Origin of the sequence: Pseudomaricurvus alkylphenolicus, assembly GCF_011683955.1 — a bacterium.
GTDB lineage: Bacteria > Pseudomonadota > Gammaproteobacteria > Pseudomonadales > Cellvibrionaceae > Pseudomaricurvus > Pseudomaricurvus alkylphenolicus.
Map to the genome: position 1 here is coordinate 109020 of NZ_JAAQPI010000016.1, position 57671 is coordinate 166690.

Consider the following 57671-nt stretch of genomic DNA (forward strand, 5'->3'; position numbering starts at 1 on the left):
GCTCGATATGGCCCAGGAAGCGGGCTTGATCAACCGTCTGCACCGCAAGCGCTGGGCCAGCGAATGGTATGTGCCATTTTATCGACAAGACGAAACAGGCGACAACCTGCTGGCTCCTCGCAGCAAACGGGGCCTGTCTCATCAAACAGCTGGCATTAAAGCGCTAAAAGGCGGGGAGACGGCTACCAATGACCTGCTGGAGAACATTCTAACGAACTGGTTGAAGCTGACCGACAGCGCCATGAAGAACATGGCCCTGATGAAGACCGTCGATAATCTGGGCGATTCTGAGTTTCTGACCGACGAGAGCATGAAGTACACCGAAGCTATCGTCCCCAAAACCGAGGTGACCAAGCGGATTCAGGCCGACCGGGATTACCTGGTTATGGTGTCTGAAATGCTGGGGCTCCCAGATGCCGGGGAACTGGAAACGCTGCACGAGCTGGAGCAGCTCGACAGCGCCGGGTATGAAAAGTTGTGGGCGATCACCGCTCCTCGGGATCCTGATGTCATTCGAGTTCAGCGCAATGGCCGGAGTAAATACTACCGGGTGAACGATGAATCCCTGCTTCGCGGCCTGGTCCATCTGAGCAACGAAGGCAACAATGGCCTGCTGATGCGCACTGGTCGCTACTTCAAGCGTCTGCTGACCACTGGCGTCACTTCATCGCCTGACTTCATTCTCCGGAACTTCGTACGGGATGCGGCCCACGCTTGGGCCATCAACCCCGACGGGTTCAAATTCGGCGTCGATTCCATGAAGGGCCTGAAAGAGGCCATGACGGAAGACGATTCCTACCGAGAGCTGATGTTTGCCGGCGCGTCCTTCCAGGGTGGTTACGTCCATGGCACCGATCCCGAAGCCGGGGCCCAGCTGATTCGTCGTGCCTTAGAGAAGAAAGGGCTCACCGGGACAGATCTGGACAATCACATCAACAGTCTGGCCGACACGCCGGAGAAGACCTGGCGCATGATCCAGCGAGGCTGGCAGGCGTACCGCAATGTCAGCGATAAGGTGGAGAACGCCAACCGTCTGGCAACCTTCCAAGCCGCTAAAAAGTCCGGTAAGTCTCTGGCCCAGGCCATCTACGAATCCAAGGATCTGATGGACTACAGCCTGCGGGGCAACTGGGCTGCGATGAACGTATTGACCGATCTGGTGCCGTTCCTCAATGCGCGCTTGCAGGGTTTAAGTAAGCTGGGTAGGGCAGGTAAGGAGCACCCGCACGAGGTATCGGTTGCTATAGCCAAGATTGCCCTGGCATCCGTCGCGCTGGCGATGATCAACGACGATGACGAGCGATACCAGCAACTGCCCGACTGGGAGAAGGACGCCTACTGGCATGTTCTGGTGGAAGACGAGCACTTCCGGATCCCCAAACCGTTTGAAATTGGCATCATCGCCGGCACCATCCCCGAGCGGATGTATCACACCTGGATTGCCGACAATCAGCCGGATGAAAAACTGCTGTGGTCCCTGAAGCACGGCACCCTCGAAACGCTGAGTTTCAACCCGGTGCCCCAGGCGGTATTGCCAATTCTGGAGCTGTGGGGCAATAAGAGCTGGCATTTCGACACGCCGATTGAATCACTCTCCGACCAGCGTAAGCTGCCCCAGGACCGATACAACGCGCGTACCAGTGACACCATGGTAGAGCTGGGCCAGTTTCTCGGGATGTCGCCCAAGCAGCTGGAACACCTGCTGAAAGGGTACACAGGCACTATGGGCGCCTATGCGTTGTCGGTATCCGATTTGTTGGTATCGGCTGCCAAAGGCAAACCTAATCAGGGTGAGATTCGACCGACTGACATACCGGTGGTGAAGTCCTTCTACCGCGGCTCAGCACCGGCGTACAGCACGCAGTACGTCACCGATCTGTACGACCGCCTCAGCGAGGTGAAGCAGATCCACGCCAGCCTCAAAGACATGGAAATGGAAGAGCGCGCCGACTTCTATGCCAAGAATCGGGACAAGCTTCGGTATCGAAAATACCTGGAAAAGGAAAGTAAGAAGCTTAGAGATTTGCGGAAACGTCGTGACCGCATCCTCAAGAATGAGACTATGTCCAGGACGGAAAAGTCACGAAGGCTCGATTACATCCAGAAGCAAATCAACACCGTTGCGGCAAGGGTCGTGGAGCGAACAGAAGGGGCGTTCTAGGGAGTCAGGAAGTAGTGAACGACCCCAAAGGCACCACCAATAATAATAAACGCGAAGCAGGCGGCAAAAAAGCCGTCTATGCTTCGCCCGCCCTTGTCTGTGGCCACTAACGCCACAATAGCTGCTATGCCCAAGATCCCGAGAATTCCCCAGCCGTTACCGATCGCGAGGCCGCTCAAACCCAAAATGGTCAATATAATTAGTACGCGCATAACGCTATTGTATCACTCTGTGAACTCGATGCGTGATGGCCATCCGTAGATGTATAAAAGCACAGCGATTAACGAGAAACATCATAAGTCAGGTGAGCCAAGCTATCACCGCCGACACTGTTGTCGTCTATGTTGCCGGTAAACACCTTCATTCTTACGATGTCTATTTCGCCTCTTAGCTTATCTATCTGTGCGATTTGAGTCTGCAGGGAGGAGAACAGCAATATTGCAGGAGTGAGAACCGAACTCTCGTTCTGATCTAGCTCCGGCATTCCCTGTTGCTCTTTGATCAACTTCACTAAAATCTGCTGGAGGGTTTCACTACCAGCCGAGGTAACTTGGTAAGACTTAAGGGCGCTCCTGCAATCTTGGTTTCGTGTGCGTAGAAAGGCAATAATAGTGGTTCGGATATTCTGAAAATTAGTCAAATCGAAATTAGCCAGAACAAACTTTAGCTCAGAACGGAGATTATCCAGGGCATCGAAATAGTGATCGATTACCGGCGCTGAAAAACCAAATCTAAGGTTGTGTGACGGCTCATATAAATCTTGCATATCTGAAAATGTGAATTCCCTATTCAGCTCAAGTTTTCCTGACCGCTGCTTCTTCGGAAGGGTAACCTCAGCGACCCTAACTTCAAACTCGTCCAATACCATCACAAGGTAGCTGAAATATGCAGCCATCTCGGCCATGTTTTGCCGGGCAGACTCGCGCTCCAATGCTCGCGCCTGGTCTTTTTCGAGCCTGTCTCGGTAAGATTGCCATAAGCTGCTCAAAAAGAGCCCAACTATCACCATCCCCAACATAGACTCTGACCCCGTGATCATCATCGACAGATCAGACTGTGGGGTAATGTCACCATATCCAAGCGTAGTAATTGTCACCATGCTGAAGTATAAGCTCTTAATAAATGACAGATCTTCAGCGTTAAGTGTGTCAGGTATTGAGTAGTAGACTCCCGCATAGGCCAGAACCAAACCGACATATAAAATCAAGACGTGGATTGGAGTGAGCTTCATAAACTTCCTTTGAATTAGTTCATTGCTTAGATTATCTGTAAATACTAGTACTCAGCGGGCTTCAATGATTTTCCATCATCCCCATATTCGATAAAAGGGTTTCCTCGCCTCTGAATGCGGGTGATGGCCTTATTTCGTTTGCGTTCCATCTCGTCGACCGGATCTTTTGCCGCCCACTTCAGGTACAGCTTGCGATCGCGCCCCAGGGAAATACCGTAGGCCAGCTCCATATAGAACATCGACCGGGCGATGTCGCCCTTAACACTGTCGCGGGGCTCGAAGACACCACTGTACTTGGTCCCCAACAGCTCAGCATCCTGGCAGACTTCCTGTCGAATCTGAGCGTTTTCCTCGTCTTTCACAGTGCCGTAAGGCAAGTTGTATCGGTCAACGTTAATGGTGCCGAGCGCGGGCCACAGATTGTGAAGATCGGCCGCGGCGTAGTGATAAGCATCGACCGGGCAAGCGTGCCTGTTCAAACAACCATAGTGAGCGGCAATCCAGCTCGCGGGCATGACGTGCTCGACATGAAGCTTTTTGTCTTTGTGGTCTCTACCGCCTCCGAATTCAATCCCGCAGTACAGTGTTTCGCCGCCGTTCTTGTAAAGCGATTTCCAAAAATATTTCGACCTGGCTTCGTCGTAGGTCTGAATAACGCCCTGCGCTGTCGCCAAGGCAGGGAAGAGGAGAAGTGAAACAACCCATTTCATGCGCTCTTATCCTTACTGTATCGTTTAAGTTTTTCGGACACTGTGCTTAGCAAAACCGGCCAGCTTTTCTTTTGATGTTGTTTTTTAGCGTGTGGTTTTCCGACGAGCTCTTCCCGGAGTATCAGCACATTCTTCGGAGCTTGGATGCCGACACGATATTGATTGTTGGAATTTTTCCCAAGAATGGTGACTCGAATATCGTCACCGATGAATATTGACTTACCGGCGCTGGCGGACAGAACTAGCATTTGAACATCTCCTTATGTTGCACACTTGTACCATTTCCATTGGTGCAGTTGGTGGGTAGCTCAGAGACTACTCCTGATCGAAGGCGTCTTCAACCGCTGTCATCACTCGCCCCTTGAGATCGGAATGTTTCTTGGTGCCATGCCAGTACCAATCCAAAGTAATGTCGAGCACCCGACACACTTTGGCCGCGAATTCAATATTCGGGTGATAACGGCTGGATTCGAGCCTTCCTATTGTGTGTCTTACGCAGCCAACCTCCTTGGCCAGTTGTTTTTGGGAGTACCCTCTGAGAATCCTTGCCCGGCGCAAACGGTCGCCAGGTTTCTCCATGGTGCTCCCACTTTTGCGAATTCATGGCGCACAACTAATGGTGCGACTTGAAAGTCACATATTGGGGCGAATTGGCAACATACAAGTCACCACATGCTATAGAGGGGTTTTCGATTGCCGCGTAGAATGGCGCTCCCAATCACATGGACATAACAGGAGGTTTGATGTGACGAAGGTTGAATGGAACTTGGATACGATGGTGGCCCTGGTTAACGGGATACATGTTTCTGACGAAGAGATCTGCCCAGACCACATTATTTTCGACAATATTTCTCCGTACCAGGTGTGGGTGCTGGCGCGTGAGATGGGTTACCGCATGGGGTTTAGAGAGGGGGCTGCGAACGACGAATAACAAAAATAGGGAAGGCTGCAGTGAAGCCTTTTCTCTTGACTGAAAGTCTAGACCGACAGATCGCTAGACTTTGTGGGGGTTTCAGCGGCCGCCGGAAAATTGATTAATTTCCGTACTTTTTGATGTAGTCCTCCACCATCTCCATCAGCGCTTCCTTCTTGCTGACCGTTCTTCCGAGCTGGCCCGATCGATTGGCGATCGCGGCGAGCCATTTGAAGTAGAGTTCCTTCTCGCTGTCTTCGAGCATCTTGGCGTTGATCTGAGGTGTTGGCTCCTTCTTGGGTTTCATCTCATCCACGCCACGGATTGTGGTCAGCGCCGGCGGCTGAGTCAACCGGCTCATAAGGGCAGGGCAGATCCGCCCAGGCGTAATTCTCCTCCCACTCTTTGGCGATGATATACTCACCAGCTATGAACACGTCGTTATCACACCTGCAAAAAGGCGCTATCGCCAACCCCAAATCCCCAGAAGCCTTAATCGACCAATGGAAGAGGAGGGGGCGCGTTTGTGTGCCGCACCCTGACGGCTCAGGAGCGATACGGGATTTGCTCCTGCAATCCATCCAATCTCCTGCAGTCGTCGACGGCAGAGAAGTCTTTGCCGTGGTGGAGGCCAATGCCGTTAAGGATGCGCCTATCTCCCGGTTCGCGGTCATCTTCAGCCCTGAGCGTCCTGATCCGCTGCCGATAACAACTCTGTGGATCTATGATGTTGAGAAGACTGGGGTTCGGATTCCGGCTTTCCAGCGCTGATCAACTTCAGCGCCTTCTGCAGACACTCTTTGCAGACCTCGGTGGTACACTCGTAATAGAGGTCGTCCTCCCCCAGCCGAACGAGATCAATACGCTCTTTCCCGCATTCGTCGCATTTGGTCCCGCCAAATATTTGCTCAGGCTTCCGCTCACCCTTGATCAGTTCCATATCACCAATATCCTCTTTCCCATGGCTTGCGTTTCTTGCCCTTGCCCCGGGAGCGGGGCGGAGGTAATAGTTCCTTCGGAACCTCAATTTCCGGCGGCGGTGACTCGATGTAGCGGAAGCCCTCATAGAAGCCGAGTAAGGGCTCAACCTCCAGCTGGCTACAGTCCTCTTGGCCGGAATCCGTGTTTCGAAACTCCTCGCGAGGAATTATGACAATTCCGTGCTCGCTTACCTGGTAAGCCACGCAGCCATGCATAGCAGCTTGGCGGGTGATTTCGGCGATCACATCGTCAGTCATGAACCCTCCTCCTCAGTGGTTGGCTCTACCGTATTGAGAATGCCCCGACCTTCCTTCCCAAGCCGAAACAGCAGCTCGGACTTTGGTATCTCCATGTGCTTATTGCACCAACGGCACCAGGCATCACCGGTATCACCGCCGCTGTACCCCCATTCGGTTTTGCTGGGCTCATGACCAAACAGACCGCAGATTCGCTGCCAGAGCGCTGCGCACCACTTGCAGCGACGGCGTAGCCTCGAATTCCAAGTCCAAGTTTGAAAGTATCGATCTTTCATTGGTGCTCCATAGAAGAGGGCGGGGTTAGAAGGGCAGGTCCTGAATATCCATGACCAGGCCGCGACAATAGGGCTCCTCATCGTCGAACAACTCAAAAGTTTCGTGAGGTATCTCTGTCTTGTAGGTCCAGCAGTGCTCTGGCTCAGCACACCACAGAGCCTCCAAGGGAACGGCAATACGCTTCCTGGCAAAGTATTCCTCCAGCTCGTGATCTTCCTCCAGGTTCTCCCTGGCCGGCAGCAGGCCCTTTGAATCAATCAGGGCGGTGCCGCCGTCATAGCAGTCAAACTCATCGGTGATAGCCCCAAGCAGCAGCATGACGTCGTCACTGTGGCCCATAACCACAATTAACCCTGCCGCCTTTATTTTTTCTCTGCGTTCAGCGGAAAGAGCCAGGGGGTATTGTTGGCGTTGCAGTTCTTCAGCCAGTTGTTTTGCATTCATCGTTAGTTCCTCATTGGTCAAATTCCGGGCGCAGCGAGGTCGCCCGGTTAAAGGTGAGATGGATAATGCTCAAGATTCGTACTCCAGTTCCGGGTGCTGCGGTACCGACCCGTGAATCCTTTCCAGGTAGTCGATAATCTGCCAGCCAGAAATCCTGTACTTTATTCGAACAGTCTGTTTGCCATTGATGTCTTTCGTTGGCGTCCGGGACATTTCGATTGCTGAGAGATCTCCCGCCCTGATGAGGTTTCTTATGCGGCTTTCCGTGACAGATAGGGCGTCAGCGGCCTCCGAGATGGAGTAGAGCGGCTTGTAGGAAACCGTTCTTTTTAGGAGCAATTCTTTGTCCTTTCTGGCCTGCTCGGCCGCAATGGCGTCGAGCCTTTGCTGCTCAGACTTGCTGTGCCGAACATTGTGCTTCGGCCTCTCCTCCAGGATTGCACGCCTTTCAGCGTTAAGAAGCTCGTCTCTGGAATCAAAGTTTTCGATAGTCATCCGGCAGACGTCGGGGTACCAATTGGAGGCAACTTTGTGCTGCGCTAGGCGGTTAACCGCGCTAAGCGAAATGCCTACGTAAAGCAGGGAATCGTCTTTATCGAAGTGACGGTAAAGTTGGTGCATGCGCTTTCCTCATTTCCAAGTTCATGGAGCGCAAACACAGTGATATACGCGCCATTACTTTCCTAATATCCAGTAGTTGCAGCGCTGTAAGCCTTTGATTTACAAAGGAAGGGAAATGTTATTTTGTTAGGAAAAAATAGGGTAGGTTATTGATTTATATGGGTTAACTTCTGGATTGTGATTCCAGTCGTCGGGGGTTCAAGTCCCCTCGTCCACCCCATATAAAGCCCCGCAAGTCGCTGATTTGCGGGGCTTTTTCTTGGCGAATAGGCCGGTGATCAAAGCTGTTGCCGACTTCAGCTGCCGCCGCGCTCGCCACTCTCAATGCATCTGAGCTTGTGCTGCAGCAAGACAATGGATTGCTGCAGCTTCCGGGCCACCATTTTCCTGTCTCCAGTAGAGCCTGCAAGCGATTGCATGGCCGCCACCTCTTGCATGATCTCTTTCGCTGCCACCAGTGACACATCGTTGTGACACACGCGGCGGATGCCCTCAATATAGCTACGCTCTTCCGTACGAGGAATCCGGGACAGAAAATTGAACAATCCCTGTTCTGAATCGGTGTAAATCAATACCGCCATGAAAAACGTGGTACAGATAGACATGGTTACAGTTGCGTTGAATTCCGCACCCAGGTGCATTGCGACTATCGTCGTGATGACCACCAATGCTCCGGGGGTAAAACCCATCAGCAATGCCAGTGCCCGTTTGCGCTTCAGAGAATCCTCCAGCTTGAAGCTGGCATGAATGGTTATTGTCATTGCCGCAATCAGCGTTGTCAGAATAATGATCTGAAGCACAAAGTAGGCGGGGCCTGCGACCCTCGCGACCGAATAACCGATGCTGACCGCGCCAGTCAGAGCCGCCTCCGGAATAGCGATGACGGCCAGCCCGGCAAGTATGCAAACCATCATAGCCCTGTCGATAATCTTGAATTTGATGTCGTGGATACTGGCGGCCAGCCCCAGCATGGAAACCGGAGCACAGACCGCACAGATGTAGTAGATCTGAAGCGTCAATAGTGCCTCTGTCGCCCGCTCGGTGAAGACGAACAACAGAAGCTCTGACAGGTTGAGTCCGATCAGGGAAACAATCAGGGCGGACAACCAGGGGTTGATGCCGGAGATGTTGCTCCGGCAAAACCACAGTACTCCAACCTTGGTCAGTAGGGCTATCACACTCGGAAGAGCGTAATAGCTCACCAGATTACCTAGAAGATCATTTCCGTCTGACATATAGAGAGACCGCTCCCTGTCCCCAGAATGAGGTACTTATGGCCTTTTTTCGGGCGATTTTTGTGCATAGTTACAGGTATGGTCGCCGAGGTCAAATTCCCGAAACAATCATAGGTGATGGGAGCTCTGTCGCAATCCACGTCCGCAAGCCTCGCCATGTTGATATGGGGGCCTTTACCCACTTGATGGCAGTAAAGCAGCTCCACATCAACGGGTGACATGCCCGAATCAGAGTAGGTATCACCGATCTTGCGACGGTGAAAGTCCGTGATTTCTCGGCTGATTTCACTCATCAACATCTGGCCGATCAGCTTGCCATTCTCTTCCTTTATGTAGCAGAGCTCGGCCTTGTCACCCTCGGTCCAGAATCGAAACCGCCCGAAACCGCAGTCGCCAGGGGATCGCTGAACAACCATAGCGCCGCCGGCGTCTCCAACGGTTAGCGAGCCGATACTGCGCTTAAAGAGATCGGAATCCCTGGACTTCTTGAGCTCCCGGATCGCATAAGACGTCACCTTATACTGGGTCTCACCCGTGCAGACCAGAACATTGTCAGCCGCACCAGAGGCAATATAGGCGTCCGCCGTTGCCAGGCCGTTCATAAAACCCAGGCAAGCGTTGGAAATATCCATGCAACTGGCCTTTGTCGCTCCGAGTAAATATTGAATGCGACAGGCTGTACTCGGCTCCTTCCAATCCCGGTCAATGCCGCAAAAGATAATCATATCGATTTCTTTCGGGGTAACCCCGGCCTCCTGTAGTGCCTCTGCAGAAGCCTGGAAAGCCAGGTCGGAAGGTCGCGTTTGAGGTTCCGAGAAGCGTCGCTCAAGGATACCAATACGCCTTGAAATAAAGTTTTCCGGCACCCCAAATCGTCGCGAACCGATTTCCGTCATGATGTCATCGCTGCTGACTTTTTGGTTCGGGATGGAAATGCCAATGCCTGCAATTCTTGAATTTGCTTGTAAGTCCATGATTTTACTCCGATTTCCAATATTGATGCGCATTCAGATATGCGCACTAAAAGCATAATCAAATCTGAATTCGGAGCACTGGGATCAATTTTGTCGCATCTCAGGACCTGCCTGTCGCTTCTGTCCTTACAATTGCCAACTGCTAAGGCAGGATTGCCCGATTCAAATAAGAACGGACCAACCAGAATGAACCTGACTGACACCTTTCCTTTCGATTCGGTAGAGCCCGGATATTCCATGGAGCTATCGGGTGGCAGCACCCACCGAGTTACATTTGAGTGGGAATTCGTCGATGGCGACTTACCACCTCTTTTTTACGCCTACACAGAAGCGGGTCGACTGGAGTTTGGTGAGCTGACCGGTGACAACACCCAGCAACTGGTGTTTACACCTGAAGAAGATGACATCTATTATTTTGTTACCGAATTTTCCGGGGCTACAGCACAACCGCCTTTGGAAACTCAATTGAGTTTTGAAACCCTAGCTGATGACTACGCGGACAACATCAATACCAGCGGTCTTATTTCTGTAGCCGAGGCGATTGACGGTATCCACGAAACTGCAGGAGATTCCGATTGGTTTCGCGCGGATCTAATCGCCGGCACGACCTATCAATTCGTCGCTCAATCTGAAGCTACGATACTGCAACTCACCGCATTCAGTTCCGATGAAGCTGAATTTGGTGGTGACGAAGGTGGTGAGCGGATTGAAATGGGTTCTTTGGACTTGCTAAGCGGAAACAGTGCTCTTACCCTCACGCCTTTGGAGAACAGCACTTTTTACGTCGAGGTTTCCGGGATCGCCACGGGGGAGAACAATACAGACTACATCCTGTCTCTGAACACTATCGAGGACGATTTCTCTGACAATCTGAACACAACCGGGCTACTCAGTCTGGAAACCCCCTTGCAAGGGATCATTAACGCACAGGACGACGCCGACCTTATACGCATGCAATTGGATGCCGGAAAAACCTATCAGATTACGTTGCACAGCGAAGACCCTTTGGCACCAGCCCCCTACCTCGAATGGTTTTCGCTCACCGATGGGCAGGGGGTTACTGCGCTGGAATCTGGTGATCAAGCTGTGATAACGATTTCACCGGACTTATCGAGTGAGTACTTTCTACGGGTAGAAGACAGCCATAACGGCGAAGGCTTTAGTGCCTATCACTATGAACTCAGCCTTGAAAATATGTCCAATATAGACGCTCCTGATCATCTTGACATGGTTGAGAGAGTTGCGCTCCTGTATGAAGCCGCACTGGATCGAAAACCCGGGGAAGCCGGATTGAACTACTTTGTTGGTGATGTTCGAAGCGGGCAGACCTTGCAACAGATCGCCAACAGTTTTTATCGCTCAGAGGAATTCCGTAACAAATTTGAGAGCTTTACTGACGAGGCCTACATCGAGCAGCTGTACCATAATGTGCTGGATCGCGCACCGGAACAGCAAGGATTCGAATATTGGCTAGATCAATTGCAGGCCGGCTTAAGCCACGCCGACATTCTGGTCAGTTTTGCAGATTCCGCTGAAAATCGCTCCAATTCTGCCGATTGGCTGGATGATTTGGTCTACCAGGCCGATACTGATATGTGGTTGCTCGTCTAAAGAGGAGGCACTCCGTCGTGGATGCCGTTCAAGAGACCCAATTACAATGTCCCTATTGCTGGCAGACCTTCACGACTCTGGTGGACACCAGCGAGGCCAATCAGACCTATACCGAAGACTGCCAGATCTGCTGTCGACCGATGGTTTTTCTTGTACAGGCAGCAGCCGATGGACAGGTTACCCTACAAGTTTTTCGCGAAGATGACGCCACCTGGTAACGGGCGTTGTCTATGGGTGACGAAAAATGGTTTACGAAAGCTGGACACGACCCTCACCACAGTTCGCCGGCTCAGTCACCTCACCGATAATCACTGCGTCGGGATATCCGTTTTGCTGCAAACGCTCCAGGCAATCGCGTGCCTGTGGCGCCGGCACGCTGGCCAGCAGTCCTCCGGAAGTTTGAGGGTCGAATAATAGCGGATAAAACGCATGGTTTTGATGCTTCTGAAAATCAGCAATGGCGTATTCCAGCCGCTGGTTCTGACCCTGCAGGCTGCTGACAAAGCCCCGCGCTACTGCCTCTGCGGCACCCGCCAGTATCGGTAGCGACTCGAGACAAAGAGTTGCTCCCATCTCTGCCGGTTTCAACATTTCCACCAAATGCCCGAGCAGACCAAAACCGGTAACGTCGGTACAAGCCGAAGCCATATGGTCGGCAAATATTTCACCGGCGCCGCGGTTTGACAGCAACATGGCGTCAATCGCCGCTTCGATGCTCTGGCCCTTGGCCTGCAGTTGTCTGAATGCGGCAAACAGCGAGCCAGTGCCAAGAGGCTGGGTAAGTATCAGTTGGTGGCCGGGTTGCGTCGAATTCTTGCGCAGTAAACTCTGCTCAGACACACAACCATTGACGGCAAACCCCATACTGAGTTCGAGCCCTTCACTGGTGTGGCCACCAATCAATGCGCACTGGTTGGCGTTTAGTACCGAAACGGCACCGCTCAACAATTGCAGCAGATCTCGCTCGACCAGAGTTTCGGCGGCAAAGGGCAGGGTGGCGATTGCCAGAGCGCTGTGGGGCTTTGCGTTCATCGCAAACAGATCACTAAGGGCATGTTCCGCCGCGATCTTCCCGAGCAAGTAGGGATCGTCCAGCAAAGCGCGAAATACATCGACACTCTGCAGCAGCAACTGGGAGGCGCCTGTTCGAATTGCCGCCGCGTCGTCAGGGCTGTCGAGTCCAAGCACAACCCCATCGTGATGACACACCTGCAAACGCGCCAACACACGACTCAGCACTGCGGAACCCACCTTGGCGCCGCAACCGCCGCAGCGCATGGCTTGATGTTCCCTGATTTGCGAAGCGTCCATCAAGACTTCGGGCACCTCTGCGTCGGGCTGCTTCTCCATCACATCGAGATCACTGAACATCGCCATAAAGCGACGGTCGATTCGGTCTTTCCAGCGCCAGACCCAAGCTCCGGAAACCGTCGGCAACGGCAAGTCGGCTCTGGTACCCAAGGCCCAGCGTTCACCGCACGCCAGCAAACTGAGAAATCCGGATTGAGGCTTATACACCTTCAGAGGACGTTGAAGCAGGTAACGACGCAGGTTTTCAAACAGCACCGGCCCTTGGCGCACGGCATACACCCCGGCACGGGGGCGGGGCGTCTGCAGCTGCATAGCCGTATCACCGGTCGCGAAAACAAAGTCGTGACTGCAACTTTGCAGATTCTCATTGATGGCAATAAAGCCCTTATCATCCACCCGCAGTCCCGACTGAGCAGGCCAGTCAGACGCCCGCGCCTGAGTACACCAGAATACCCGGTCAGCCTCTATAAATTCTTCTCGCCGGTCCTGCTCAATGAGTAGTCCGTTCGGCTTAACCTCCACTACCTCAGTGGATTGCGAAACCTCAACGCCTGCTTGACGAAGTCTTGCCGCCATCTTCACCTGCAGAGATTTTGGGTATCCCTCCGGCTGCCCAGTACCACGTTGTACCAGGCGGCACTGCACTGGTCGCTGAATCGCTGGGTCTGAATCAATAGCGTGGGCCATCGCCAGTACGATTTCCACACCGGCGGCGCCCCCGCCAACGACTGCCAAACGCAATGGCGTATCCGCCTGCGTAGCGCGTAACAAATCGCGCAGCGCCAACCAGCGGGGGTAAAAACTTGCAATCGGCTTCACAGGAATACTGTATTGTGCAGAACCCGGTACGGACAATTCGGGCGTAATGCCCGTATTGATGGAAACACAGTCAAATCCCAGTGGTGGTCGCTGATTAAACAAAATCTCCCGTTGTTGGCTATCTATACCTACAACGGTGTCCTGAATAAATCTTACCCCGGCGGCCTGGCACAAGCGGGGGAGATCAATATGGGTGTGTTCCAATTCATAATGCCCTGCCACCAGGCCCGGCAGCATACCGGAGTAGGGCGTCAGGGCCTGAGGCGAAACCAGCGTGACACGTACCCCCGGGAGAGGTTGCATTGCCCACATTTTTATCACGAGGGCGTGACTGTGGCCTCCGCCGACCAGTACCAAATCCTTGTATAAGTGAGTTGCCGTTTGCATACAGGGTCAGATCAATAAATCAAAGGGTTTCGGGTGTGGTATTGAGGTGTAAGCGCCTGCGCCAGTACCTTGCCAAAGCATCCGCCAGCATATTCAGTAGCGCCGAACAAATGATCAGCAACGCGGCGCGGTCAAATCGAAACTCTTCAAAGGCAGAATCGATATAAAATCCCAGCGTCGCGAACCCGAGCATACCGAGGATGGCCGATTCACGCATAATCACTTCCCAACGATACAACAGCAACGCCAGAAATTGCCGGAACATGCGCGGTAGCACCTCATAAAAATACAGATTCACGCCGCGCACCGCATCTTGCCGCAAACTGAGTGATTCACTGAATCGTCCCACCAGATGAGCCACAATCGTACCGTTGTGCAGCGCCAGCGCCAAGAGCGCGGGCAACATAGAGGGGCCCAACACGATCAGCCCCACAAACGCCAGCAGATATTCCGGCAGTGTGCGGCCAATGATCAAAAAGGCATCGCCAAACCGTCGACTCCAGCCCCGTACAAAATGCGGAGAATTGAGAGGAAAACACAAAAGTGCGAACATGGCGGTCACCAAAAGCGCAGCCATTCCCAGGATCAGAGTATTGATTACCCCAGGTTGTAACTGCTGCTGCCATAACAGCGTCAGCCACGACCATAATTGTGCCTGGCTATTGTTTCGCAAAGGTGCCGGTACAATATCTACAGTAAAAAAACGCCAGGCCCCATCCCATGAGACTTCAACCACCGGGGGCAGAAGTAAAAAAGCGGCCAGCAAATATACAGGCAGTAAAGCTCGTCGCAACCAAAAGCGTAAAGTGGCGATCAATAACAGCAACACATACAGCAGGGCAGCCCCTTCCTGGTAGCGCCCCTCCCGCAACGCACTTTCGAGGTAGAACCCCAGTGTCGGCAATCCCACAAATCCGAGTATCACCGAAGAGCGCACCATGCATTCAAAACGATAACTGCAGTAGGCGCACAGCGAACGCCAGGCCAGGGGCAGGGTGGTATAGAAAAAAGCGCTGATATGGTCTGCCACCAGTAAATTGTTGCGCGGTTGAGGTGACACCTCCTCGAACAACTCACCAAATATCTTGGCAAGAATACCCGCATAGGGAATTGCGAGAGCCAGTACGCCGGTGAGAGTGCTCAACCCCATCACCTGCAGAAAGATAAGCGCCCAGAACAGCTCGTGTATACCCCGTATAAACGCACAAAATGCCCGCACCACCGCAAGCCGATAAACCAACGACAACAGAAAACCGATAAGGGTTGCGAGCGCCATTGCCTGAAAAGCAAAACTCAAGGTATTGAGCAACGCCTCAACAAACACGTATTGATCCGGGATGCGTGGCGATAACAGCCCAAGCCCCATGCGTGTGAGTTCCAGCCCCGGTTCCGGTGAAATAATTTCGATATCTGCCAACAGCAGAGCCATCACACCGACCAACGTCAGCAAGGCGGCCGTTCGGCTCAGTGGTCCCAACGCCGTGCGATAGTGAAACTCGTGAGCGGAGGAAATCGACATGAGGAACTCAGGTCATTTCCATCATTGGTAGAGCGCCTGGAGATCGCTCTGGTTGATATCGAGGGCAGGGGTGTCCAGAACCACCTTGCCCTCCACCAGGCCGATAATACGGTCGCAAAAACGCAGCGCTTGCCCGGTGTCGTGTAATGACAACACCAGGCTGTCATGACGTTTGCAGATAAATTCAAGCACCTGTTGGGCCTGGAAAGCATCCAGCGCTGACACGGGCTCATCACCCAGAAAAATTGGCTGGCGCTGGAACACCGCCCGTGCCACCGCCGTCCGTTGCTGCTGCCCGCCGGACAATTGCTCAACGGCTTGGCTAAGCAAATGCTCCAGGCCAAGTTCAACACTGAGTTTTCTCACCTGTTGCCAGGGCTCCCGCCAGGGGCGTACGAGGTTGGCAAGGTTATAAAAAACACCGTGGCGATGCAGAGCCCCCATATAGATATTGTGGTAAACACTCAACATGGGGACGAGACCGGCGTCCTGAGGGCACCAGGCACACTCGCTCTGCATCTGTTGGCGCAGTGCGCGGAGCACGGTTGATTTGCCCGCACCGGAGTGCCCGACCAACGCGACCCGTTCACCGGCATGGATGCTGAAGTTCAGATCCCGGACAACGGGGCGATCCTGATAATACAGAGTCTGCCCCTTGAACTGCGCTATAACCTCACCACTGGTTCGAGCCCGCTGGGCCCCAGTCTGAGCATCCGTCACAGAGGGATTTATTTGGCTCACCCCGGCCTCATTAGCCATCAATCAGTCCGATGGTGACGGCCGTATCGCGAATCGGACGATAATCGTCATTGTCGGCTTTGACAAAGGATTGTCGGGGGAACGCCTCAAGCAGTTCAGGGTCATCGATAGCCAGCAGTACGGACTGAATGCGGTCGGCAAAGCCCGCCCCAAATCGCTGATCAACATCACCGCGTACGCTCCACTGGTAGTCAGGGTAGGCGGGGGTTTGCCAAATGACGTCGACTTTATTGCGATCAATTTTGCCATCGGCCAAGGCTCGTTCCCAGACTTTATAGTTCACTGCGCCCACTGCGTAGGCCCCGGATTGCACCAGTGCGATGGTACGACTGTGATCGCCGCTGAACCCGACGCGGTCAAAGGCTTTGTCCGGGGCCTGTCCGAGGTGTTTGCGCACATAAAACTCCGGCATCAGTCGCCCCGACGTGGACCCCTTGGATCCGAAGGTAAATGTCTTGCCTTGTATGGCTTTGGGGAATTTGTCACCCGTACTCTGCCCCAGCAATCCGCTGCTGTGATGGGCAATCAGGTAGGTCTTGAAGAATTGATCTTCGTAGCCCTGGGCAATGGCCCGGCTGCCGGAGACCAGATCACGGGCTTTAACCCCCGACAAGCCACCGAACCAGGCCAGCTGTACCTGATTATTGCGAAACGCCGTTACGGCAGCGGCGTAACTTTTAACTGGCACATAGGTCACCGGTACACCCAGCTCACGCTCCAGGTAGCGGGCAACCTTGCCAAAGCGGGCCTGCAGTTGCGATTCATCCTGATCCGGAATCGCGGTAAAACGAAACCCTTCTGCAACAGTGCTGAAGGAAAAGGTGAGAGAAGTGAGCAGCGCTGCTAAAACAGTCAATAACCGCACGGAAGTTCTCCTTGGTTGTTTGAATGAAAATAGGATTATGGCGGAGAGTGGTAGTCCTCCGCCCATTCGGTCATTTCCGCCATGGTGCCACGGAAAATCTCGCGGCCCTGGCGCTGTTGTTGCTGGTAGTCATACATGGGGTCGTAGTACTCGCGCAGCAGCAATTCGATGCCTTCACCAAAACCAGCGGCGTCGCCACAGCCATCCAATTGCCGCAACGCATCCGTAAAGATACCTTGCAAAAGGCTAAAACGTTCGCCACCAAGACGTTTGCGAATACGGCGCAAATTGCCAAGAATCTGCTGGCGGAATTTCTCCCTTCCTTCATCTTCACCGAATGCCTTGATATAGGCCGGTTGCGACGAGGTCACATAGTCCTGCAGCACAAGCTCGATGCGCTCGTCCATGCTGGTCTCCAGCACGGCGAGGGGGGCCTGCTGCATGACATCTCGCAGGCACAACGGCATGGAGATGGCGCCAATCATACGACCCTCGTCCTCCGCAAACACAGGCTTGCGTTCACGCAATAGCTTCATTAGCTCGATGCTGACCGAGTTTTCGAAATCGATCTGAGCGGGCTGGGGTTGCAGGCGGCGTCCAAATGCAGATCCGCGATGATTGGCGAGCCCCTCCAGATCCACCGCACGGGACAGGTGTTCAATCACCCGGGTTTTACCGCTTCCTGTGCGGCCGGCGATCAATACCAGCGGCATGGATTGGCAGTTTTGGTCCAGCTCATCGATCAAGAAACGACGCATGGCTTTGTAGCCACCGGTGACCAGAGGATATTCGATGCCGGCTTCGCGGATCAGTTGCTGACTGAGCCGGGAGCGGAGACCTCCGCGAAAGCAGTAGAGATAACCGTCAGGATGGCGTCGAACGAAATCGGTCCAGACCTTCAGGCGTTGTTGACGAATGTCTTCGGTAGCCAGCTCCCAACCCAGTTCGATGGCGGCATCCTGGCCCTGCTGTTTATAGCGGGTACCGACGGATTGGCGCTGTTCATCGTCCAGCAATGGGCGGTTTTCGCTACAGGGAAAGGCGCCTTTTTGAAATTCTATCGGAGCACGCACATCCATCAGAGGGATGTCGTTGAGAAACAGATGGCGAAAGTCATCCGTATCGGGTCGACTGCCGCGGTGTCCTTGGCTGGCCGACTCTTGACTGGATTTCTCTTTATCGGAGTTCTCTTTATCGGAGTTCTCTTTATCGGAGTTCTCTTTATCGGAGTTCTCTTGAGTAGGCGCGAAACTCATGGTGTCTGCCACCGAAAAGCCGGATTCTAGCGCGTGACTGTCGATGATAGCAACAAAAAAGGGGCGGCAGCGCCACCCCTCCATTTAACCAGAGCCGCCTGTAGACTCAATAACGAATGGAAAATTGCACCGCCACACTGCGCGGAGGCAAGCGGTAGGCGAAAATCGCGCCAGCCATCAATGGCACATCATTGGCGAAGGTGCGCACCTCTTCATCGGTCAGATTCTTGCCGACCAGGGCCAACTCCCAGCGATCCGACATATCGGACAATGCGATTCTGGCGTTGGTCAGAACGTAACTGTCTTCCAGGGTCGCCGAATCCAGATCCTGGGCCAGATACTGCTCATCGGTGTAGGCGAGACCGAGGTTGGAACGCAACTCCAGGGTTTCTCCCAGTGACGTCACATGATTAAGGTTTACACTGGCACTCCATTCCGGCGCATAGGCCAAAGACTCGCCGGAGAGATCCTGGGTACAGCCCTGACCGCCAAAAGCGGCCACCTGGGCGTAGGTGCAACTGGCATTTTCGAAACTGTCATAAGTGGCATCGAGGTATGCCATGGAGGCGGACAGGGTCAAACCCTCCGTGAGACGCCAGTTGCCATCCAGCTCCAGACCACGGGTGGTCGCTTCTGCCGCATTGCCTACAAGAAACTTGTCACCAATAAAGGCGCTGACCTGCAAATCTTCGTAGCGGGTCTCAAACGCCGCCAGATTCAATGTGGCAGCACCGTCAAGCAGCCTCAGTTTGGCGCCCAATTCAAACGCCAGAGCCTCTTCTTCTTCATAGTCGAAAGGGGCCGCAACCTGTCCGACAAATTCGCCGGGGTCGTCGCCCGAAGTACCTGCCTCATCAAAACCACCGGACTTAAAGGCCTTGCTGACACTGGCATAAATCATGGTTTCGTCATTCAGATCATAGGCCAGTTTGAGGGATGGAGAGAGATCGCTGGCTGTGCGGTCATCTTCAATTTCATGGGCAAAGGCACCAAATACGCCGCCCTGGATGGTCAGCAGGGTCGGGTAGAGAGGATGAGCAGGGTTGAATGGCACCTCGGAATCGTATTCAGACAGATACAATTCCCGTTCGGCCTCTTTGCGCTCCTGGGTGTAGCGCAAACCCATGGTCAGGTGCAACTGCTCGCTGATATGCCAGTTGCCCTGGGCGAAGACCGCAACGGTATCGGAATCCTGTTCAAAGTCACTGACACGGCTATTGCGCAAATTGGTAGCCGCCCCCGTGTAGATGGCACCGCTCAATCCACCACCCAGTGGCGAGGGCAGGATGCCATACTGGCCACCAAAAACTCCGCCAGGGCCTGCCGGCAACGCTGGCTGCAGAGAGCCGAGGTAGGATGCCAGGCGCTTATGGTGTTCCAGCGTTGAGGTCTGCCAATAAACGCCCGCGATAAAGTCAAAGCTCTCACCCAGCGGAGACGTCAGCCGGATTTCCTGACTCCATTGCTCGAACTCCTGGTCCTGAAACTGACTGAGCATTTCCAGCGGGGTAAAATCCACGTCCTGGACATCACTGTATTCATACGCTGAATAGCCGGTAATGGCCGTCAGGGTGTATTCACCCAATTGCCAGTCAACTGTCAGGGTGAAACTGTCGTTGTCGTTGTAGGACGATTCCACAAGATTGGTGGAACGGCTGTAGGGGTCATTGAGGTCAAAATCCGGATCAATGTCCGTAAACAGTGGCGCCCAAGGGCCTGTCTGATCAAGGCTGTTGGATTCACCACCTACATCGTATCGGCCGGTTTCCAGCTTCGCGGTGAGAGTCAGGTCTTCTGAGGCATCCCATACCACGGTACCACGAATCACGGTTTCAACGTGAGAAGACTCTTCACGACCACTGTAGGTGTTGTCCAGGTACCCGTCTCCCTCAGACTGGCGTAATGCAAGACGCCCCCCCAAGTCATCACTCAAGGGCCCGGAAACCACCGCTTCCAGGGTATATTCATTGCGCTCAGGCTCATAGGTGGTGGTCGCTCGCGCTTCAAACTCTTCAGTTGGTTTGGCTGTGGTGATATTCAACGCGCCGGCGATGGTATTCTTGCCAAACAGAGTTCCCTGAGGTCCACGCAATACCTCGACGTTTTCCACATCCAGGAACGGCGCCCGAAACTGCCGGTCGCGTCCGGCATAGATACCGTCGATAAACATGCCCACGGACTGTTCAAAGCCCTGGTTGATGCCGGAACCCAATCCCCGGATAAAAATGTTGGTGGACTGAGAACCCTCAGTAATAGTGAGATTGGGCACAATGCCGGATAATTCGTCCAGATTTTGGATGCTGTTTTCTGTAATATTTTCACCGCTGACCACATTGACAGAAACGGGGACATCCTGAAGACTCTGTGCCCGCTTTTGTGCGGTAACTATAATTTCCTCAAGGGCAAAGCCTTCTTGTGCCATTGATGGCTGAGCCAGGGCGGCGGCAATCGACAGGGTTAATAGGGGCGTCTTGACTCTCATAGGTGACTCTCTCGCAGATTATTGTTATCGGTTCTCAGAACCAATCTGACAGCATTGGGGTTTACCCTAGCCATCTGAATTAGATGGTAGGCCTCCATGAGGTGATTGACCGGTGCCAAAACGCCAGGACACGGTTGAGAGACGCCAGGAACCGTTCGTTCGGTACCAAAGGAAAGAATAGACGCCAACCGCGCAAACTGCAGGTCAGCAACGGGAATGCATCATAGAGAGATACAGCAGTAATGACCGAAAAGAACACCACGCTTGCCACTTGGGCGGGAGCCATCTACGAAACCCTGGAGGCCATGGGATTGGATGCCAGGCAGGTCTTTAAAGATGTCGGACTTGACCCTAAACTGGTCAAAGACGCCAACGCCCGGTTTGCGGTGCCAGCGATGTCTGACCTGTGGCACCGTTGTGTTGAAGTCAGTGGTGATGAAGCATTTGGCCTGCGAGTCCCCGGTTATTGCTCCGCTCTGACCTTTCACGGGCTGGGTGTGGCCCTGGAGGCGAGCGGCAATATGCGCGAAGCACTGGACCGACTGGTTAAATTGAGTCACCTGATCAGTGATATCGCCGATTTGGACTATGAATGTGATGAACGAGGTAACTGTAAGTTCTCCATTCAATTGACACCCGCGGACCGCCTGCAGGTCGCCCACGAAGCCATCGACGCCTTCATGTATTCCTATTGCCAGCACATACCGGAAGGTGGCCTTTTTCGTGTAGAGCTGGTCAGACCAACCCCCAAGACCCCTGAGATCTGGAGGGAGACCTTTTCAGCTGAGGTCCATTTCGGGTGTTCTCGTGACCGCGCCATCTTTGATGAACAGTTGCTGGATATACCACTGAGTGCCAGTAACCCGGCGCTCGCCCTTGCCAGTGAACAGGTTGCCCTGGATTCACTGCGTCAGCTGCACAAGAGTCATATCGCCGTTCGGGTGGAAGCCGAAATCCGTCGTTTACTGGATCAGGGGGAGCCCAAGCAAAAACAGATTGCCGAATCCCTATGTATGAGCTCTCGACAGTTGCAGCGACGACTGGCAGAAGAGGGGGTTTCTTTCGTGGATATACTCAGACAGGTTCGCCATCAGCTGGCAAAAGAACTGTTGGCCGGAAGTAACCGCTCTGTAACGGATATCAGCCTGACGCTGGGGTTCAGTGACCAGAGCAATTTTGCCAGCGCCTTCAAACGCTGGCAGGGATGCTCCCCATCAGAATACAGGGAGCAGGCAGGGAAACATCAGTGAAATCACGTCGTTAATGAATGCTGTCTTCCTCAGTAGCGGTTTCGTAACGCACATGTTTGTGTTGTTTTTTTCCTGAGACTTCCTTGAGCTTGCGTTCAGCCGCCTTAAACACGTCTCTGACGGCGATATGTATGGAAGTACTGTCCTGATGTAACGTAATGGCGTTTCCTTTTACTCCCAGTTCAATCTGCGCACGATACAGTTTGCCTTTGTGTTTGTGTTGATGAGGAGAATCCAGAACAACGCGACTACTACTGATTTGACTGGAAAAACGCTTGAGTTTCTCAAGCTTCTTGTCGATCACGCTGGTGAGGGCTTGAGACGCATCCAGGTCGCGGTAGATAACGGTATTCGTGCTTTGCATAGTAGCTCCTTTGCCTCGTGAAAAAGTGTGTCAAGGTGGCCACCTCTGGGTTTTATATTGCCGTTGCAAGAACAGATTTCAAGCTTTTTTTAACGCAACTGTCATGATTTTCAGATAAATCAATGATGTGGCAAAAAGCCCTTGGCGGCTACCGACAGGCGTGCTAAATTGCGCTGATTATCTCGATCCAATTCCCTTCCAAAGCCTTCAAAGCCGTTCATTTTTCAGCCAGATTTTGATGATCTCCCATGTCTGAACACCGCTGACTTTTGAACACGGGTGAATGAATTTATTCTGAATCAGTCGCCACCCACCCTGATTGTTAACACGTCGCACTCAGCTCCGTGCAGGATGCTATTTGCCGTGGAGCCCAGCAACAGCTGAATACCAGCTTTGCCATGGCTGCCAGTCACAATCAAATCCGCGCCCAATGTCTTGGCCAGCTCATGTACTGCGTCGGCCGGGCGACCAAAGACGATATGCGCCTGACCAACATCCAAGCCGACAGTCTCAAGAATCTGACAGAGCAGGGGATAAGCCTGCTGACGAATCTGAGCCTCAGTAATGACATGGTTCTTGCCGGTGATTTCCCCGTATCCGGTGATGGGATGCTCGCAGGCGTGAATCACTTGTACCCGCTCAGGATCATCTCCCGCCAACCGCATCGCCTTTTTGATAATAATGGCACTTTCGTCTGATAGATCGACTGCACACAAAATAGTCTGGTAATGGCTCACGGGTTTCTCTCCAGGCCGCAGTAGGCGTAGGTTTATGGATAGTCACTAGCTAGTCTAGCTGAGAAATACCCCAAGTGAGTGGTGCTTGAATTCATGCCGACAGGTGGGTAGAGTCACGGCTTGCCGATGGACGCGGGCAATAGACAAATCAGAGTACGAAACAACTATAAATATAATGATGTTTAGTAAACAACTCCTCTTACCCTTGCTGATCAGTAGTTTGGCATTGCCTGTACAGGCCTCAACCCCGGCACAGGAGCGCGATCGGTTGGAGCGCTACCAGCAGGCCATGGAAAATCGTACCAGTGAGCTGGAAGCCATTGACAACCAGTTGTACGGCTACCAGCACAAACTGGCCGAGGCTGAGCAGGATCTGCAAACTCAGCAGCAGGAATTAAACAAAGCCCGTAGCAGCGCTGACAGCGCCAGACAAACCCATTCCAATTCTCCCTCGGAAGACTCCGCGCGCGCACTGAAACTGGCCGAACACCGGCTGAAGATGGCTGAACGCGGCGTCCGCACCCGTACCAAGCGGGTAGAGAGAATTCAAAATCGCCAGGCCATGCTCAACCAATCCCGGGACGACGTTGTGGCAAGTCTGGAGGATGACGAACAGCGAATAACCGCACAGCACTCGAAAATTGCCAATGCTGAGCGACAGGCGCAAGCCAGAGAGAAAGAGCGGGTACGCCTTTTAGCCCAGGCGGAGGAAGCGCGCCGGCGAGCCGAACAGGAGATGGCAGCCAAAGCCAAGCGGGAACGAGAGCTGGAATTGGCAGCCAGGGAAAAAGCACGCCGTATGGCGGCAGCAAAACAGGTACAGGAAGCATCTTCACCTCAGCAAAACGCCAATTCATTAAGTGACAGGACCGGCATTACTGAGACTGTCATCTCAGCGACATCCGCAACCCCGCAGACCCTGTCTCCCAGCCCGGAAATGACCGAATTGGATCGGGAAGCGCTGGCCTACGCACAAAAGGAAATTGAACGTCTTGAAAAACTGGTCGCTGAGGGCGGCAACAGCCGAGCGACGTTTAAGCGGCTGACTCTGAAAGGCAGCAAGCTGGGCACCTCAGAATTTGAGTTCCTCGGCCAAAACCAATACCGCGTCGATACCCAGGTGACAAAAGGACGCCAGATTATCCAGATTGGCAAACACAAGTTTCGCCGCACCATCCCGGCATCGGATGACGGTTCCGAATATGTGTTTATCTTTGATGCCAAACGGCCATCGCGCCCAAGGCTGGTGATGTTCCGAAAGTCTTTGTTGCAGCATCTATAGGGAGTGGACTGTAACTGCTACACTCAGGCAGGAAACAGGAGCTCCCGAATGACACATCACAAGCGTCCCATTCTCGTCACCGGCGGAACGGGTTTTATTGGTCGTGAACTGCTTCCCAAGCTGGTCAATGGCGGCTACCAACCCTGGGTGCTCAGTCGGCAACAACACCCCGGCGTTCCCTCCGGGGTGCGTGTTGTGAACCAATTGGACGCACTGGACGAAGAACTGCCATCACTGATTATCAATCTGGCCGGCGAGGGTATCGCCGATAAGCGCTGGAGCGCACGGCGAAGACGCCAGCTGTACGAAAGCCGCATCGACCTGACACAACAGCTGGTTAGGCTCTATCGCAAACACCAACAAAATCCCACCACCGTCATTTCGGGCTCTGCCATCGGTTACTACGGCCCTCACGGGGATAATCCTTTGGCGGAGCACAGTCACTGCCATCCCAGTTTCTCACAGCAACTGTGCCACGACTGGGAGAATGCCGCCCTGGCATTCGAGCAGCTCGGCAGTCGGGTATGTCGTTTGAGGATCGGTGTGGTGGTGGGCCCAAACGGTGGTATTCTCGGCAGGTTAAAGCTGCCGTTCATACTGGGCCTTGGCGGCAAAATAGGGGACGGAAAGCAATGGATGAGCTGGATTCAGCGTAGTGATCTTATTGCCCTGATTGAGTTCTGTCTCAAGCAAAAAAGGCTGAGCGGCGCTATAAATGCCACCTCCCCTGAACCGGTAACCAATGCGGAATTTACGCGGCAGCTGGCGCAGGCGCTGCACCGTCCCGCCGTCTTTCCCATGCCCGCAGCGGTTGCCCGTCTGTTGTTTGGTCAAATGGGCGATGAACTGTTGCTCTCGGGACAGCGGGTGATACCCGAAGTCGCATTGCACAATGGGTTTCATTTTCAATACCCGGATCTTGCGTCTGCGCTGCAGTCTAGCCTGTCAGCGCCCAGCGCTGAATAACGGAATATTCACTGCCGCCGGGCGTCAGCTGGCTCTCGAACAGCGCCAACGAGCTGACCTGCAATTCGAGTGGCGCAAACTCAGTGGGCCGTAACCAGGGCATTGGGCACTTCAATCGCGCCAGTGTGATGTGAGGTTTAAAGCGCCGTCGATCACATTGATGCAGCCGCTTTGATACTTCACGATGCATTTGCTCCAACTCAGGAACCAAGGGGCAAAGCGCAGCAATAATGCGTGATTTTGCATCGGGGAAACTGGCTATTCGATCAAACTGCAAACCAAAAGGAGAGAATTCTCGAGAGGCTGCCTGCAATATGTTTTGAATCTCTGCGATTCTGGCAGACGCAGTATCTCCCAGAAAAACCAAGGTGACATGCCGGTTGCGAGCAGGAATTCTTCGCACCTGATTTCCGGCTCGGTCGAATGATTTGACCAAATGTTCATGCTGCATCCACTGATTCAGAACAGCATTCGCGGCAGCCGAAAGCTCAATCCCAACGAAAGTCCTCAGCCTCGGTTCCTGATGATCATTCTCTTTCATAAGATCTCCTTGGTACCAGGGACGGTCCTAGCTGAAGGGGCTTTTGGTGAAATAAAAAAAATTGAATTTATCCCTTGAAAACCATTTGCGGAGCCCAATATACATTAACAAGCTTGCTCAATAGAGGAGCTTAACAACACCGGGGGCAGATGCCACGGCGTTTATTGAAAAGGCCATAGAGGCCAACCACTTACATATTGCTTATCAAGAAGGATATGACTATGCGCAACACCGACTTTTCTCCTCTCTACCGTACCGCGATTGGCTTTGACCGCATGGCAAACATGCTCGACAGCCTCAGCCGCACTGAACAGGTGCAGGGCGGGTACCCTCCATACAATATCGAATTGCTGGAGGAAAATGAATACAGAATCACCATGGCTCTTGCCGGATTTACCGAGCAGGATCTAAACATCCAGACCGAACAAAACACGCTGACCATCTCTGGCAACAAAAACGAAGACACCAACGGACGTCAGTTCTTGCACCAGGGCATCGCCGCACGCAACTTCGAACGCCGCTTCCAACTGGCCGACCATGTGCGCGTCGATTCCGCACGACTGGAAAACGGACTGTTGCACGTTGATCTGGTCCGCGAGATTCCAGAGGCCATGAAGCCGCGAAACATTCAGATCCAGTCACAATCCATCCAAAAGGATTCTCCAAAGACGATTGAAGGCGAAAGACAGAACGTCGCCTGATACCAGGCTCTTCTAACTGATCAACAACTAAGAACAGCAGGGCGCCTGTGGCGTCCTGCTGTCGTCGTTTGCGACCCATGAACAACCCATCCAGTTGCCCACTCTGTCAGAGTTCCTGTCAGTTTTTTCACCGTGACAAACAACGGGAGTACTGGCGTTGCCAACACTGTTTTATGGTGCACGTGCCAAAGCGCTTTCACTTGGATGCCGAAGCGGAAAAACACGAGTACGACAAACACGACAACTGCGTGGATGACAAAGGCTATCGCCGTTTTCTCGGCCGCATGTTTGACCCGCTCAAGGAAAAGCTTGCCAAATTACCGCAAAGCAGTCACGGATTGGATTTCGGTTGCGGACCAGGACCCGCTCTCGCACAGATGTTTCGCGCTGAAGGTCACAAGGTAGAACTCTACGACCACTTTTATTTTCCCAATCGCGAAATATTCAAGATATCTTATGACTTTATCTCCGCAACTGAGGTAGTGGAACATCTCAGTCAACCCCGCCAGGAGTTGGAAAGGCTTTGGCAATGCCTCAAAACTGGTGGCTTATTTGGAGTCATGACTAAACGGGTTCGGGATCTGGAGGCTTTTCGTCGCTGGCACTACAAAAACGACCCGACCCATATTTGTTTTTTTGATGATCGCAGTTTCGAGTATCTCGCCGATCAATGGCAATGCCAATTGGAATTGTGCGGTCCAGACACGTTGATCTTCACCAAACTTTGATTTGGGATCAGGTTTCCGCCGAAAATAGTTTGGCCCTTACCGTCGCCCGATAATCACTGGGCGTGGTCGACAACAGTTTTTTGAACAAACTGGAGAAGTGCCCCATATCCTGGTAGCCCACCTTGTAGGCAATTTCGCTCACCGACAGATTGCTGGTCTGCAGCAAGTCCTTCGCCATATCGATGCGGATTTCCTGCAGGTACTGCAGCGGCGTCTTACCGGTGGCGTTTTTAAAGCGACGATTAAAGGTACGCACGCTCATGTCAAATTTTTCAGCGACGGATTTCAGTAGCACCTCTTTCTGACAATTGTCCTGCAACCAGATCTGCGCCTGTACAATGTCTTCGTCAGGGTGGTAGCGGTGTTTGTCATCGTAGTAACTGGTGGATTCGTAAGGGCGACGAATTTCGTGTGAAAAGTTACGCTGTACGTGACTGGCGATTTCCTGCCCATAAGTGCGATGAATAAAGTGAACTGTCAGATCCGCTACCGCGTTGACGCTGGCGGCACAGTAGATATTGCCCGATTGCGTAATGAAATACTGACGCTTCAACTCCACATCCGGATAGTCCCGCTGGAACTGATCAAAGTAGTGCCAGTGCGTGGTGGCCGCCTTGCCGTTAAGCAAGCCGGCTTCAGCGAGAAAACAACAACCGGTGCCAACAGCGATCAGAATACTGCCCTGTTGGTTCAAGTGGCGCAGCCATTCGATAATCTCCGGGTTGCGACGCATAATAGGGCGAGGGTTTCTCCATAGAGAGGGGATGATCACCATATCGGTGGAGCCAATCTCCTCTATGGCCAGGTCGGGCGTCAGCACAAAACCGGAGCGCGTGGGCACTGGGTCGCGGGTTTTGGCCGCCGAGGCGATATTGAGCCGTGCTCCCCGCCGGTCCCTTCCTTTGGCAGCGCTATGGGCCGCATTCATCATCTCGATGGGCAGAGTGATGCTTGTGGCCAGCATGTCCTCGACCAGCATAAAGGTGGCGCCGAGTCGTCGTTTCATGGAGTTCCAACCTTAGTCTTCAGTGAGAAATTCGGGCAGGGTGTCCCCAACCCTCTGTAATCCGGGCCTTCTTGCTCTGATCTGTTCTGCGGTTCAATCCTAAGCTCCAACCTTAGCCTAATCGGCCTTTAGGCCATTGCGCCAGCACGCCCACCCGAGACTGGCTATTATGCCAGTAATCGTGACTAAAATACCATTGGCTCAGCAGTTTGACTGACCTAAACTGTACTCATCGACTCGGGGCACACCGAAAGCACGCCCTTACCACCCGTTTCAGGAAAGCAAGGAGTAAGCCCATGAATCAATTACCGGTTATTGTTGGATTTGGGGGTTATAACGCCGCCGGGCGCAGCTCTTTCCACCATGGCTTCCGCCGTATGGTTATTGAAAGCCTGGATGCGCACTCCCGGCAGGAGACTCTGGCTGGCCTGGCAGTCATGACGGGCTTGATTCAAGCTGGCGAAGAGGGCTTCGCCACTCTAGAAGGAACTCCGCTGGATCTTGCACAAATTGAGGCACAATTTGCAGACCAGATCCTCGAAGCGACCCTGATTCGCCGCATTGGCAACCGCTACTTTGATGTGGAGGCCACGCCCTGGCAGCAATCTGTAACCGTTGCCCCGAAAGGCGAGAAAACCAGCTTTATACTGTCCAAAAAACAATTGCCCTGTCGTGCGCCTTCCTCCTGGACCGTAAACGAATACTCTGACACCCACGTTGAAGTGGTTCTGGAAGACAATGTAGAGGTCAGAGTGGACTCCTACCGGGAAATGCCTGTCAAGTCCGCCGGCCAGCTGCCCGATGGTTTCGATGTCAGCAAACTCTACAACTCCCGCTTCCATCCCCGCGGTCTGCAAATGACCATAGTGGGCATGAGCGACGCGCTGCATTCCATCGGTATTGACTGGAAGGACATTCAGAACGTAGTGCGACCTGACGAAATGGCCGTATTCGCCGGTAGCATCATGAGCCAGCTGGACGACAATGGCTTTGGCGGCATGATGCAATCCCGCCTCAAGGGGGGCCGGGTATCTGCCAAGCAGCTGCCACTGGGCCTCAACACCATGCCGGCTGACTTTGTGAACGCTTATGTTCTGGGCAGCCTGGGCACCACGGCGGCGGCTTCCGGTGCCTGCGCCACCTTTTTGTACAACCTGAAGATGGCGGTTGAAGCCATTCAATCCGGTAAAGCACGCGTGGCCATTGCCGGCAACAGTGAAGCTCCCATCACCCCTGAAATCGTTGAAGGCTATGCCGCCATGAGCGCGTTGGCCACCGTTGACGGCTTGAAGAAAGTCGAGGGCACCGACACTCCGGATCTGCGTCGTTCCAGCCGTCCGTTCAGCGACAACTGCGGCTTCACCATCGCCGAATCCGCCCAGTTTGTCGTGCTGATGGACGATCAACTGGCACTGCAGCTGGGTGCTCAGATTCACGGCGCTGTTACCGATGTCTTCGTCAATGCAGACGGCCACAAGAAATCCATTTCCGCACCCGGACCAGGCAATTACATCACCCTGGCCAAGGCAGTGGCTTCGGCCCGCGATCTGCTGGGCGAAGAGTCCGTGCAACAGCGCAGTATGATCCATGCTCACGGTTCCAGCACTCCCGCCAACCGCGTCACGGAATCAGAATTGTTTGATCGCGTGGCCCAGGCGTTCGATATCGACAACTGGCCCCTGGCTGCCGTTAAGGCCTACGTCGGCCACTCACTGGCGCCAGCCAGCGGTGACCAGCTGGTGGCAGCCCTTGGCAGTTTTCACTACGGCCTGATCCCGGGCATTAAAACCATCGGCAAGGTGGCTGATGACGTTGTTCAAGAGCGCCTGCAGATCTCGACCGAAGATATCCAAAAGACTGATCTGGATATCGCCTTTATCAATTCCAAAGGCTTCGGAGGCAATAACGCCACCGGTGTGGTCCTGTCCCCCAATATTGTCATGTCGATGTTGACCAAGCGTTATGGCGATGACGCCATTCGGGCTCACGCTGACAAGCTGCAGCAGGTTGAAGCGAAAGCCAATCACTATGATCAGGCGGCACTGCGGGGCGATTTCAATATTGTCTACAAGTTCGGCAAAGATATGATCGACGAGCAGGCTATCGCCATCAATGGTGACGGTATTGAAATTCCAGGCCTGAGCCAAAAGGTCGAATATCAAAACAGCCATCGCTATGACGATATGTGCTGAAATTGCACAAGACCATCACAGGGGGATGGCCACAGTAGACCTGAATTTGCTAGGATGACTGCCCTTAGGAGCCGCAAATTTAGGGATTAGCATGCCAGACGCCGTCGGCCAGCGCTTGAAATCCATTCGGGAATTTCACGGCTGGTCCCAACGAGAGCTCGCCAAACGGGCGGGCGTTCCCAACAGTGCCATTTCAGTGATCGAGCAGGGCTCCGTCAGTCCCTCAATCCAATCACTGGAAAAGGTACTGCGGGGATTTCCTATCAGTCTTAGTGACTTTTTTTCCATCACCCCCGGTACACATCCCTGCCGTATTTCGCGCACAGAGGTCGCCAGTGAAACAGACCCGCTGATTGCCCAATTACATGCGGACAGCGAATTCCCTGACCACCCATTGACCTTGCGCGCCCACCATAGCGAGCAGTCTCCCCACACCTCCATGGCACGTTTCGACACATTGATCCTGGTGACCGCAGGAGAAATCGAGTTTCACTCTCTCGGTATCAACGAACGTCTCCAACGGGGTCAAAGTGTGTCGATATCCGCGCCAAGCCCCTATCGGGTGATGCCATTGGTGAGTGAAGCCCGCTGGGTAGTGGTCACCCGTTCCTAAGCGTTGCCCTCGCCGGCAACGCCTATACTATTTAACGATCCTGGCGCAGCTGTTCAAACAAGCGTTTAAAATCGCTATACTGCCGCCCAACCAAACTCCGGCCGATTGCAAAATCGCCGGCAACAAGAGAGGTGCAAGATGATATTTGAAGGGAAGACCCTTTCGGTCAAGATGCTGGATGACGGCATCGCCGAGTTGAATTTCGACGCCCAGGGCGAATCAGTAAACAAATTCGATAGCGCCACCGTGGCAGAGCTCGAGCAGGCAATAGATGCCCTGGAGCAGGCGGAAGGACTGAAAGGCGTACTCGCTACCAGTGGCAAGGGTGTCTTTATCGTCGGCGCCGATATCAGCGAATTTGTGCCCCTGTTTGCCGCTGGTGGTGACTCCACCGGCGAGCACCTCGGCAAGAACAATGTCAACAATAATCGTCTAGAAGACCTGAAGGTTCCCGTCGTTGTCGCTATCAACGGCTTTGCGCTGGGTGGTGGTCTGGAGTTCTGCCTGGCCTGCGACTACCGCATTATGAGCAATGTGGCCCGGGTCGGCCTGCCAGAAGCCAAATTGGGTCTGATCCCTGGCTGGGGCGGCACTGTGCGCCTGCCACGTCTGGCCGGTTGCGACACCGCCATTGAGTGGATTGCCTCCGGTAAAGACCAAAAGGCGGACGCCGCACTGAAGGCTGGTGTCGTCGATGGTGTGGTCACCCCCGAAGCCCTTCGCGATGGTGCCCTCAAGGTGCTGCAACAATGCATTGACGGCAAACTGGACTATGCCAGCCGCCGTGCGCAGAAGAAGGCACCCCTGCAGCTGAATGATATCGAATCTCTGATGGCGTTCGAGACCTCCAAAGCATTTGTTGCCGGTCAGGCGGGCCCTAACTATCCGGCCCCTGTGACCGCCGTGAAGTGCATGCAGAAAGCCGCCGGTATGGAGCGCGATGGAGCGCTGGAAGTAGAGAAAGAAGGCTTTATCAAAGTCGCCAATACCGACGCCGCCAAGGCTCTGGTGGGTATCTTCCTCAGCGATCAGTTGGTCGCCAAAAAGGCCAAGGGCTGGGAGAAGCAATCAGACAAGAAGATTGAGCGCGCCGCGGTACTTGGTGCAGGCATCATGGGCGGTGGTATCGCCTACCAGTCAGCCCTCAAAGGCACGCCCATCAAAATGAAGGATATCGCGCAGGCGGGTCTGGATCTGGGCATGAATGAAGCCAACAAATTGTTGAGCAAGCTGGTCGCCCGTGGCCGTATGAACGCCGATAAGATGGGTAAGATCCTGTCCAGTATCGAGCCGACTCTGTCCTATGAGAATTTTGACAGTGTCGACATGGTTGTTGAAGCCGTTGTGGAAAACCCCAAGGTCAAGCACGCTGTACTGGCGGATGTGGAGAAGCAGGTGTCAGAGGACGCTATCATCGCCTCCAACACATCCACCATTTCTATTACCTATCTGGCAGAAGCCATGCAACGCCCGCAAAACTTCTGTGGTATGCACTTCTTTAACCCGGTACATGCCATGCCGCTGGTTGAGGTTATCCGTGGCGAAAAAACCAGCGACACAGCCGTAGCCCGCACAGTTGCCTACGCCAACGCCATGGGCAAAAAGGCGGTGGTTGTCAACGACTGTCCGGGGTTCCTGGTTAACCGCGTACTGTTCCCATACTTTGCCGGTTTTGCCGGTCTGGTTCGTGACGGCGCTGACTTCCAGCAAATAGATAAGGTGATGGAAAAGTGGGGCTGGCCCATGGGTCCGGCTTACCTGCTGGATGTGGTCGGTATCGATACCGGCAGTCACGCTGAAGAGGTGATGGCCGAGGGCTTCCCGGACCGCATGAGCAAAGACTTTAAGACCGCCGCTGACGTCATGTTCGAGAACGAGCGCTACGGTCAGAAGAACGGCAAGGGCTTCTACAGCTACGAGCCGGACAAGCGCGGCAAACCCAAGAAGACGGTCACGGAAGAAACCTATGATCTGATCGCCCCCGTCTGCGCCGAACGCAAGGACTTTGACGAAGAGGAAATCATTGCCCGCATGATGATTCCGATGGCAACCGAGCTGGCTCGCTGCCTAGAAGAAAACGTGGTGGATTCCGCCGCAGAAGCCGATATGGCCCTGATTTACGGTATCGGCTTCCCGCCATTCCGTGGCGGCTGCTTCCGCTGGATCGACAGCATTGGTATCGCCAAATTTGTCGAGCTGTGCGACAAGTACCAGCACCTGGGCGGCCTCTACCAGGCTACTGACAAGCAGCGTGAGATGGCTGCATCCGGCACCGGCTACTACAGCTGAGACGGCCCATTAAACGAATCACAGGAGATACCATCGTGAGCTTGAATTCCAGAGATGCGGTTATCGTCGATTACGCCCGCAGTGCCATGGGTCGTTCCAAGAACGGCTGTTTCCGCAACGTCCGCGCCGATGACATCAGCGCCGAGGTGATCAAGGGGCTGCTGGCCCGCAACGAGGCCCTCGACCCGGCGGATATTGATGACCTGATCTGGGGCTGCGTAATGCAGCGCGAAGAGCAGGGCATGAATATTGCCCGGATGGCGCTGTTGCGTGCCGGCCTGCCGCACACCATTCCCGCCCAGACCGTCAACCGTCTATGCGGCTCTTCCATGTCCGCCATGCATACCGCTGCAGCCAACGTAATCGCCGGCCTCGGTGATGTCTATCTGGTGGGCGGGGTAGAGCACATGGGTCATATCAACATGATGCAGGGTGTGGATCCCAACCCGCAGCTGGGCCTGTCTGTGGCCAAGGCCGCCGGCAGCATGGGCATGACCGCTGAAATGCTGTCACTGATGCACGGCATCAACCGTGAGCAGATGGACGAGTTTTCCGCCCGCTCACACCGCCTCGCCTCGCAAGCCCGTGAAGCGGGCAAGTTCAATCGTGAAATCATTCCCCTGATGGGGCACGACGAAAACGGCGTGCCCTTTATGGTGGAGCAGGACGAAACCATCCGCCCGGATACCACGGTTGAAGGTCTGGCACAGCTGCGCCCGGCATTTAACCCCAAGGGCGGCACTGTGACTGCCGGCTCCTCCTCGCAGATCACCGATGGCGCTTCCGCCATGCTGATTATGTCGGCCGAAAAAGCCCGGCAGCTGGGCCTGACGCCTATCGCCAGGATCCGTGCCTGCACACTGGCGGGCGTTGATCCCTCCATTATGGGCTACGGTCCGGTTCCATCCACCCAGAAGGCCCTCAAGCAACTGGGTATGGACATGAAAGATGTGGACTATGTGGAGTTGAACGAGGCGTTTGCGGCGCAGGCATTACCAGTACTCAAGGACCTGCAATTGCTGGACGACATGGATTCCAAGGTCAATGTTCATGGTGGCGCCATCGCCCTGGGCCATCCATTCGGTTGTTCCGGTGTTCGCATCAGCGGCTCCCTGCTGACCGTTATGCAGGACCGCGACCTGAGCATGGGTATTTCCACCATGTGTATCGGTCTGGGCCAGGGCATTAGCACGGTTATCGAGCGCGTCAGCTGATTCTTGTCCGTAATAAAGCCCCAGAATCTGCCGGAACCTGATTCCGGCAGATCTCTTTTTGGTCTCCTGGATCCATTCTGCTAGACTCTCGCGCCGGCGGTGCTACCGCTTACGATATCATCCCCAACCTGCAACTCAGGGAGACGGCATTGAGCGTCTGCAACCAGGTCCAAGATCCCGAAGTCTACCTCAGCCAATGCAGAGCGACATTATCCGGCTCAGAGACCGCGAGCGCCTGTCTGAGTTTTGATTTCGCCCAATACTATCTGCCGGATACCCCATCTATCAGGCTGATTGCACTGGTCGAGTATACTGCAGACCGCGTCTCCAGACTCTTATTGGCACGGTACTCTCCAGAGGTGGAACATCAGTTCTGTGCCCAGGATTTCGATTTTGAAGAGCTGGCCCAAGGCCTGGCGCTGCCTTGTTTTGATCTGGATCGGGCATTACCACTGACGCCCATCCATATCGCCAAGCCCTGGGGGCAGGAAATCTGGTTTACCGGCGTCGAAGAACGGGGGCAGTCCCTGATTGGGGACGGCAAGCATAGCATCCCGCTGCCATGGCTGTTGGCGCTATTGCCGCAACAGCTGAGCAACCGGCGCGAACGCGCCCTGAACCTGCTTAAGATTCTCGACCCTTTGCCGGAAGCGGTGTTTGGCGATCTCTACTTCGAGCTGCATCAGGAGAAGCAGGAAGTCTATGTTGTCACCAGTGTGGACTCGACGGCCTGGCCTGAGGGAAGCGGCGGCATCCGGCTTGGGTTTGATAGCGAACGACTGGCTCAATACCCCGATCGGGATGCCTTTGTGTCAGCGTTTGGCACAGCGGTTAAGGACTATGAGGCCATCCGGCGCAATATCGACAACCAGATTGACAGCTTTCGCCTGGAAGAGGGTATCGGCCTGAGAGAACCGGTCTCCGCCGAGCAACAGAAGGTCTGGCTCAATCGCATAGATTCCCGGCTTCGCCGGCAAGAAGAACAGGCGCGCCAGGCCATGGATGACTTCAAGGCAACTCTGCCGCTCCGCGTTGGCGATGTGGTGAAGGTGCCCTGTTTTACACCTCATTCCCTGCTGCACGGTGTTAGAACGATTGAGTTCCAGACACCGGTCTACGAGCGTCAGATCGTGTCTTTCGCACAAAAAGTGTTGACCCAGGATCACTGGGACACCGACAGCGCACTGGCCTGCATGAACCTCGTCCCCTCCACACCAGAACCTCTGCCGGTTGTGCACTGCGAGGCAGGAGTTAGCGTACAGGAAGTCGTTAGATTTTCTGATTTTCTGGTCAGACGCATCACTCTGCAGCCCGGAGCTCACTATCAACTGCCATCAGCCCCGGGGTACCTGCTGGCAATAGGTCTGATCGGCACAACGGTTGTGTGTGATACAGAACTTGGAGGCGAAATGGCCGCACTGATCGGTGCAGATTTAACCTCGGTACAGCTTCAAAACAGCGGCGATGAAGAATCCATAATCTTGATATCCAATCCGGTGGAGTCCTAAGACCATGAGAAACAGTCTGCGCCAGTTGCAAGTGTTGTTCCTGGCTCTCATCTTTTGCCTTTCCTCCGCCTATGCAGCGCCCAGTCTTTGGCAGGTGGACGCCGTGGAAGGGAAAGGGCGGGCCTATCTGTTTGGATCCATACACTTTGGCCACCAGGATATCTATCCTCTGTCTGATACCGTCATGCGAGCCTTCCGGCGCAGCCGGGAACTGATGGTGGAAATTGACCTCAATCGCGTTGACCCGGGCGAGGCCAGCCGCATTCTGATGGAGTATGGCCGCTATCCGATCGGCGTGACCCTCGAAGAACACCTGCCAACGGCCAAATGGCAGCAGCTACAGCAAGTCTCGCAGCAATTGGGAATTCCGACCAACAACCTGCAGCGATTAAAACCCTGGCTGGTTGCGATTCAGCTGGCTGCCGCTCAGGTACGCCAGAGCGGCTTCGGTGAAGAATACGGTATCGATCGCTATTTCGTGCGGCTGGCCAAAGTCAGCCAACCCGCCAAACCCATTCTGCAGCTGGAGAGCTTCAGTGACCAGATGAGCCTGTTTGATGATCTTGACCACGACTCGCAACTGGATTTTCTCTCTCAAACACTGACAGACTTTGAACAGGGCAGTGGTTATCTGGAAAACATCATCAATGCCTGGCGGGCAGGGGATGAGACATCATTGGATCAGGCGATCAAAGGCGCCTTTGATGGAGATTTGGAGCACGAGCTCTACCAACGCTTATTTGGCGAGCGTAATCGGCGCATGTTTTCCAGTCTGCAAGCGGAAATCGATGCCGGTACGGTCGTGTTTATGGTGGTGGGTGCCGGCCACATTGTCGGCGATGACGGCATTCGGGCCCTGCTGCAGAATGCAGGATACCGGGTAAAGCGGCTTCAATAGGACAATTAATACACAAATCATAAAATATTCACCGCCTTATGCCACAACCGGAGTTGAACCGGGGTTGTGAGTGTGGCAAAATCAGCACCCCTTGAAACGACGACCCTTTGGGAAGAACCAATATTCCCTAAAAAAACAAAGGGTTGCGTTGGTAAGCTAAAGAGGAAACTCACGTTTTACCCGGCTTATCGACAAAGACAAGATTTGCGGACGTGGCGGAATTGGTAGACGCGCTAGATTTAGGTTCTAGTATCGCAAGGTGTGAGAGTTCAAGTCTCTCCGTCCGCACCATTTAACTAACCGGCGGCACCGGCCTGGTGACCGCAGCCATCAAACACTTTGATACACAGGTATTGACCTGATTCACGAGGAACACCATGCAGGTTTCAATCGAGACAACCGAAGGTCTGGAACGCGTTATGACCGTCGGCATCCCCGCCGAGCAAGTAGACACTGAAGTAACCAAGCGCCTGCAGGAAGCGGCCAAGACCGTGCGTCTGAACGGTTTCCGCAAGGGCAAGGTTCCTCTGAAAGTGGTCAAGCAGCGCTTTGGTGCCGGTGTTCGTCAGGAAGTATTGGGCGAAGTCATGAGCCGCTCCTTCTACGAAGCCGTTGAAAAGGAAGACGTTAAACCTGCCGGCCAGCCCGCCATTGAGCCCAAAGAAATGGGCGAAGGCAAGGATGTGGAATTTACTGCCACGTTCGAGGTGTACCCCGAAATCGCTCTGGGCGATACCGCCAGCTTCGAAATCGAAAAGCTGAACGCTGAAGTCCAGGACGGCGATATTGAAAACATGATCGAAGTCCTGCGCAAGCAGCAGGCCAGCTGGAAAGAAGTTGAGCGCGCTGCTGCCAACGAAGACCAGGTCAACATCGATTACACCGGCACCAAAGACGGCGAAGAGTTCGAAGGCGGCAAGGCTGAGGGCCAGAATCTGGTACTGGGCTCCGGCTCCATGATCCCCGGCTTTGAAGACGGCATCGTCGGCCTCAGCGCCGGCGAGGAAAAGACCCTGGCTCTGAGCTTCCCTGAAGACTACCACGCCGAGGAGCTGAAAGGCGCCGCGGTTGAGTTCGTCGTTAAAGTGAACACCATCTCCGAGCAGGAGCTGCCTGAACTGGACGAAGAATTCTTCAAGAAATACGGCGTGGAAGAGGGCGGTGAGGAGCAGTTCCGCACAGACGTTCGCAAGAACATGGAGCGCGAGCTCAAAAACGCCGCCAAGACCAAGGTCAAGAACCAGGTCATGGACAAGCTGATTGAAGCCCACGAAGTTGAGCTGCCCAAATCCCTGATTGCCGGCGAGATTGACGCTCTGCGCGGCCAGATGATGCAGCAATTCGGTGGTGCTCAGCCCAACATGGATCTCAAGTCACTGCTGCCGGACGACATGTTCAAAGAGCAGGCCGAGCGCCGCGTTGCCCTGGGTCTGATCGTCGGTGAAGTGGTTAAGAGTGCCGAGATCAAGGCCGACGGCGACCGCGTCCGTGAGATGATCGAAGAAATGGCCTCCACTTACCAGGAGCCGGAAGAGGTAGTCAACTACTACTACAGCAACCAGCAGTTGCTGGCCAGCGTTGAGTCCGCGGTGCTGGAAGACCAGGTGGTCGAACACATTCTGGACAACGCCAAGGTCACCGAAGTCGACAGTACTTACGACGAAGTGATCAAGCCCGCCGAGCAAAACGCTGAGTAAGAAATAGTCAAACTTGCCGCAAAACACTCGTTTCGCGGCAATCCCTCCTCGATTTACCGCTTCAGGCTGGAATATCTTTCCAGCAACGTTTAAGCTCAGTTCCAAGTCTATTCTGTGACGGCCTCAGGTACCTTAAGCCAACCCAACTGCAGCACTCTCCTCAGTTCGCCCATCACGGAATAGTTCGATGCATTTGTCGACAAGGATTAAGTAAAACGCATGGCAACACTAGACTTCACTTCGCAGGCGTCCGTTATTCAGAATTCAGGACTCGTTCCCATGGTGATCGAGCAAACGGCCCGCGGAGAACGTTCTTTTGACATATACTCCCGCTTGCTGAAAGAACGGGTCATTTTCATGGTAGGCCAGGTTGAAGACCATATGGCCAATCTGGTGGTCGCTCAGCTTCTGTTCCTGGAAGCCGAAAACCCGGATAAAGACATTCACCTCTATATCAATTCCCCCGGTGGCTCCGTCACGGCAGGCATGTCCATTTATGACACCATGCAGTTCATCAAACCTGACGTGAGCACTATGTGTATCGGCCAGGCCTGCAGCATGGGTGCCTTTCTGCTTACCGCCGGTGCCAAAGGCAAGCGTTACTGTCTGCCCAATGCCCGCACTATGATCCACCAGCCCAGCGGTGGTGCCCAGGGCCAGGCCAGCGATATTCATATCCACGCCCAGGAAATCCTCAAGACCCGCCAGCGCCTCAACGAGATTATGGCCCTGCATACCGGTAAAGATGTCGCCCAAATTGCCGAAGACACGGAAAGGGATAATTTCATGAGCGCCCACGAGTCCGTCGAATACGGGCTGGTCGATGCCGTCCTTGAGCATCGCGTCCCAGGCGAGTAATTTATACCCGGGCTAGTAATTTACAGATAACATAGCGGGCTGCCCCTTTTTCAGCACACAAAGCCTTGAAAAACCGCCTTGCAGCACGCATTGTTAGTGGGATGGGCCAGAATGCCAGACGCCGTTGAGCCTCAGGCGCCCTGATCCGCTAGAGCCAGATAGAGAATTGGAGAGGCTTAATGACCGACCACACCACCGACGGCGGGGACGACAACGGCAAGCTGCTGTACTGCTCCTTCTGTGGCAAGAGCCAACATGAAGTGCGCAAACTCATTGCCGGCCCCTCGGTATTTATATGCGACGAATGTGTGGACCTGTGCAACGATATCATTCGCGAAGAAATCCAGGAAAGCGCCTCCGAAGGCAGCAGCGACCGCCTGCCTACGCCTCAGGAAATTGCCGAAATCCTCGATGACTATGTCATTGGCCAGAAACGCGCCAAGAAGGTGCTGGCCGTGGCCGTATATAACCACTACAAGCGTCTGCGCGTAGGGGAGAAGAAAAAGGACAAAGAAGACGTCGAGCTGGGCAAGAGTAACATTTTGATGGTAGGCCCCACCGGTAGCGGCAAGACGCTGCTGGCAGAGACCCTGGCTCGCCTGCTGAACGTTCCTTTCACCATCGCCGACGCCACCACCCTGACCGAAGCCGGTTATGTGGGGGAAGACGTCGAAAACATCATTCAGAAGCTGCTGCAGAAGTGCGATTACGATGTAGAGAAAGCCCAACAGGGTATTGTCTACATTGATGAAATCGACAAGATCTCGCGCAAGTCCGATAACCCCTCCATCACCCGTGATGTCTCCGGAGAGGGTGTACAACAGGCACTGCTGAAGCTGATTGAGGGCACTGTAGCCTCAGTACCCCCGCAGGGTGGACGTAAGCATCCTCAGCAGGAATTCCTGCAGGTGGACACCTCCAATATCCTGTTTATTTGCGGCGGCGCCTTTGCAGGCCTCGACAAAGTCATCCGTGACCGTTCAGAGAAGGGTGGTATCGGCTTTAACGCTGAGGTCAAGAGCAAGGACGACAGCAAGGATGTGGGCGAAACCTTCAGAGAGCTGGAGCCTGAAGATCTGGTGCGTTACGGTCTTATTCCGGAATTTGTCGGCCGTTTGCCCGTGATCGCCACTCTCGAAGAGCTTGATCTTGCAGCCCTGGTGCAGATTCTCACGGAACCCAAAAACTCCCTCACCAAGCAGTACGGCAAGCTGTTTGAAATGGAAGGGGTGGATGTAGACTTCCGTAAGGACGCCCTGGAGGCCGTAGCCCAAAAAGCCATGGACCGCAAGACCGGTGCCCGCGGTCTGCGCTCCATCATGGAATCCGTACTACTCGACACCATGTACAAGATCCCCTCCGAGGAAGGTGTCAGCAAGGTCGTTGTTGACGAATCCGTCATTAAGGGTGAATCCGAGCCGCTGCTGGTTTATGAGAGCACGGATGCGGGTAACGGCGACGCAGAGCTGGAGCCGCCCAAGGCTGCTCCCGAGGAGTGAGTTAAGGGTTGTCATCAGCTGACCGCACTTTGCGCTATAAGCGCGAAAGCTGTACGAAAAGGGGCTTATAAGCCCCTTTTTTTATGTTTTTATCCCCTCAAAAGTTGTATTTCCGGCCATCAGCCCCCATTCTTTTAGCTAAACTGACACATGTCTTTACAGACGGGTCCCCGAAAGAGATTACCCATGGAACAGAGCGACTTGGCTGATATGAACAGCACCGATTTACCCCTGCTGCCACTGCGAGATGTAGTGGTGTACCCCCACATGGTCATTCCCCTGTTCGTCGGCAGGCAGAAGTCCATAGAGGCTCTGGAGCAGGCCATGGCAGCAGACAAGCAGGTTCTGCTGCTGGCCCAACGCAACGCATCCGACGACGATCCCGGCGCCGAAGATCTCTACGAGATTGGGACGGTTGCCAGTGTCCTGCAGCTTCTGAAACTGCCGGACGGTACGGTTAAAGTTCTGGTGGAAGGTGGAGAGCGCGCCCGCGTCAATAACATCGTTGACGAAGAGAGCTATTTCCGTGCCGAAATCGACGTTCTGGAAAGTCAGGAGATTCCTGCCAACGAATCCGAGGCACTGCTGCGCTCGGCAATGGGCCAATTCGAACAGTACGTCAACCTGAGCAAGAAAGTCCCGGCCGAGGTCATGACCTCGCTATCCGGCATTGACGAACCCGGGCGACTGGCCGACACCGTGGCCGCTCACATGAGCCTGGATCTCGAGCAGAAGCAGGAAATCCTGGAAATGTTCGATATCCGAGAACGCCTCGAACACCTGCTTGGTTTGATGGAAGCCGAAATTGACCTGTTCCAGGTGGAAAAACGCATCCGCGGCCGCGTTAAGAAGCAGATGGAAAAAAGCCAGCGCGAGTATTATCTGAATGAGCAAATGAAGGCCATCCAGAAAGAACTCGGCGAAATCGGCGATGAACCCAGCGAGATGGAAGAGCTGGAAAAGAAAATTGCCGATGCCAAGATGCCGGAAGAAGCCGAGAAGAAGACCCGTGCCGAGCTGGGTAAGTTGAAGATGATGTCGCCCATGTCCGCCGAAGCCTCGGTGGTACGCGCTTATATCGACTGGATGGTGAACGTTCCCTGGTCCAAACGCAGCAAAGTCCGACATGATCTGAAACGTGCCGAAAAAGTCCTGGAAGCCGATCACTATGGCCTTGAGGAAGTTAAGGAACGTATTCTCGAATACCTGGCCGTGCAGAAACGTGTCAAGAAAATCAAAGGCCCTGTGCTCTGCCTGGTAGGACCACCCGGTGTAGGTAAGACCTCGCTGGGCGAATCGATTGCCCGTGCCACCAATCGCAAATTTATCCGTATGGCCTTGGGTGGCGTTCGGGATGAAGCTGAAATTCGCGGCCACCGCCGTACCTACATCGGTTCTCTGCCCGGCAAACTGATCCAGAAAATGGCCAAGGCCGGCGTTAAGAATCCACTGTTCCTGCTCGACGAAATCGACAAGATGGGTATGGATAACCGCGGTGATCCCGCCTCAGCGCTGCTGGAGGTTTTGGATCCGGAGCAAAACAATACGTTCAACGATCACTACCTGGAAGTTGATTACGATCTGTCTGATGTGATGTTTATTTGCACATCCAATTCCATGAACATCCCCGGTCCCCTGTTGGATCGTATGGAAGTTATCCGTATTCCCGGGTATACCGAGGATGAAAAGGTCAACATTGCACAGCGCTACCTGATTCCCAAGCAAATGAAAAACAACGGGCTGAAAAGTGGCGAGCTGAGTGTCGACGAACAAGCCATTCGCGACGTGATCCGTTACTACACCCGTGAAGCCGGCGTTCGAGGCCTCGACCGAGAAGTGGCCAAGCTTTGTCGCAAGGTGGTTACCCGCCACGTAAAAGACAAGTCTGTGCAAGAGGACGTGGTTGGCGCCGAAATGCTGGAGGACTTCCTCGGTGTCAGGAAGTTTGACTACGGTGTGGCAGAAGAAGAAAACCAGGTTGGCCAGGTTACCGGTCTGGCCTGGACACAGGTCGGCGGCGAATTGCTCACCATCGAATCCTCAGCCGTTAAAGGCAAGGGCAGGGTGGTCAAGACAGGTTCTCTCGGCGACGTGATGCAGGAGTCCATCCAGGCCGCTATGACGGTGGTGCGCTCGCGTGCGCAGGTGCTCGGTGTCGCCCCCGACTTTACCGACAAGAACGATCTGCATATTCACGTTCCGGAAGGCGCCACACCCAAAGATGGACCCAGTGCCGGTATCGCCATGTGTACCGCACTGGTATCAGTTCTTACGGACATCCCTGTCAAGGCCGATGTGGCCATGACCGGTGAGATTACCCTGCGGGGCGAAGTACTCAAGATCGGCGGGCTCAAAGAAAAACTGTTGGCGGCGCATCGCGGTGGCATCAAGACCGTTTTGATTCCGATTGATAACGAGCGCGATCTGAAGGAAATACCCGATAATATCAAAGCCGACCTGACCATCATTCCGGTTAAATGGATCGACCAGGTATTGGAGGTAGCTTTACAGCACATGCCAAAGCCATTTACCGATGAAGAATATGAGGCATTGGAAGCCGCTGCACAGGATGACAAGCCGTCAAAGGCTCGCATCAGCACCCACTGAAGGAACAATCTCGACCCCGCGCCAAGCCACGGCTGGCGCGGAAATCGAGCGTATTGGACGCAATCTGAGCACTTGTACGCAAAGGCGGTTTTTTCTCCCAATATCGCCTTGACCCGCCTGATGGCAGTTGGTATAAATCCTCCTTCCTTGCATTTAGCAGGCTTGGGGGCGAGCAAAGGGGATTGCATCCTTCCTACCTTCTTTCCCGTATTTTTTGATATTTAAGCAATTTATAACAAGGGGTTTAGTGTGAATAAATCTGAACTGATTGAAGCGGTAGCCGCGTCTGCTGATATTCCAAAAGCTGCAGCCGGTCGTGCCGTTGACGCTATGGTTGAGGCCATTACAGGAGCGTTAAAGGCCGATGATCAAGTTGTACTGGTCGGTTTTGGTACTTTCTCTGTCAAAGACCGTGCTGCGCGCACTGGTCGTAATCCGCAGACTGGCGAGCCCATCGAAATCGCCGCTGCCAAGATCCCCAGCTTCAAAGCCGGTAAGGCTCTGAAAGACGCCGTTAACTAAGTCGTTAGCACGCTGGCGCACAAGCGAGAGCTTTAAGCCTCTGCGCTTGTAGAGAATTTGAAAGGCGCATCCAGGATGCGCCTTTTTTGTATTTGTATATTTTTTAGACAGTCTGATCTCCCGAGGTCCCCATGTTGCAGGCTTTTCGCGACAACCTTAAAGGAACCATGGCCATTATTATTGTTGGCCTGATGATTATTCCTTTTGCCCTGTTTGGTGTCGATTCTCTCTTTCTTCAGGACACTACCCAAGGCAAAGCCGCCGAAGTTAACGGCGAACCCATCACAGAAATGGACTTGACCCGAGCCCTGCAGATGCAAAAGCAGCAGCTCCTGAGCCGTTTTGGTGAGCAGATCCCCGCCGATATGATCAGCGATGAAGTCCTCCGCACACCGGTTTTAGAGCGCTTGTTGCAGCGGCAATTGCTGAAGCAAAAAGCGGAGGAGGGCGGCATGGCTGTCAGTGATGCCGCTCTGGATCAAATGATTGTAGCCACACCGCAATTCCAGCAGGACGGTCGCTTCAGCGCTCAGCTCTATACCCAACTGCTTCGCACGATGGGTTACACACCTGCCAGTTACAAAAGCCAGTTGGTAGAAGATCTGCTGGTCAACCAGCACGCCAGCGCGCTAAACGCCAGCGCCTTCGTGACGCCCGGCGACATGGAAACCCTGACCGCACTGACGCAACAAAGCCGCAGTTTCTACTACCTGACACTTCCCTATGAAAAAGTCGCAGAGGGAATCGAGGTTAGCGGCGAAGAGTTGAATACCCACTACGACAATAACTCTGCCCAGTATATGTCGCCGGAGCAGGTGTCGATCGAGTACATCGAACTCAACCTTGACGATTTGGCCGATATTACCGATGTCGATCCAGCGGAAGTGCGTGAACAGTACCAGCAGGAAGTGGAGAGCTTTGAAGCGGGCATCCAGCGCCAGGCGGCTCATATTTTGATCGAAGATGGTGACAACGCTGAAACCAAAATCGACGAAGTACAGCAGAAACTGAATGCCGGTGAAGATTTCACCGAGCTGGCAAAAACCTATTCCGAAGATCTGGGTTCCAGCGAATTTGGCGGTGACCTGGGTATGACCGATGGTTCCACTTTTCCGGAAGCGTTTGAACAGGCTCTGGCATCCCTGGAAGTCGGTCAAGTGTCCGGCCCGATCGCAACCGACGCCGGCACTCACTTTATCAAGCTGATCGCTGTGGAAGAAGTAGCGCCACCAAGTTTTGAGGAAGCCAAGGGAGACATCGAAGCCAATCTGGCACTGGCCACTGCCGAGTCCCGGTACCTGGAACTGCTTGAGGAGCTCCCAGACGCAACCTATAACGCGGTCAGTCTGGAAGATGCCGCCGAGTCTCTCGGGCTGAATGCCGTGGTTTCCGAGTTGTTCAGTCGCGATGGTGGCACCGGCATTACCAATAACAACCAGGTTTTGGCGGCCGCTTTTGGCGACGATGTTCTGAACCAGGGGCTGGCGAGTGATGTCATCGAGCTGACCGACAACCACGTGATCGTGATCAAACTTCGGGAACACAAACCATCGGCGGTTAAACCTTTTGCAGAGGTCGAAACTGAAATTCGCGAAGCGCTGACCCGCAATAAAGCCGCTGAGATATTAAGGCAGCAGGCTGAGCAACTGGCGGAGAAGGTGAAATCCGGCACCGATGTTGAAACCGTTGCCGCAGAGGCCGGTGTTGAGTGGCAGGTTAAGGCGGGTGCCAAGCGCAGTGACCTGACTGTCGATCGCGCATTGCTGGAGCATATTTTTGCACAACCCAAACCTGCGGATAAACCTCTGATCACCACCCTGCAACTGGACAGTGGGGACTATGTCGTGGCGCAGTTGACTGTTGTTGCGGCCGGTGAGCTGCCCGAGATGACACCAGAACAGAAACGCTCCATTCGTCAGCGCCTGGCCCAGGAACTGGGCAGCGGTGAACTGGGAGTGTACCAGGCGGCGCTTAAGCAAGCTGCACAGGTAGAGGTTTATTAAGCGCTATTCTCTGTAGCAGCCCGCTCTGAGGGCGACTGATTTTTAGCGGCATCGTGCAGACGTTGTCGCGGTCGGAGCCCACTGCTACGGGTAGGGAAAGCGATCTGGCAGTGCGCTGAGGGCAGCCGGTTTTTGGTTGCCCTGAGCGACTGGATACCGGCTAAACACCAAAGCTGGCTTCCATCAAATCGCGGGTGTATTGCTCCCGTGGTGAAGATAACACCGACGACGTCCGTCCGTACTCCACAATCGACCCCTCCTTCATCACGATAATGTCGTGGCTCAGTGCTTTCACCACTTTAAGGTCGTGACTGATAAAGATATAGCTGAGTCCACGACTTTCCTGTAGTTTGCGGAGCAGGTCTACGACCTGTGCCTGCACCGCCTTATCCAGAGCCGACGTGGGTTCGTCCAGAATCACCAGGCGCGGATTAAGAATCATTGCCCGGGCGATGGCGATACGCTGACGCTGACCACCTGAGAACTCGTGGGGATAGCGATGACGCATGTCGGGGTCCAGCCCCACCTCCTGCATGGCACCGATAACCTTTTGCTCCCGCTCTTCGCCGGCTAATTGATGGTGAATCTCCAGACCTTCACTGATAATTTGTGCGATCGTCATGCGTGGACTGAGACTGGCGAATGGATCCTGAAAGACGATTTGCAGGTGCTGCCGTAGAGGTCGTAGCTGCTTTTCCTTTAATCCATCCAGACGCTGTTGTTGAAACCGAATCTCACCCTCGCTTTCCAGCAATCGCAAAATGGCCATTGCCAAGGTCGATTTGCCCGATCCGCTTTCGCCAACGATACCCAGTGTCTTGGCCTTGGGCAGGGTAAGAGTGGCCTCCTTCACGGCATGAAAGAATTCCACCGGTGTGCCCCACAGGTTTTTACGGGTTGGGAAGGACACTTTAACCTGATTCAGATCCAGCAGAACCTCTCCGCTGTGCTCAGGGGTCGCCGCCGGTTGACCGGAAGGTTCGCTATCGATCATTTCTCGCGTGTAGGGATGTTGAGGTCGATCAAACAGCGCCTGGGTAGGTTGTTGCTCCAACAGCTGCCCTTCACGCATCACCGCAACTCTGTCAGCCATATAGCGCACCACCCCCAGGTCGTGGGTGATCAGTAACATGGCCAGGCTGCGTTTGCGTTGAAGCTCTTTCAGAAGCTCGAGTATCTCCCTCTGAACGGTCACGTCAAGTGCCGTTGTCGGTTCATCGGCCAATAGCAATTCAGGTTCATTGGCGAGTGCCATAGCGATCATGACGCGTTGACGTTGACCGCCAGAGAGTTCATGGGGATAGGCAGTCAGGCGTCTTTCCGGGTCCGGTATCTGAACCTGTTCCAGCAACTCAATGACCACAGCACGTGCCTGTTTTGATTTAATCCCCCGATGCTGACAGATGACTTCACCAATCTGTTTTTCAACGGTGTGCAGTGGGTTCAACGCCGTCATTGGCTCCTGGAAGATCATACCGATGCGATTGCCCCTAACGGACTGCCACTGTTTCTTCTTCAGGCTGAGCAGGTTTTCTCCCTTAAACCAGATTTCTCCGCCGGGATGAAAAGCCATAGGGTAGGGTAACAACCCCATGATGGTCTGAGCCGTAATGGATTTGCCGGAGCCGGATTCGCCCACCAGTGCCAGTGTTTCACCCACATCGATTTCAAAACTGACACCGTCCACGACGGTTACATCCTCGGCGCCCTGGTGAAAAGCCACCGACAGGTTGTCGACACACAAAAGCGGCGTTGTATTGTCCTTGCGGTTCATCAACGGGTTACCAATCTGGGGTCAAAGGCATCTCGGACACCTTCGCCAATAAATACCAACAGGGTTAGCATACCCGCCAATACACCAAATGCCGTCAGCGCCAGCCAGGGAGCGTGCAGGTTGGCTTTGCCTTGCGCAACCAGTTCACCCAGTGACGGGGAGCCCGGCGGCATGCCAAATCCCAGAAAATCCAGTGAGGTGAGCGTGGTCACCGAACCCGACAACAGAAAGGGCACCAATGTCACCGTTGCCACTACCGCGTTTGGAAGAATGTGCCGTCTCATTATGGATCGATGAGGCACACCCAGGGCACGAGCAGCCCTTACATAGTCCAGATTACGCCCGCGCAGAAATTCAGCCCTCACCACATCCACCAGAGCCGTCCAGCTGAACAACAGCATGATACCCAACAACCACCAGAAACTCGGCGTTACAAAGGCCGACATAATGATTAACAGAAACAGAACTGGCAGACCGCCCCAGATTTCCAGAAACCGCTGCCCCAGCAAGTCCACTTTGCCGCCAAAGTACCCTTGCAACGCGCCAACCGTCACGCCAATAATGCAGCTGCCCAGGGTCAGAACCAGTGCAAATAGAATCGAGACACGAAAACCGTATATTACTCGGGCAGTGACGTCCCGGGCCTGATCATCAGTGCCGAGCCAATTGCGAGCCGTGGGTGGTGAAGGGGCTGGATGCTCCAGATCGGAGATGTGGGTGTCGTAGCTGTAAGGTATGGGTGGCCACATGATCCAGCCATCAGGTTCAATCAGTTCAAGAACGTAGGGGTCGGTGTAATCCGCCTCCGTATCAAAGTCTCCCCCAAAAGCCGTCTCCGGATAGGTTTTGAAAATGGGAAAGAACAGCTGTTGCTGGTGAACGATCATCACCGGCTTATCGTTGGCAATCATTTCTGCGAACAGCGACATAAAAAACAACAGCAGGAAAATCCAAAGACTGCAGCTGGCCCGTCGATTGCGGAAAAACGCCTGATAGCGGCGCTGGTTCAACGGGCTGAGTTTTTCAAACAGACGTCTGGTCACTCACTTCCCCTGGGTATCAAAATGAATGCGGGGGTCCACCATCACGTACACCAGATCCGAGATCAGCTTCACCACCAGGCCTACCAGGGTAAAGATGTAAAGTGTACCGAAGATCACCGGGTAATCACGTGTCTTAACGGCTTCAAAACCCAACAGACCAATGCCATCGAGTGAGAAGATCACCTCAATCAGCAGCGATCCGGTAAAGAAGATACTGATAAACGCTGCCGGAAAACCGGCAATAATAATCAGCATGGCGTTGCGAAAAACGTGTCCATAGAGCACGCGACTTTCACTCAATCCTTTGGCTCTCGCGGTCTGTACGTACTGCCGGTTAATTTCGTCGAGGAAGGAGTTTTTGGTCAGCATGGTCAATGTTGCGAAGTTGCCGATGGTATAAGCCAGGAGGGGCAGGAAAAGGTGCCAGAAATAATCCCCGATCTTCTGGACAGTACTAAACTCTTCAAATCCCGGTGAGGTCAGTCCTCGCAAAGGAAACCAGTCCAGAAAACTACCACCGGCAAACAACACAATCAGTATGATGGCAAAAAGAAACCCGGGAATGGCATAGCCTATGATGATCGCGGCGCTGCTCCATACATCAAAGGCGGTTCCGTGTCTGACCGCCTTTTGTATCCCGAGAGGGATGGATATCAAATAGACAAATAAAGTACTCCACAGACCCAGGGAAATAGAGACGGGCATTTTGTCTTTGATAAGATCGATAACCGTATGGTTGCGAAAGAAGCTCTCACCGAAATCAAATACCAGGTAACCGCCCAACATGTCGAAAAAGCGTTCATGTGCGGGTTTATCAAAGCCGTAAAGAGCATGAATTTTCTCAATGACTTCTGTTGGCAAGCCTTGCGAGCCCCGATACTGACTCTGACCACCAATGGCCGTAGTGGCATCGCTGGAGGAACTGCCAATGCCTCCAAGTGTACCGCCACCTGTGTCATGGCCCTCCAACTGGAAGATCATCTGCTCAACCGGACCGCCGGGTGCTGCCTGGATGATGACAAAGTTCACCACCATGATCCCGAGCAGGGTCGGAATCATTAGCAACAATCGACGCAGTATATAGATACCCATGGGGAAAGCTTACACCACCATCACTGTGCGTCTTTGGCCCACCAGGTCATTAACCCGGTCTGGTAGACAAGATCATAGATTGGGCTGATAGCGGGGCGCTCATATCGATTCCAATAGGCGATGCGATGGCTGCTGATATGCCAGGCCGGAATCACAAAATGGCGATTCAACAAGACACGGTCGAGGGCTCGGGTGGCCACAACCAGCTCCTCGCGGCTGTGCGCTTCAATGACCTTGGCTACCAGGTCGTCAACGACCGGATCAGAAATACCGACCAGATTGCGACTACCGATTGAATCCACTGAAGCGGAGTGCCAAAAATCCCGCTGTTCATTACCTGGGCTTAGTGATTGCGAGTACACGTGGGAAATCATGTCGTAATCAAAATTGCGTCGTCGCTCAATAAACTGAGAGGGATCAACCCTGCGCAGCTTGACCATGATTCCAAGCTTTTTCAGACTCTGGATAAACGGATTAAGAATACGTTCCGAGCTTGCGTCAGTCATTAATATGTCAAACTTGATGTCTTGTCCCTGAGGAGACTTGAGTTGCCCACCGCCGAGCTTGTAGCCCGCCTGCTCCAGCAGTTTCTTGGCAGCTCTGAGATTTTTGCGATTGCGATCATCTCCGGTGCTTCGTGGAGCCTTGAACGCCTTTGTAAACAATTCCGGGGGCAGCTTGTCCCGATGGGGCTCAAGTAACTTCAATTCAGCAGCAGAGGGCAGGCCGCTAGAAGCCAGCTCGGAATTGGAGAAATAGCTCTCGGTGCGGGTATAGGCGTTATGGAACAGGTTCTTGTTGGCCCATTCAAAGTCAAATGCCAGAACGATGGCTCTGCGAAGCGTTTCATCCTGAAAAATGGGTTTGCGAAGATTAAACAGGTAACACTGCATGCCTGTAGGATTCTGGTGGGGTATTTGTTCCTTTTGTATCCGCCCCGATTGCAGTGCATCGCCATCATACGCCGATGCCCATAATTTCGAAATCCGTTCTCGACGGAAGTCGTATTCGTCTGCCTTGAACGCCTCTAAAGCCACAACATCATCGCGATAATAGTCGTAGACCATTTTGTCAAAATTGTAATGCCCCTTCTGAACCGGGTGATCTCCTCCCCAATAGTCCTTAACCCGTTCATACACAATGGAACGACCGGCATCAATGCGGGCAATTTTGTAGGGGCCGCTTCCGACCGGAATTTCAAGACTGGATTCCGAAAACTTGCGGTCTTTCCAGTAGTGCTTTGGTAAAACGGGTAACTGGCCCGTGATCAGCAAAGTTTCACGACTGGCATTGCTCTTGAAGTTGAATTTCACCCGGTGTTTGTCCAGAGCTTCCGCCGAAGTAATGTCGGCGTAATAGAAAGCGTAAAGCGGTCTGCCTTCTTTGATCAGTAGATCGAATGTAAACGCGGCATCCTCTGCTGTAACCGGCATCCCGTCATGAAAGCGTGCCTCAGGGTTGAGATGGAAAATCACCCAGGATCGATCCTCGGGGTATTCCACCTTGGTCGCCAGCAAGCCGTATTCCGTAAAGGGCTCATCCGCTGAGCTGGTCATCAGAGTGTCGTAGATTAACCCAAGCCCTGTGGCCGGCGTCCCCTTGGCAATGTAGGGATTAAGGCTGTCGTAGGTACCAATACTATGCAGCCGCAGAGTGCCTCCTTTAGGCGCACTGGGCTCAACGTACTCAAAGTGCTTAAAATCTGACCCGTACTTTGGGTCGCCATGCATGGCAATGGCGTGGGTCTTGATGATTGTTGACTCAGCAAGTGCAAGCTGACTGGTCACCGTCCACAATCCAGCCAACAACAAAGAGCCCAGACAAGCCAGGCGGAAAGAGCGAAGAAACAGCATCACAGTGGTGTGTCCTTTTGGGTTATCGCATCTTAATTATGACCGTAGGTTACGGATTTTTCTCCTTATTTCCAGTGAAAGCGTGTTTGAAGCGGGTTTAACCCGCGTAGAAATAGATTACACTTAGATGCAAGCGAACACGGGAAGACTATCAGCGATATGGCGATAAAAGGATTGGATAAGTGGGTGGAGCGACTGGGCCAGCGGGAAATGCCGGTGTTGGCCAACGTGATTACCGAGCTCAATAATCTCACCGGTGATGACGACACCGAAATCAATCAATTGGCGGATGTCATCCTCAAGGACCCCAACCTCACCTCCCAGGTCCTTAAAATAGCCAATAGTGTTCAGTACAACCCCTCCAGTTACCCCATCAACACCGTCAGTCGGGCCATTGTTCTTATCGGTTTTACCGGTGTACGCGCCATCTGCATCAGCGTCATGGTCATCGATTCCCTGCTGGGCAAGCAGCCTAAAGAGCGTTTGCTGCAGCAGATGGCCCAGGCATTCCACTCCGCAACCCAGTCAAGACTGCTGGTGAAACGCACGGATGCGGATGTACAGGAGGAGGTGTTTATCGCCGGCTTACTGTACCATCTCGGCGAAATGGCCTTTTGGTCCACTGGAGGAGAAGCGGTGGAGCAGGTAGACGCTCTGCTGGATGACAATGGACTGAATCTGGAGGAAGTCGCGGGCAAAGTGCTGGGGTGTGATTTTGCCTCCATTACCCATTCCCTGGCGGGAAACTGGAACCTTGGGGAAACCCTGCAACAATCTCTCAAACCCTCCGCGCAACCGTCCTCAAAGGTTCAGGCGGTCTGTCTCGGCGAAGAACTCAGCCGCGCTGCAAAATTGGGCTGGGAATCCGCGGAAATGGAAGACGCCATCTACAAAGTCACCCGTTTCACCGGATTGAGCTATGTTGACGCAAGACGGGCAGTGGAGGAAGCCGCAGAGGAAGCTGCCAGTGTGGCCCTGACCTATGGAGCACCGCAAGTGTGTCCGCTTATTCCCAATCGCCAGCGGGAGGAGAAAGAGAAGCCGGTGGTACTGGAGCCTGCACTGCCGGAACCCCTGCAGGCAGATCCGGAACTGCAGCTCAGCGTCCTGCGGGACCTCTCCAATGCACTGATGGAGAAGCTGGACGTGAATGCAATTTTTCAGATGGTACTGGAAGGTCTGCATCGGGGTATTGGTCTGGAGCGCGTGGTACTGGCCTTTGTACAAAAGGATCAGGTAACTGCCAAGTTTGTACTGGGAGAGGGCACTGACGGTTGGCGTGAAAAGTTCGACTTCCCGGTTGAGCGCGGAGCGAACAATCTATTTTCCCACGCTATCAAACAGGGTGAGCCTGTATGGGTAAGCCAGGAAGACATGGGGCAACGCAGTCGCTTTTATGACCCGGATGTAAAAAAGCTCCTGGGAGAACACCCCGCATTTGTTTCTGGCATTTTTCTGGGTCCCCGGTGCATTGCCATCTTTTACTGCGACCGCTGGAAACTGGGGGGCACGCTGCGTGAAGATCAGTTCCAGAGCTTTCGCCACTTTATGGTGCAGACTGAGATGAGCCTGAAGATGCTGGCCGAAAAACGACCAACACCAAGACCATAGAGAATTATTCAATTTGTGCGGGTGACGTCCACAAACAGGGTAAGAGACTGACCCGGGTGGATATAGCCATTCTTTTTGATCGGGTTCCAGGCCAGGATTTCATTCACGCTCAAGTTGAACTTACCGGCGATTCTTGCCAGTGAATCACCTTTGCGCACTTTGTAAGCGAGCTTGCGAACCACTGGCTTGGTTGTATTCCTCGGCATCTTTGCCTGCGTCAATGGGGCGGATGCTTTCCAGATAACCAACTTCTGTTTTACCCGCAGCGTATCCTTGGGTGCCATGCCATTCCACTTGGCCAGCTGACTGACATTGACACCATGGGCTCTGGCAATCGTCCACAGTGAATCACCGGATTTAACCGTATACTGAATCTTGCGGGCGCTCTCGCCGCCGCGGCGCTTCGACTGGGTCCGCTTCAGACGCTCGTCCTCGCTATAGGCATAGTGCTTGGCCGAAGCACTGGCCTTTGGAATCAACATCATCTTGCCTGCACGAATATTGTTGCCGCGAATGTTGTTGTGTTCGCGCAGCACCGCCGGTGTGGTATCGAAACGCTTGGCGATGGCGATCAGGGAGTCACCGGACTTGATTTTGTAACGCTCCCAACTGACCCTTGCTGACAGCGGCAACTGCTGCAGATTGCGGCGAAAGCCCTCAGCCTTGGCAACCGGTACCAGCAACCGATGAGGCCCCTTGGGATCGGTTGCCCAGCGATTGAACCCCGGATTGAGCTTGTAGAGATCATTGATGTCCATTTCGGCCAGATCCGCCGCCTGAGCCAGATCAATCTGTCCGCCGGTGTCCACGACATCGAAGTAAGGTTTATTGGGGACCTCGGATAATTGCACTTGATAGCTCTCCGGGTACATCACAAGGCGACTCAAGGCCAGGAGCTGCGGAACGTAGGCACGGGTTTCACGAGGTAAGCGCAAAGACCAAAAATCGGTGGGCAAGCCTTGACGCTTGTTCTTGCGAATGGCTTTGCGGACATTGCCCTCACCGGTGTTATAAGAGGCCAGCGCCAATAACCAATCGCCGCCCATACGTCGATGCAGGTCCGAAAGGTAATCCAGGGCCGCATTGGTAGACGCCACCACATCCCGGCGCCCGTCATACCACCAATTCTGCTTAAGACCATATTGGCGACCTGTGCCCGGGATAAACTGCCACATACCGGAAGCCCGGCCATGAGAGTAGGCGAAAGGGTCGAACGCACTCTCAACGATCGGCAGCAGGGCCAGTTCCATGGGCATGCCACGTGCCTCGATCTGTTCCAGAATGTAGAAAAGATAGCGACTGCCGCGCTCACTGACCCGGGCCATGTAGGAAGGATGCTTCAGATACCAATCCAGGTGCTTGTCAATTCGGGGGTGTTGAATTCCTCCCAGGCTATAACCCGCCCTTAACCGATTCCACAGATCGTCGAATTCAGGCTCGGGAAATGCCGACAATTGCTCCCCGGAAACCTCACATTCGGCCAGGCGTTCAAGCCCCGGGTAAACCCGCTCTGGCGATTGCGGCCTTTCAGGCGTGGCGGTGATGACCTTCGGTGGGAGCGTAGGTGTACTGCAGGCAGCGAGCGTTAGTAGGAACAACGCTGGCAGGATCAGGCGAATCCGAGGCATATTGACCCTTTGGGGTGGCACTAAGGCATTATTATGGGTGAAAGGGCGCATTTTACGGAAGAGCAACAAGTGCGTCAATTTGTTGCAAAATAGCGCCGAAATGCGGCAAAAGGCCAGCAAATGCGCTAGAAATTATCCTTCCAGCCCCTCACCGCCGCGAAGGATTCAGCATTGTTGGATGGGCGCGTACCAGTGTGATGTTCTGCCGCCGCAATCACCGATGATTCTGCCACCCGCAGGAACGGGTTGGTTTTAAGCTCAACTCCAATAGAGGAGGGCACTGTAGCCTCCCCCCTGGCACGCTGCTGTTTAACGGATTCCACCCTGGCAACCAAATCTTTGTTTTCCGGTTCCACAGCCAAGGCAAAGGCCAGATTGGATTCAGTATACTCGTGGGCACAATAGACGGCGGTCTCTTCCGGCAATACCGCCAGGCGGGCTAGAGACCCCTGCATCTGCGCCGGTTGGCCCTCAAACATGCGACCACAACCACCGGCAAAAAGAGTATCTCCAGAGAACAGAATCCGAGCCTCATCGCTGAAGTAGGCAATATGATCGAGGGTATGGCCCGGCACCTCCAGAACCTTAAAGCCCATGGCGCCGTCCTCCAAATCCAGATACTCATTATCCTTAAGAGGATGAGTGATCTGGGCAATATTGTTGGAATGGGGGCCGTAGACCGGAATATTGCGATTTTTGAGCAGATCATCTACACCACCGGTATGGTCCCAGTGATGGTGAGTGACCAGAATTCCCGCCAGCGTCAGACCATGCTCCTGTAACGCCTTCTCAATGGGCTGGGCATCGCCGGGATCAACCGCATAGGCCCGGTTACTGCCTGAGTGGTGAAACAACCAGAGATAGTTGTCACTGAAAGCGGGTACACGGATGACATTGATCATAATACGTCCAACAGCTTGAAGAATGGTGCTCAGTGAGCATAAGCGGCATAATAACCGAGGAGTTCAAGGTGAACCAGGAGGAATAATCGTACCGGCATGAAGATTCTGGAGGCGATCAACCGGGTGCTGCGTTGGGCCGAAAATCGGCACGGACCACAGCCACTACAACACTCAATGCCCGAACTGAAGTCCTGGGTGACCTCGCCGTTGGCCTGCAACATCCTCAGTGAAGAGAAAGCTCAGCTGGACGATTCTCTGGGTGAGCTGTTTGGCTACCACCTATTGGAATTGAGCTGTTTCGATACCGAGCTGCTGAGCACCAGCAGCCGCATCAACAACCGCTTTCGCCTCGCTCCTGTAGAGGGCTTCTCTGCCGGGGCACTTGCCGAGTTCGAGCAACTGCCTCTGCCGGAGGAATCCATCGATGTCGTACTGCTCCATCACGTACTCGAATTTTCCCCGAACCCCCACCAACTGCTGAGGGAAGCCAATCGGGTACTCATACCCAGAGGACATCTGCTCATTGTGGGCTTCAACCCCTGGAGCCTGCAAGGCGTGTACAAGGTGTTGGCTCAGTGGCTTAGCGCCGCACCATTCTGGCGCCGACATTCACTGCGGGCAGGGCGCATACACGACTGGCTGCGTCTGCTCGATTGCGAGCCGGTTTCCATCCAGCGAGGCTTCTACCGAATTCCCGTCAATCACGCAGGATTGTTGCGCCGTTTCGGCTTTTGGGAGCGACTCTGCCGAAAATTGCACCTGCCGTTTGGGGGCTACTATGTGCTGCTGGCACGCAAGGATCGCATTGCCATGCGCCCCATCAAGCCGCTCTGGTCTCAGCTGAACCCCATGGCGGGGCTGGTGATCGGCAAACCGGCATCGCGTATGCCCGATACTGCCCGGGAAACACCGGTTACCCGCACACAAGCGCAAAGCAATAGCCGTTAACGCCTGGCCCCGGTACACTTCCTCCCCCTGTTCACAACAATATTCTCAACTGCAAGAGGTAATGAGTGAAGCACGTTGAACTGTTCACCGACGGCGCCTGCAAGGGCAACCCGGGCCCCGGAGGCTGGGGGGCGCTGTTGCGCTATGGCGAAAAAGAGAAATCTCTCTGCGGCGGCGAAGCCAAAACCACCAACAACCGCATGGAGCTGATGGCCGCCATTGAAGGGCTTCGAGCCCTTAAAGAGCCCTGTCGGGTAACTCTGACAACCGATTCCCAATATGTACGCCAGGGCATCACCCAGTGGATGTATAACTGGAAAAAGAACGGCTGGAAAACGGCTGCCAAGAAACCGGTAAAAAATGATGACCTCTGGAAACAGCTGGACTCGGAGGTCGCCCGCCATCAGGTGGAGTGGCACTGGGTAAAAGGCCATTCCGGTCATCGGGAAAACGAAATCGCAGATGCCCTGGCCAATCAGGGCATTGAACAACTATGAGAATCTCCTTATGAGACAAATCGTCCTGGATACGGA

At 53.9% G+C, this 57671-nt stretch carries 54 protein-coding genes and 1 tRNA gene (2 of these 55 cut by a window edge); 26 read left to right on the forward strand and 29 right to left on the reverse strand.

Annotated elements, in window-relative coordinates:
• On the forward strand, positions 1-2161 hold the 3' portion of the coding sequence (locus HBA55_RS29755; protein WP_166999018.1) for an LPD38 domain-containing protein. The gene continues 6500 nt to the left of window position 1, outside the view; the window shows 2161 of its 8661 coding nt (coding positions 6501-8661); the start codon falls outside the window, past its left edge; the stop codon is at positions 2159-2161.
• On the opposite strand, the gene HBA55_RS29760 is transcribed toward HBA55_RS29755, so the two are convergent.
• The 5 genes from HBA55_RS29760 to HBA55_RS29780 form a co-directional block, all read right to left on the reverse strand.
• Entirely contained in the window at positions 2158-2373 is a 216-nt protein-coding gene (locus tag HBA55_RS29760; RefSeq protein ID WP_166999020.1) for a hypothetical protein, read from the reverse strand. The two genes, HBA55_RS29755 and HBA55_RS29760, sit on opposite strands and share 4 nt — an antisense overlap.
• A gap of 68 nt (positions 2374-2441) precedes the next feature.
• Positions 2442-3392, reverse strand: a complete 951-nt coding sequence (locus HBA55_RS29765; protein WP_166999022.1) for a potassium channel family protein — start codon at positions 3390-3392, stop codon at positions 2442-2444.
• A 44-nt stretch (positions 3393-3436) separates the two neighbouring features.
• Positions 3437-4102 (reverse strand): endonuclease, encoded by a 666-nt coding sequence (locus HBA55_RS29770; RefSeq protein WP_166999024.1) that lies wholly within the window; start codon positions 4100-4102, stop codon positions 3437-3439.
• Positions 4099-4350 carry a carbon storage regulator gene (locus HBA55_RS29775; protein WP_166999026.1) on the reverse strand — a complete coding sequence of 84 codons (252 nt, stop codon included), beginning with the start codon at positions 4348-4350 and terminating at the stop codon, positions 4099-4101. Before HBA55_RS29775 ends, HBA55_RS29770 begins: the two co-directional genes overlap by 4 nt.
• A 67-nt stretch (positions 4351-4417) precedes the next feature.
• Complete coding sequence (locus tag HBA55_RS29780) at positions 4418-4681, reverse strand: helix-turn-helix transcriptional regulator (RefSeq protein WP_166999030.1); 264 nt, start codon at positions 4679-4681, stop codon at positions 4418-4420.
• A 166-nt stretch (positions 4682-4847) separates the two neighbouring features.
• Between HBA55_RS29780 and HBA55_RS29785 the strand changes: the two genes are divergently transcribed.
• Entirely contained in the window at positions 4848-5033 is a 186-nt protein-coding gene (locus HBA55_RS29785; protein WP_166999032.1) for a hypothetical protein, read from the forward strand.
• A 103-nt stretch (positions 5034-5136) separates the two neighbouring features.
• Here HBA55_RS29785 and HBA55_RS29790 read toward each other — a convergent pair whose 3' ends face one another.
• The 8 genes from HBA55_RS29790 to HBA55_RS29825 all read right to left on the reverse strand — a co-directional run bounded on the left by HBA55_RS29790 (position 5137) and on the right by HBA55_RS29825 (position 9803).
• On the reverse strand, positions 5137-5376 hold the full coding sequence (locus tag HBA55_RS29790) for a hypothetical protein (protein ID WP_166999034.1): 240 nt from the start codon (positions 5374-5376) through the stop codon (positions 5137-5139).
• A 315-nt stretch (positions 5377-5691) separates the two neighbouring features.
• A complete protein-coding gene (locus tag HBA55_RS29795) occupies positions 5692-5955 on the reverse strand; it encodes a hypothetical protein (RefSeq protein WP_166999037.1) in 264 nt (87 codons plus the stop codon).
• A 1-nt stretch (position 5956) separates the two neighbouring features.
• Positions 5957-6253, reverse strand: a complete 297-nt coding sequence (locus HBA55_RS29800; protein WP_166999039.1) for a hypothetical protein — start codon at positions 6251-6253, stop codon at positions 5957-5959.
• Positions 6250-6528 carry a hypothetical protein gene (locus tag HBA55_RS29805; protein WP_166999041.1) on the reverse strand — a complete coding sequence of 93 codons (279 nt, stop codon included), beginning with the start codon at positions 6526-6528 and terminating at the stop codon, positions 6250-6252. The genes HBA55_RS29800 and HBA55_RS29805 overlap by 4 nt, the downstream gene beginning before the upstream one ends.
• A 25-nt stretch (positions 6529-6553) precedes the next feature.
• A complete protein-coding gene (locus HBA55_RS29810; RefSeq protein ID WP_166999043.1) occupies positions 6554-6973 on the reverse strand; it encodes a hypothetical protein in 420 nt (139 codons plus the stop codon).
• A 69-nt stretch (positions 6974-7042) separates the two neighbouring features.
• The gene (locus HBA55_RS29815) at positions 7043-7594 is read right to left on the reverse strand and encodes a helix-turn-helix domain-containing protein (RefSeq protein ID WP_166999045.1); all 552 of its coding nucleotides are present in this window, start codon (positions 7592-7594) and stop codon (positions 7043-7045) included.
• A 296-nt stretch (positions 7595-7890) separates the two neighbouring features.
• Positions 7891-8829, reverse strand: coding sequence for a histidine kinase N-terminal 7TM domain-containing protein (locus HBA55_RS29820; protein WP_166999047.1), 939 nt, complete (start codon positions 8827-8829; stop codon positions 7891-7893).
• On the reverse strand, positions 8805-9803 hold the full coding sequence (locus HBA55_RS29825; RefSeq protein ID WP_166999048.1) for a ketoacyl-ACP synthase III: 999 nt from the start codon (positions 9801-9803) through the stop codon (positions 8805-8807). The genes HBA55_RS29820 and HBA55_RS29825 overlap by 25 nt, the downstream gene beginning before the upstream one ends.
• Before the next feature lie 186 nt (positions 9804-9989).
• On the opposite strand from HBA55_RS29825, the gene HBA55_RS29830 reads away from it, so the two are divergent.
• Together HBA55_RS29830 and HBA55_RS29835 are read left to right on the forward strand one after the other, a co-directional pair.
• Positions 9990-11414, forward strand: coding sequence for a DUF4214 domain-containing protein (locus tag HBA55_RS29830; protein WP_166999050.1), 1425 nt, complete (start codon positions 9990-9992; stop codon positions 11412-11414).
• 17 nt (positions 11415-11431) lie between these two features.
• A complete protein-coding gene (locus HBA55_RS29835) occupies positions 11432-11632 on the forward strand; it encodes a zinc ribbon domain-containing protein (protein ID WP_166999052.1) in 201 nt (66 codons plus the stop codon).
• 31 nt (positions 11633-11663) lie between these two features.
• On the opposite strand, the gene selD is transcribed toward HBA55_RS29835, so the two are convergent.
• The 6 genes from selD to HBA55_RS29865 all read right to left on the reverse strand — a co-directional run bounded on the left by selD (position 11664) and on the right by HBA55_RS29865 (position 20812).
• Positions 11664-13931: a selenide, water dikinase SelD gene (gene selD, locus HBA55_RS29840; protein ID WP_166999054.1), complete on the reverse strand. Its 2268-nt coding sequence runs from the start codon at positions 13929-13931 to the stop codon at positions 11664-11666.
• A gap of 19 nt (positions 13932-13950) precedes the next feature.
• Positions 13951-15450: a PhnE/PtxC family ABC transporter permease gene (locus HBA55_RS29845; RefSeq protein WP_240946360.1), complete on the reverse strand. Its 1500-nt coding sequence runs from the start codon at positions 15448-15450 to the stop codon at positions 13951-13953.
• A 21-nt stretch (positions 15451-15471) separates the two neighbouring features.
• The gene (locus HBA55_RS29850; protein WP_338109484.1) at positions 15472-16191 is read right to left on the reverse strand and encodes an ATP-binding cassette domain-containing protein; all 720 of its coding nucleotides are present in this window, start codon (positions 16189-16191) and stop codon (positions 15472-15474) included.
• Positions 16192-16201: 10 nt separating this feature from the next.
• Entirely contained in the window at positions 16202-17074 is an 873-nt protein-coding gene (locus HBA55_RS29855; RefSeq protein WP_338109485.1) for a putative selenate ABC transporter substrate-binding protein, read from the reverse strand.
• A 35-nt stretch (positions 17075-17109) separates the two neighbouring features.
• The gene (mnmH, locus tag HBA55_RS29860) at positions 17110-18330 is read right to left on the reverse strand and encodes a tRNA 2-selenouridine(34) synthase MnmH (protein WP_166999060.1); all 1221 of its coding nucleotides are present in this window, start codon (positions 18328-18330) and stop codon (positions 17110-17112) included.
• A gap of 106 nt (positions 18331-18436) precedes the next feature.
• Positions 18437-20812: a TonB-dependent receptor gene (locus tag HBA55_RS29865; RefSeq protein ID WP_166999062.1), complete on the reverse strand. Its 2376-nt coding sequence runs from the start codon at positions 20810-20812 to the stop codon at positions 18437-18439.
• Between the two features lie 242 nt (positions 20813-21054).
• On the opposite strand from HBA55_RS29865, the gene HBA55_RS29870 reads away from it, so the two are divergent.
• On the forward strand, positions 21055-22062 hold the full coding sequence (locus tag HBA55_RS29870) for an AraC family transcriptional regulator (protein ID WP_166999065.1): 1008 nt from the start codon (positions 21055-21057) through the stop codon (positions 22060-22062).
• Positions 22063-22072: 10 nt separating this feature from the next.
• On the opposite strand, the gene HBA55_RS29875 is transcribed toward HBA55_RS29870, so the two are convergent.
• Complete coding sequence (locus HBA55_RS29875) at positions 22073-22426, reverse strand: HPF/RaiA family ribosome-associated protein (RefSeq protein WP_166999066.1); 354 nt, start codon at positions 22424-22426, stop codon at positions 22073-22075.
• Between the two features lie 299 nt (positions 22427-22725).
• Positions 22726-23163, reverse strand: coding sequence for a universal stress protein (locus tag HBA55_RS29880; RefSeq protein ID WP_166999068.1), 438 nt, complete (start codon positions 23161-23163; stop codon positions 22726-22728).
• Positions 23164-23383: 220 nt separating this feature from the next.
• Between HBA55_RS29880 and HBA55_RS29885 the strand changes: the two genes are divergently transcribed.
• Together HBA55_RS29885 and HBA55_RS29890 are read left to right on the forward strand one after the other, a co-directional pair.
• Positions 23384-24445, forward strand: a complete 1062-nt coding sequence (locus HBA55_RS29885) for a coiled-coil domain-containing protein (RefSeq protein ID WP_166999070.1) — start codon at positions 23384-23386, stop codon at positions 24443-24445.
• A gap of 48 nt (positions 24446-24493) precedes the next feature.
• Positions 24494-25411, forward strand: a complete 918-nt coding sequence (locus tag HBA55_RS29890) for a TIGR01777 family oxidoreductase (RefSeq protein WP_166999072.1) — start codon at positions 24494-24496, stop codon at positions 25409-25411.
• On the opposite strand, the gene thpR is transcribed toward HBA55_RS29890, so the two are convergent.
• Positions 25383-25952, reverse strand: coding sequence for an RNA 2',3'-cyclic phosphodiesterase (thpR, locus tag HBA55_RS29895; protein WP_166999074.1), 570 nt, complete (start codon positions 25950-25952; stop codon positions 25383-25385). The two genes, HBA55_RS29890 and thpR, sit on opposite strands and share 29 nt — an antisense overlap.
• 221 nt (positions 25953-26173) lie before the next feature.
• On the opposite strand from thpR, the gene HBA55_RS29900 reads away from it, so the two are divergent.
• Both HBA55_RS29900 and HBA55_RS29905 read left to right on the forward strand, forming a co-directional pair.
• Positions 26174-26653 carry an Hsp20 family protein gene (locus HBA55_RS29900; protein WP_166999076.1) on the forward strand — a complete coding sequence of 160 codons (480 nt, stop codon included), beginning with the start codon at positions 26174-26176 and terminating at the stop codon, positions 26651-26653.
• 173 nt (positions 26654-26826) lie between these two features.
• Positions 26827-27381 (forward strand): class I SAM-dependent methyltransferase, encoded by a 555-nt coding sequence (locus HBA55_RS29905; protein WP_240946361.1) that lies wholly within the window; start codon positions 26827-26829, stop codon positions 27379-27381.
• A 7-nt stretch (positions 27382-27388) separates the two neighbouring features.
• Here the strand turns inward: HBA55_RS29905 and HBA55_RS29910 are convergent, their stop codons facing one another.
• On the reverse strand, positions 27389-28387 hold the full coding sequence (locus HBA55_RS29910) for a GlxA family transcriptional regulator (protein ID WP_166999078.1): 999 nt from the start codon (positions 28385-28387) through the stop codon (positions 27389-27391).
• Between the two features lie 296 nt (positions 28388-28683).
• Here HBA55_RS29910 and HBA55_RS29915 point away from each other — a divergent pair, with 296 nt between their 5' ends.
• The 13 genes from HBA55_RS29915 (at position 28684) to HBA55_RS29975 (ending at position 46287) form a co-directional block, all read left to right on the forward strand.
• Entirely contained in the window at positions 28684-30579 is a 1896-nt protein-coding gene (locus tag HBA55_RS29915) for a beta-ketoacyl synthase (protein ID WP_166999080.1), read from the forward strand.
• A gap of 91 nt (positions 30580-30670) precedes the next feature.
• A complete protein-coding gene (locus tag HBA55_RS29920; protein WP_166999082.1) occupies positions 30671-31192 on the forward strand; it encodes a helix-turn-helix domain-containing protein in 522 nt (173 codons plus the stop codon).
• Positions 31193-31330: 138 nt separating this feature from the next.
• Positions 31331-33481, forward strand: coding sequence for a fatty acid oxidation complex subunit alpha FadB (fadB, locus tag HBA55_RS29925; protein WP_166999084.1), 2151 nt, complete (start codon positions 31331-31333; stop codon positions 33479-33481).
• Positions 33482-33516: 35 nt separating this feature from the next.
• A complete protein-coding gene (gene fadA, locus HBA55_RS29930) occupies positions 33517-34695 on the forward strand; it encodes an acetyl-CoA C-acyltransferase FadA (RefSeq protein ID WP_166999086.1) in 1179 nt (392 codons plus the stop codon).
• A gap of 149 nt (positions 34696-34844) precedes the next feature.
• The gene (locus tag HBA55_RS29935; RefSeq protein ID WP_166999088.1) at positions 34845-36203 is read left to right on the forward strand and encodes a hypothetical protein; all 1359 of its coding nucleotides are present in this window, start codon (positions 34845-34847) and stop codon (positions 36201-36203) included.
• Positions 36204-36207: 4 nt separating this feature from the next.
• The gene (locus HBA55_RS29940; RefSeq protein WP_166999090.1) at positions 36208-37101 is read left to right on the forward strand and encodes a TraB/GumN family protein; all 894 of its coding nucleotides are present in this window, start codon (positions 36208-36210) and stop codon (positions 37099-37101) included.
• Between the two features lie 206 nt (positions 37102-37307).
• Positions 37308-37392, forward strand: a tRNA-Leu gene (locus HBA55_RS29945).
• Positions 37393-37478: 86 nt separating this feature from the next.
• Complete coding sequence (gene tig, locus HBA55_RS29950; protein WP_166999092.1) at positions 37479-38798, forward strand: trigger factor; 1320 nt, start codon at positions 37479-37481, stop codon at positions 38796-38798.
• A 219-nt stretch (positions 38799-39017) separates the two neighbouring features.
• Complete coding sequence (gene clpP, locus HBA55_RS29955) at positions 39018-39656, forward strand: ATP-dependent Clp endopeptidase proteolytic subunit ClpP (protein ID WP_166999094.1); 639 nt, start codon at positions 39018-39020, stop codon at positions 39654-39656.
• Between the two features lie 179 nt (positions 39657-39835).
• Positions 39836-41155: an ATP-dependent Clp protease ATP-binding subunit ClpX gene (gene clpX, locus HBA55_RS29960; protein WP_166999096.1), complete on the forward strand. Its 1320-nt coding sequence runs from the start codon at positions 39836-39838 to the stop codon at positions 41153-41155.
• 186 nt (positions 41156-41341) lie between these two features.
• Positions 41342-43762 carry an endopeptidase La gene (gene lon / locus HBA55_RS29965; RefSeq protein WP_166999098.1) on the forward strand — a complete coding sequence of 807 codons (2421 nt, stop codon included), beginning with the start codon at positions 41342-41344 and terminating at the stop codon, positions 43760-43762.
• Between the two features lie 249 nt (positions 43763-44011).
• Positions 44012-44284 carry an HU family DNA-binding protein gene (locus tag HBA55_RS29970; protein ID WP_166999100.1) on the forward strand — a complete coding sequence of 91 codons (273 nt, stop codon included), beginning with the start codon at positions 44012-44014 and terminating at the stop codon, positions 44282-44284.
• A 131-nt stretch (positions 44285-44415) separates the two neighbouring features.
• The gene (locus tag HBA55_RS29975; protein ID WP_166999102.1) at positions 44416-46287 is read left to right on the forward strand and encodes a SurA N-terminal domain-containing protein; all 1872 of its coding nucleotides are present in this window, start codon (positions 44416-44418) and stop codon (positions 46285-46287) included.
• Between the two features lie 160 nt (positions 46288-46447).
• On the opposite strand, the gene HBA55_RS29980 is transcribed toward HBA55_RS29975, so the two are convergent.
• Genes HBA55_RS29980 through HBA55_RS29995 form a run of 4 tightly spaced genes read right to left on the reverse strand, consistent with a single transcriptional unit; the run spans position 46448 to position 52049 of the window.
• Positions 46448-48061 (reverse strand): ABC transporter ATP-binding protein, encoded by a 1614-nt coding sequence (locus tag HBA55_RS29980; RefSeq protein ID WP_166999104.1) that lies wholly within the window; start codon positions 48059-48061, stop codon positions 46448-46450.
• Entirely contained in the window at positions 48061-49104 is a 1044-nt protein-coding gene (locus HBA55_RS29985) for a microcin C ABC transporter permease (protein WP_166999106.1), read from the reverse strand. Before HBA55_RS29985 ends, HBA55_RS29980 begins: the two co-directional genes overlap by 1 nt.
• On the reverse strand, positions 49105-50196 hold the full coding sequence (locus HBA55_RS29990) for a microcin C ABC transporter permease YejB (RefSeq protein WP_166999108.1): 1092 nt from the start codon (positions 50194-50196) through the stop codon (positions 49105-49107). It lies immediately after the preceding gene.
• Between the two features lie 20 nt (positions 50197-50216).
• On the reverse strand, positions 50217-52049 hold the full coding sequence (locus HBA55_RS29995) for an extracellular solute-binding protein (RefSeq protein ID WP_240946370.1): 1833 nt from the start codon (positions 52047-52049) through the stop codon (positions 50217-50219).
• 159 nt (positions 52050-52208) lie between these two features.
• Here HBA55_RS29995 and HBA55_RS30000 point away from each other — a divergent pair, with 159 nt between their 5' ends.
• Complete coding sequence (locus tag HBA55_RS30000) at positions 52209-53660, forward strand: HDOD domain-containing protein (RefSeq protein ID WP_166999110.1); 1452 nt, start codon at positions 52209-52211, stop codon at positions 53658-53660.
• Between the two features lie 8 nt (positions 53661-53668).
• Here HBA55_RS30000 and HBA55_RS30005 read toward each other — a convergent pair whose 3' ends face one another.
• Positions 53669-55288, reverse strand: coding sequence for a lytic transglycosylase (locus HBA55_RS30005; RefSeq protein ID WP_240946362.1), 1620 nt, complete (start codon positions 55286-55288; stop codon positions 53669-53671).
• A 125-nt stretch (positions 55289-55413) separates the two neighbouring features.
• Positions 55414-56190, reverse strand: a complete 777-nt coding sequence (gene gloB, locus HBA55_RS30010; RefSeq protein WP_206020033.1) for a hydroxyacylglutathione hydrolase — start codon at positions 56188-56190, stop codon at positions 55414-55416.
• A 96-nt stretch (positions 56191-56286) separates the two neighbouring features.
• On the opposite strand from gloB, the gene HBA55_RS30015 reads away from it, so the two are divergent.
• The 3 genes from HBA55_RS30015 to dnaQ all read left to right on the forward strand — a co-directional run.
• Entirely contained in the window at positions 56287-57138 is an 852-nt protein-coding gene (locus tag HBA55_RS30015) for a class I SAM-dependent methyltransferase (protein WP_166999112.1), read from the forward strand.
• A gap of 65 nt (positions 57139-57203) precedes the next feature.
• The gene (rnhA, locus tag HBA55_RS30020; protein WP_166999114.1) at positions 57204-57635 is read left to right on the forward strand and encodes a ribonuclease HI; all 432 of its coding nucleotides are present in this window, start codon (positions 57204-57206) and stop codon (positions 57633-57635) included.
• A 10-nt stretch (positions 57636-57645) separates the two neighbouring features.
• Positions 57646-57671, forward strand: partial view of a DNA polymerase III subunit epsilon gene (dnaQ, locus tag HBA55_RS30025; RefSeq protein WP_166999116.1) — the beginning only. The gene runs 688 nt beyond the window's last position; the window shows 26 of its 714 coding nt (coding positions 1-26); it begins with the start codon at positions 57646-57648; its stop codon lies off the right edge, out of view.

Excerpts from the sequence above, each read along its gene's own strand:
- HBA55_RS29760 (WP_166999020.1), bottom strand. The coding sequence starts at position 2,373 with ATGCGCGTACTAATTATATTGACCATTTTGGGTTTGAGCGGCCTCGCG.
- HBA55_RS29765 (WP_166999022.1), bottom strand. The coding sequence starts at position 3,392 with ATGAAGCTCACTCCAATCCACGTCTTGATTTTATATGTCGGTTTGGTT.
- HBA55_RS29770 (WP_166999024.1), bottom strand. The coding sequence starts at position 4,102 with ATGAAATGGGTTGTTTCACTTCTCCTCTTCCCTGCCTTGGCGACAGCG.
- HBA55_RS29775 (WP_166999026.1), bottom strand. The coding sequence starts at position 4,350 with ATGCTAGTTCTGTCCGCCAGCGCCGGTAAGTCAATATTCATCGGTGAC.
- HBA55_RS29780 (WP_166999030.1), bottom strand. The coding sequence starts at position 4,681 with ATGGAGAAACCTGGCGACCGTTTGCGCCGGGCAAGGATTCTCAGAGGG.
- HBA55_RS29790 (WP_166999034.1), bottom strand. The coding sequence starts at position 5,376 with ATGAGCCGGTTGACTCAGCCGCCGGCGCTGACCACAATCCGTGGCGTG.
- HBA55_RS29795 (WP_166999037.1), bottom strand. The coding sequence starts at position 5,955 with ATGGAACTGATCAAGGGTGAGCGGAAGCCTGAGCAAATATTTGGCGGG.
- HBA55_RS29800 (WP_166999039.1), bottom strand. The coding sequence starts at position 6,253 with ATGACTGACGATGTGATCGCCGAAATCACCCGCCAAGCTGCTATGCAT.
- HBA55_RS29805 (WP_166999041.1), bottom strand. The coding sequence starts at position 6,528 with ATGAAAGATCGATACTTTCAAACTTGGACTTGGAATTCGAGGCTACGC.
- HBA55_RS29810 (WP_166999043.1), bottom strand. The coding sequence starts at position 6,973 with ATGAATGCAAAACAACTGGCTGAAGAACTGCAACGCCAACAATACCCC.
- HBA55_RS29815 (WP_166999045.1), bottom strand. The coding sequence starts at position 7,594 with ATGCACCAACTTTACCGTCACTTCGATAAAGACGATTCCCTGCTTTAC.
- HBA55_RS29820 (WP_166999047.1), bottom strand. The coding sequence starts at position 8,829 with ATGTCAGACGGAAATGATCTTCTAGGTAATCTGGTGAGCTATTACGCT.
- HBA55_RS29825 (WP_166999048.1), bottom strand. The coding sequence starts at position 9,803 with ATGGACTTACAAGCAAATTCAAGAATTGCAGGCATTGGCATTTCCATC.
- HBA55_RS29830 (WP_166999050.1), top strand. The coding sequence starts at position 9,990 with ATGAACCTGACTGACACCTTTCCTTTCGATTCGGTAGAGCCCGGATAT.
- selD (WP_166999054.1), bottom strand. The coding sequence starts at position 13,931 with ATGCAAACGGCAACTCACTTATACAAGGATTTGGTACTGGTCGGCGGA.
- HBA55_RS29845 (WP_240946360.1), bottom strand. The coding sequence starts at position 15,450 with ATGTCGATTTCCTCCGCTCACGAGTTTCACTATCGCACGGCGTTGGGA.
- mnmH (WP_166999060.1), bottom strand. The coding sequence starts at position 18,330 with ATGAGTTTCGCGCCTACTCAAGAGAACTCCGATAAAGAGAACTCCGAT.
- HBA55_RS29865 (WP_166999062.1), bottom strand. The coding sequence starts at position 20,812 with ATGAGAGTCAAGACGCCCCTATTAACCCTGTCGATTGCCGCCGCCCTG.
- HBA55_RS29870 (WP_166999065.1), top strand. The coding sequence starts at position 21,055 with ATGACCGAAAAGAACACCACGCTTGCCACTTGGGCGGGAGCCATCTAC.
- HBA55_RS29875 (WP_166999066.1), bottom strand. The coding sequence starts at position 22,426 with ATGCAAAGCACGAATACCGTTATCTACCGCGACCTGGATGCGTCTCAA.
- HBA55_RS29890 (WP_166999072.1), top strand. The coding sequence starts at position 24,494 with ATGACACATCACAAGCGTCCCATTCTCGTCACCGGCGGAACGGGTTTT.
- thpR (WP_166999074.1), bottom strand. The coding sequence starts at position 25,952 with ATGAAAGAGAATGATCATCAGGAACCGAGGCTGAGGACTTTCGTTGGG.
- HBA55_RS29900 (WP_166999076.1), top strand. The coding sequence starts at position 26,174 with ATGCGCAACACCGACTTTTCTCCTCTCTACCGTACCGCGATTGGCTTT.
- HBA55_RS29905 (WP_240946361.1), top strand. The coding sequence starts at position 26,827 with ATGGTGCACGTGCCAAAGCGCTTTCACTTGGATGCCGAAGCGGAAAAA.
- HBA55_RS29910 (WP_166999078.1), bottom strand. The coding sequence starts at position 28,387 with ATGAAACGACGACTCGGCGCCACCTTTATGCTGGTCGAGGACATGCTG.
- HBA55_RS29915 (WP_166999080.1), top strand. The coding sequence starts at position 28,684 with ATGAATCAATTACCGGTTATTGTTGGATTTGGGGGTTATAACGCCGCC.
- HBA55_RS29920 (WP_166999082.1), top strand. The coding sequence starts at position 30,671 with ATGCCAGACGCCGTCGGCCAGCGCTTGAAATCCATTCGGGAATTTCAC.
- fadB (WP_166999084.1), top strand. The coding sequence starts at position 31,331 with ATGATATTTGAAGGGAAGACCCTTTCGGTCAAGATGCTGGATGACGGC.
- HBA55_RS29940 (WP_166999090.1), top strand. The coding sequence starts at position 36,208 with ATGAGAAACAGTCTGCGCCAGTTGCAAGTGTTGTTCCTGGCTCTCATC.
- tig (WP_166999092.1), top strand. The coding sequence starts at position 37,479 with ATGCAGGTTTCAATCGAGACAACCGAAGGTCTGGAACGCGTTATGACC.
- clpP (WP_166999094.1), top strand. The coding sequence starts at position 39,018 with ATGGCAACACTAGACTTCACTTCGCAGGCGTCCGTTATTCAGAATTCA.
- clpX (WP_166999096.1), top strand. The coding sequence starts at position 39,836 with ATGACCGACCACACCACCGACGGCGGGGACGACAACGGCAAGCTGCTG.
- lon (WP_166999098.1), top strand. The coding sequence starts at position 41,342 with ATGGAACAGAGCGACTTGGCTGATATGAACAGCACCGATTTACCCCTG.
- HBA55_RS29975 (WP_166999102.1), top strand. The coding sequence starts at position 44,416 with ATGTTGCAGGCTTTTCGCGACAACCTTAAAGGAACCATGGCCATTATT.
- HBA55_RS29980 (WP_166999104.1), bottom strand. The coding sequence starts at position 48,061 with ATGAACCGCAAGGACAATACAACGCCGCTTTTGTGTGTCGACAACCTG.
- HBA55_RS29990 (WP_166999108.1), bottom strand. The coding sequence starts at position 50,196 with ATGGGTATCTATATACTGCGTCGATTGTTGCTAATGATTCCGACCCTG.
- HBA55_RS29995 (WP_240946370.1), bottom strand. The coding sequence starts at position 52,049 with ATGCTGTTTCTTCGCTCTTTCCGCCTGGCTTGTCTGGGCTCTTTGTTG.
- HBA55_RS30000 (WP_166999110.1), top strand. The coding sequence starts at position 52,209 with ATGGCGATAAAAGGATTGGATAAGTGGGTGGAGCGACTGGGCCAGCGG.
- HBA55_RS30005 (WP_240946362.1), bottom strand. The coding sequence starts at position 55,288 with ATGCCTCGGATTCGCCTGATCCTGCCAGCGTTGTTCCTACTAACGCTC.
- gloB (WP_206020033.1), bottom strand. The coding sequence starts at position 56,190 with ATGATCAATGTCATCCGTGTACCCGCTTTCAGTGACAACTATCTCTGG.
- HBA55_RS30015 (WP_166999112.1), top strand. The coding sequence starts at position 56,287 with ATGAAGATTCTGGAGGCGATCAACCGGGTGCTGCGTTGGGCCGAAAAT.